The organism is Oribacterium sp. oral taxon 078 str. F0262, from assembly GCF_000160135.1.
In the GTDB taxonomy this organism is placed as follows: Bacteria; Bacillota; Clostridia; order Lachnospirales; family Lachnospiraceae; genus Oribacterium.
In genome coordinates, this window is record NZ_GG729935.1 from 331,528 (window position 1) to 389,198 (window position 57,671).

Annotated in this window: 47 protein-coding genes, 1 CRISPR repeat array and 1 other annotated feature (1 of these 49 running past the window's edge); of the genes, 10 read left to right on the forward strand and 37 right to left on the reverse strand. The window is 55.2% G+C overall.

The window, feature by feature from the left end; genetic code table 11:
• Positions 1-10: the 3' end of a type III pantothenate kinase gene (locus GCWU000341_RS08925; protein ID WP_009215621.1), read on the forward strand. Its footprint begins 761 nt before the window's first position; the window shows 10 of its 771 coding nt (coding positions 762-771); the start codon falls outside the window, past its left edge; the stop codon is at positions 8-10.
• Between the two features lie 149 nt (positions 11-159).
• Here the strand turns inward: GCWU000341_RS08925 and GCWU000341_RS08930 are convergent, their stop codons facing one another.
• From GCWU000341_RS08930 to GCWU000341_RS09005, 16 genes are all read right to left on the reverse strand, one after another.
• Complete coding sequence (locus GCWU000341_RS08930) at positions 160-672, reverse strand: nitroreductase family protein (protein WP_009215622.1); 513 nt, start codon at positions 670-672, stop codon at positions 160-162.
• A 68-nt stretch (positions 673-740) separates the two neighbouring features.
• Complete coding sequence (gene cls / locus GCWU000341_RS08935; RefSeq protein WP_009215623.1) at positions 741-2,300, reverse strand: cardiolipin synthase; 1,560 nt, start codon at positions 2,298-2,300, stop codon at positions 741-743.
• A 96-nt stretch (positions 2,301-2,396) separates the two neighbouring features.
• Positions 2,397-3,725 (reverse strand): 6-phosphofructokinase, encoded by a 1,329-nt coding sequence (locus GCWU000341_RS08940; RefSeq protein WP_009215624.1) that lies wholly within the window; start codon positions 3,723-3,725, stop codon positions 2,397-2,399.
• Positions 3,726-3,828: 103 nt separating this feature from the next.
• Complete coding sequence (gene glf / locus GCWU000341_RS08945; protein ID WP_009215625.1) at positions 3,829-4,944, reverse strand: UDP-galactopyranose mutase; 1,116 nt, start codon at positions 4,942-4,944, stop codon at positions 3,829-3,831.
• A 357-nt stretch (positions 4,945-5,301) separates the two neighbouring features.
• A complete protein-coding gene (gene truB / locus GCWU000341_RS08950; RefSeq protein WP_009215626.1) occupies positions 5,302-6,912 on the reverse strand; it encodes a tRNA pseudouridine(55) synthase TruB in 1,611 nt (536 codons plus the stop codon).
• Entirely contained in the window at positions 6,913-7,890 is a 978-nt protein-coding gene (locus GCWU000341_RS08955; protein WP_009215627.1) for a DHH family phosphoesterase, read from the reverse strand.
• A complete protein-coding gene (rbfA, locus tag GCWU000341_RS08960) occupies positions 7,887-8,306 on the reverse strand; it encodes a 30S ribosome-binding factor RbfA (RefSeq protein ID WP_009215628.1) in 420 nt (139 codons plus the stop codon). Before rbfA ends, GCWU000341_RS08955 begins: the two co-directional genes overlap by 4 nt.
• Positions 8,303-10,783 carry a translation initiation factor IF-2 gene (gene infB / locus GCWU000341_RS08965; protein WP_009215629.1) on the reverse strand — a complete coding sequence of 827 codons (2,481 nt, stop codon included), beginning with the start codon at positions 10,781-10,783 and terminating at the stop codon, positions 8,303-8,305. Before infB ends, rbfA begins: the two co-directional genes overlap by 4 nt.
• A gap of 220 nt (positions 10,784-11,003) precedes the next feature.
• Positions 11,004-11,342 (reverse strand): L7Ae/L30e/S12e/Gadd45 family ribosomal protein, encoded by a 339-nt coding sequence (locus tag GCWU000341_RS08970; protein ID WP_036599552.1) that lies wholly within the window; start codon positions 11,340-11,342, stop codon positions 11,004-11,006.
• Positions 11,332-11,607 (reverse strand): RNase P modulator RnpM, encoded by a 276-nt coding sequence (rnpM, locus tag GCWU000341_RS08975; RefSeq protein WP_009215631.1) that lies wholly within the window; start codon positions 11,605-11,607, stop codon positions 11,332-11,334. The genes GCWU000341_RS08970 and rnpM overlap by 11 nt, the downstream gene beginning before the upstream one ends.
• On the reverse strand, positions 11,600-12,934 hold the full coding sequence (gene nusA, locus GCWU000341_RS08980; RefSeq protein WP_009215632.1) for a transcription termination factor NusA: 1,335 nt from the start codon (positions 12,932-12,934) through the stop codon (positions 11,600-11,602). The genes rnpM and nusA overlap by 8 nt, the downstream gene beginning before the upstream one ends.
• The gene (gene rimP / locus GCWU000341_RS08985; protein WP_009215633.1) at positions 12,931-13,227 is read right to left on the reverse strand and encodes a ribosome maturation factor RimP; all 297 of its coding nucleotides are present in this window, start codon (positions 13,225-13,227) and stop codon (positions 12,931-12,933) included. The genes nusA and rimP overlap by 4 nt, the downstream gene beginning before the upstream one ends.
• Positions 13,228-13,383: 156 nt before the next feature.
• On the reverse strand, positions 13,384-14,706 hold the full coding sequence (locus tag GCWU000341_RS12725; protein WP_009215635.1) for a sensor histidine kinase: 1,323 nt from the start codon (positions 14,704-14,706) through the stop codon (positions 13,384-13,386).
• A 32-nt stretch (positions 14,707-14,738) separates the two neighbouring features.
• Positions 14,739-15,419 carry a response regulator transcription factor gene (locus tag GCWU000341_RS08995; protein ID WP_009215636.1) on the reverse strand — a complete coding sequence of 227 codons (681 nt, stop codon included), beginning with the start codon at positions 15,417-15,419 and terminating at the stop codon, positions 14,739-14,741.
• On the reverse strand, positions 15,416-16,438 hold the full coding sequence (locus GCWU000341_RS09000; protein WP_009215637.1) for an asparaginase: 1,023 nt from the start codon (positions 16,436-16,438) through the stop codon (positions 15,416-15,418). The genes GCWU000341_RS08995 and GCWU000341_RS09000 overlap by 4 nt, the downstream gene beginning before the upstream one ends.
• Positions 16,435-17,229 carry a gluconate 5-dehydrogenase gene (locus GCWU000341_RS09005; protein WP_081443190.1) on the reverse strand — a complete coding sequence of 265 codons (795 nt, stop codon included), beginning with the start codon at positions 17,227-17,229 and terminating at the stop codon, positions 16,435-16,437. The genes GCWU000341_RS09000 and GCWU000341_RS09005 overlap by 4 nt, the downstream gene beginning before the upstream one ends.
• Before the next feature lie 535 nt (positions 17,230-17,764).
• On the opposite strand from GCWU000341_RS09005, the gene GCWU000341_RS09010 reads away from it, so the two are divergent.
• The 3 genes from GCWU000341_RS09010 (at position 17,765) to GCWU000341_RS09020 (ending at position 22,401) form a co-directional block, all read left to right on the forward strand.
• Positions 17,765-18,442 carry a TetR/AcrR family transcriptional regulator gene (locus tag GCWU000341_RS09010; protein WP_050761973.1) on the forward strand — a complete coding sequence of 226 codons (678 nt, stop codon included), beginning with the start codon at positions 17,765-17,767 and terminating at the stop codon, positions 18,440-18,442.
• A gap of 406 nt (positions 18,443-18,848) precedes the next feature.
• Positions 18,849-20,630, forward strand: coding sequence for an ABC transporter ATP-binding protein (locus tag GCWU000341_RS09015; RefSeq protein ID WP_009215641.1), 1,782 nt, complete (start codon positions 18,849-18,851; stop codon positions 20,628-20,630).
• The gene (locus GCWU000341_RS09020; RefSeq protein WP_009215642.1) at positions 20,623-22,401 is read left to right on the forward strand and encodes an ABC transporter ATP-binding protein; all 1,779 of its coding nucleotides are present in this window, start codon (positions 20,623-20,625) and stop codon (positions 22,399-22,401) included. Before GCWU000341_RS09015 ends, GCWU000341_RS09020 begins: the two co-directional genes overlap by 8 nt.
• Positions 22,402-22,504: 103 nt before the next feature.
• Here the strand turns inward: GCWU000341_RS09020 and GCWU000341_RS09025 are convergent, their stop codons facing one another.
• Together GCWU000341_RS09025 and GCWU000341_RS09030 are read right to left on the reverse strand one after the other, a co-directional pair.
• Positions 22,505-23,497, reverse strand: coding sequence for a D-alanyl-D-alanine carboxypeptidase family protein (locus GCWU000341_RS09025; protein ID WP_242651652.1), 993 nt, complete (start codon positions 23,495-23,497; stop codon positions 22,505-22,507).
• A gap of 133 nt (positions 23,498-23,630) precedes the next feature.
• Positions 23,631-24,359, reverse strand: coding sequence for a TlpA family protein disulfide reductase (locus tag GCWU000341_RS09030; RefSeq protein WP_040653949.1), 729 nt, complete (start codon positions 24,357-24,359; stop codon positions 23,631-23,633).
• 483 nt (positions 24,360-24,842) lie between these two features.
• Here GCWU000341_RS09030 and GCWU000341_RS09040 point away from each other — a divergent pair, with 483 nt between their 5' ends.
• From GCWU000341_RS09040 to GCWU000341_RS09065, 5 genes are all read left to right on the forward strand, one after another.
• Positions 24,843-26,456: an ABC transporter substrate-binding protein gene (locus tag GCWU000341_RS09040; RefSeq protein WP_009215646.1), complete on the forward strand. Its 1,614-nt coding sequence runs from the start codon at positions 24,843-24,845 to the stop codon at positions 26,454-26,456.
• A 635-nt stretch (positions 26,457-27,091) separates the two neighbouring features.
• Positions 27,092-28,042 carry an ABC transporter permease gene (locus GCWU000341_RS09050; RefSeq protein ID WP_009215648.1) on the forward strand — a complete coding sequence of 317 codons (951 nt, stop codon included), beginning with the start codon at positions 27,092-27,094 and terminating at the stop codon, positions 28,040-28,042.
• Between the two features lie 144 nt (positions 28,043-28,186).
• The gene (locus tag GCWU000341_RS09055) at positions 28,187-29,269 is read left to right on the forward strand and encodes an ABC transporter permease (RefSeq protein ID WP_009215649.1); all 1,083 of its coding nucleotides are present in this window, start codon (positions 28,187-28,189) and stop codon (positions 29,267-29,269) included.
• Complete coding sequence (locus tag GCWU000341_RS09060; protein ID WP_009215650.1) at positions 29,262-30,293, forward strand: ABC transporter ATP-binding protein; 1,032 nt, start codon at positions 29,262-29,264, stop codon at positions 30,291-30,293. The genes GCWU000341_RS09055 and GCWU000341_RS09060 overlap by 8 nt, the downstream gene beginning before the upstream one ends.
• Positions 30,294-30,310: 17 nt before the next feature.
• The gene (locus GCWU000341_RS09065; protein ID WP_009215651.1) at positions 30,311-31,291 is read left to right on the forward strand and encodes an ABC transporter ATP-binding protein; all 981 of its coding nucleotides are present in this window, start codon (positions 30,311-30,313) and stop codon (positions 31,289-31,291) included.
• Positions 31,292-31,792: 501 nt separating this feature from the next.
• Here the strand turns inward: GCWU000341_RS09065 and GCWU000341_RS09070 are convergent.
• From GCWU000341_RS09070 to GCWU000341_RS13780, 18 genes are all read right to left on the reverse strand, one after another.
• Positions 31,793-32,062: a Txe/YoeB family addiction module toxin gene (locus tag GCWU000341_RS09070; protein ID WP_009215652.1), complete on the reverse strand. Its 270-nt coding sequence runs from the start codon at positions 32,060-32,062 to the stop codon at positions 31,793-31,795.
• Positions 32,055-32,321 (reverse strand): type II toxin-antitoxin system RelB/DinJ family antitoxin, encoded by a 267-nt coding sequence (locus GCWU000341_RS09075; RefSeq protein ID WP_009215653.1) that lies wholly within the window; start codon positions 32,319-32,321, stop codon positions 32,055-32,057. The genes GCWU000341_RS09070 and GCWU000341_RS09075 overlap by 8 nt, the downstream gene beginning before the upstream one ends.
• Before the next feature lie 190 nt (positions 32,322-32,511).
• Positions 32,512-32,790 carry a hypothetical protein gene (locus tag GCWU000341_RS12730; protein ID WP_009215654.1) on the reverse strand — a complete coding sequence of 93 codons (279 nt, stop codon included), beginning with the start codon at positions 32,788-32,790 and terminating at the stop codon, positions 32,512-32,514.
• 271 nt (positions 32,791-33,061) lie between these two features.
• Entirely contained in the window at positions 33,062-33,298 is a 237-nt protein-coding gene (locus GCWU000341_RS09085) for a hypothetical protein (protein WP_009215656.1), read from the reverse strand.
• Positions 33,299-33,452: 154 nt separating this feature from the next.
• The gene (csm5, locus tag GCWU000341_RS09090; RefSeq protein WP_009215657.1) at positions 33,453-34,604 is read right to left on the reverse strand and encodes a type III-A CRISPR-associated RAMP protein Csm5; all 1,152 of its coding nucleotides are present in this window, start codon (positions 34,602-34,604) and stop codon (positions 33,453-33,455) included.
• Positions 34,601-35,518: a type III-A CRISPR-associated RAMP protein Csm4 gene (gene csm4, locus GCWU000341_RS09095; protein WP_009215658.1), complete on the reverse strand. Its 918-nt coding sequence runs from the start codon at positions 35,516-35,518 to the stop codon at positions 34,601-34,603. The genes csm5 and csm4 overlap by 4 nt, the downstream gene beginning before the upstream one ends.
• Positions 35,515-36,252: a type III-A CRISPR-associated RAMP protein Csm3 gene (gene csm3, locus GCWU000341_RS09100; RefSeq protein ID WP_009215659.1), complete on the reverse strand. Its 738-nt coding sequence runs from the start codon at positions 36,250-36,252 to the stop codon at positions 35,515-35,517. Before csm3 ends, csm4 begins: the two co-directional genes overlap by 4 nt.
• Before the next feature lie 15 nt (positions 36,253-36,267).
• Complete coding sequence (gene csm2 / locus GCWU000341_RS09105; RefSeq protein WP_009215660.1) at positions 36,268-36,741, reverse strand: type III-A CRISPR-associated protein Csm2; 474 nt, start codon at positions 36,739-36,741, stop codon at positions 36,268-36,270.
• Positions 36,719-39,109, reverse strand: a complete 2,391-nt coding sequence (cas10, locus tag GCWU000341_RS09110; RefSeq protein ID WP_009215661.1) for a type III-A CRISPR-associated protein Cas10/Csm1 — start codon at positions 39,107-39,109, stop codon at positions 36,719-36,721. Before cas10 ends, csm2 begins: the two co-directional genes overlap by 23 nt.
• Positions 39,063-39,851, reverse strand: a complete 789-nt coding sequence (gene cas6 / locus GCWU000341_RS09115; protein WP_009215662.1) for a CRISPR system precrRNA processing endoribonuclease RAMP protein Cas6 — start codon at positions 39,849-39,851, stop codon at positions 39,063-39,065. Before cas6 ends, cas10 begins: the two co-directional genes overlap by 47 nt.
• Positions 39,852-40,009: 158 nt before the next feature.
• Complete coding sequence (csm6, locus tag GCWU000341_RS09120) at positions 40,010-41,374, reverse strand: type III-A CRISPR-associated CARF protein Csm6 (protein ID WP_040653953.1); 1,365 nt, start codon at positions 41,372-41,374, stop codon at positions 40,010-40,012.
• Between the two features lie 11 nt (positions 41,375-41,385).
• Positions 41,386-41,649 (reverse strand): CRISPR-associated endonuclease Cas2, encoded by a 264-nt coding sequence (gene cas2, locus GCWU000341_RS09125; protein ID WP_242651655.1) that lies wholly within the window; start codon positions 41,647-41,649, stop codon positions 41,386-41,388.
• 59 nt (positions 41,650-41,708) lie between these two features.
• Positions 41,709-42,707 (reverse strand): CRISPR-associated endonuclease Cas1, encoded by a 999-nt coding sequence (gene cas1, locus GCWU000341_RS09130; protein ID WP_009215665.1) that lies wholly within the window; start codon positions 42,705-42,707, stop codon positions 41,709-41,711.
• A gap of 270 nt (positions 42,708-42,977) precedes the next feature.
• Positions 42,978-45,778: a CRISPR direct-repeat array (repeat unit 36 nt; unit sequence GTTTCCGTCCCCTTCGGGGATATCGGTTCTTCAAAT).
• 264 nt (positions 45,779-46,042) lie between these two features.
• Positions 46,043-47,719 carry a dihydroxy-acid dehydratase gene (gene ilvD, locus GCWU000341_RS09140; protein ID WP_009215675.1) on the reverse strand — a complete coding sequence of 559 codons (1,677 nt, stop codon included), beginning with the start codon at positions 47,717-47,719 and terminating at the stop codon, positions 46,043-46,045.
• Between the two features lie 46 nt (positions 47,720-47,765).
• Complete coding sequence (locus GCWU000341_RS09145; RefSeq protein WP_009215676.1) at positions 47,766-48,749, reverse strand: bile acid:sodium symporter family protein; 984 nt, start codon at positions 48,747-48,749, stop codon at positions 47,766-47,768.
• Between the two features lie 86 nt (positions 48,750-48,835).
• Positions 48,836-49,074 (reverse strand) — a binding site (T-box leader).
• A gap of 94 nt (positions 49,075-49,168) precedes the next feature.
• Positions 49,169-51,049, reverse strand: coding sequence for a threonine--tRNA ligase (locus GCWU000341_RS09150; RefSeq protein ID WP_009215678.1), 1,881 nt, complete (start codon positions 51,047-51,049; stop codon positions 49,169-49,171).
• A 124-nt stretch (positions 51,050-51,173) separates the two neighbouring features.
• Positions 51,174-52,952 (reverse strand): 1-deoxy-D-xylulose-5-phosphate synthase, encoded by a 1,779-nt coding sequence (locus GCWU000341_RS09155; RefSeq protein WP_040654117.1) that lies wholly within the window; start codon positions 52,950-52,952, stop codon positions 51,174-51,176.
• A 209-nt stretch (positions 52,953-53,161) separates the two neighbouring features.
• Complete coding sequence (locus GCWU000341_RS13780) at positions 53,162-53,479, reverse strand: hypothetical protein (RefSeq protein WP_009215680.1); 318 nt, start codon at positions 53,477-53,479, stop codon at positions 53,162-53,164.
• A 97-nt stretch (positions 53,480-53,576) separates the two neighbouring features.
• Here GCWU000341_RS13780 and GCWU000341_RS09165 point away from each other — a divergent pair, with 97 nt between their 5' ends.
• Positions 53,577-54,860, forward strand: a complete 1,284-nt coding sequence (locus tag GCWU000341_RS09165) for an O-acetylhomoserine aminocarboxypropyltransferase/cysteine synthase family protein (protein ID WP_009215681.1) — start codon at positions 53,577-53,579, stop codon at positions 54,858-54,860.
• 278 nt (positions 54,861-55,138) lie between these two features.
• Here the strand turns inward: GCWU000341_RS09165 and GCWU000341_RS14135 are convergent, their stop codons facing one another.
• A complete protein-coding gene (locus GCWU000341_RS14135; protein WP_009215683.1) occupies positions 55,139-57,595 on the reverse strand; it encodes a putative LPXTG-motif protein cell wall anchor domain protein in 2,457 nt (818 codons plus the stop codon).
• Positions 57,596-57,671 lie beyond the last annotated feature (76 nt).

Genomic DNA, 57,671 nt, shown 5'->3' on the forward strand with positions numbered 1-57,671 from the left:
CGAGAGTTAAGCGCATCGGACATCCCGGGAGAGCTGAAGACTCCCCACGGCGGCGGGGATTCGCAGTCGGCTCTCCCGATGCCAGGATCTGCCCCGCCGCTTTTTCTGTCCCCGCGCAGGCATTCCCGCATGCTGTCCCCCGGCTGCGGGGATCATATCCTAGAGGTATTTTACAAGCTCTTCGAGGGGCCTTCTCTCAAAGTGAAGGGGAGAGGGCTCCGCGTCCTTTTCCTTATAGCCGATCGGAAAGAGCGCGATCAGCTCATAGTCCGCCGTCTCCGGGAAGAGCTTTTTCAGCTTCGGAGCGTCAAAGTACGCGACCCAGGTGCTCCCAAGCCCGAGGGCTTCTATGGAGAGCATCACATGACTTGCGACGATAGCGGCATCCACCTCGGCGAAATTCTTTCCATCGAATTCTCTGACCCAGCCCTCCTTTTTCTCCGCGGCGATGAGGAGAAAGAGAGAGGCTCCGAAGTCGCAGGGCGTCGTCTCCTTGATCTTCCGGACCGCCTCCTCCCCCGATGCGACAAAGATCCGGTAGGGCTGATCGTTGTGCGCGGTGGGGGAAAGCCTCGCGATAGAGAGGATCTCCTCCAGCTTCTCCTTCTCCACCGGACGATCACTTAATTTTCTGCATGAATAACGATTTTTCGCAAGCTCTGAAAATTCCATACTGCTTCGGGCGATGCCGCCCTTCCTCCTTTCACTTTCAAGGATAAAATACTAAAACTCCGTCAAGCTCACATAAGAGGGGCAAAGAGCCGGAGAACCCCCTGCCCCAGGCGGAGCGCCATAGACCGGTCTCCATAGCGCTTCGTGACCTCCCGGGACAGCCGGAAGAGCTCCGAAAAATCCTCCCGGATCTTGGGAAGGCAGCGGGAGCGGTAGAGATATACCGCATCCTCAAAGTGGTGGTAGAGACTCCGGTAATCAAAGTTGATCGTCCCGACCACCGCGCACTCATCATCCGATAGAATCTGTTTCTCATGCAGGAAGCCCGGCGTAAACTCATAGATCCTGACCCCATCCCGCGCAAGCTGATTATAATAGGAGCGAGTCACCTGATAGATGAGCTTCTTGTCCGGGATTCCGGGCGTCACGATCCTCACATCGACGCCTCTTCGCGCCGCGAGGGTGAGCTCCCGGGACATGTCGTCTGTGATAATGAGATAGGGCGTCGCGATAAAGACATAGTGCTTCGCGTTCTTCAGGATGTTGAGATAGACGTCCTCCCCTGTGCACAGACTGTCCACCGGATCATCCGCATAAGGGACGACTATGCCCTCGGATCCTCTTCCCACAGAGCGCGGGAAATCCAGGAGATAGGGCTTTACCGACTCCACCGGCTTCTCATCCATCGCATTCCACATCTCCAGGAAAAGGAGTGTCAGCGTCCGGACCGCGGGTCCCTCCAGACGAATCCCGCTGTCCTTCCAAAGACCATAGGGATGAGTGAGATTAAAATATTTATCCGCGAGATTGTAGCCGCCCGTAAAACCGATCCTGCCGTCCACGACCGTAATCTTCCGATGGTCCCGGTTGTTCATGAAAAGATTTACGATCGGCACGATCGGATTAAAGACCCGGCAGGAAATGCCGTAGGAGCTCATCTCCCGGATGAACTGCGGATCAATGAAGCCGATGGAGCCGATGTCATCGTAGAAGACCCGGACCTCCACGCCGCTCGCTGCCTTCTCTATAAGGATTTCCTTCAGCTCCCCGAAGGCGATCCGGTTCTCGATCGCGTGGTACTCCATGAAGATAAAGTGCTCTGCGTTTCTAAGCGCAAGCTTCTGCGCCTCCAGAGCCTCTCTGGTATCCCCATAGAAATCCACCTCTGTATCCCGGTAGGGCGGAAAGCCGCAGCTGTGCTTCAGAAAATAAAGCTGGTTTCCGACGCCGGGATTCTCCTTGAGAAGAGGCGAAAGGATCTCCTCATTATCCGGGAGGGCCGAGAGCACCGCGCGGTCCACGGTCTGGAACCTCCGGTCCATCGTCTTCACGAAGTTTGAGCGGTAGCTCATGAAGTAGAGTCCCCAGCCGAGGATCGGCACCGCCATGATGAAAAAGATCCAGCTCATCTTGATCGTCGAGTTCGTGTGCTTTCCGAAAATCCCGAGCGCCGAGGCCGCGGCGATTAAGTGGAGGCTGAGAGAAATCCAGAGATAATTCTCGCTCAGCCGAAGGACGATGATGCTGAACCAGGCGAGCTGCAAAAGCACGGAAATCCCGACGAAGATCAGTCTTCCCACGCTGTTCTTCCGATCCTCTCTGTGGACATGCCCCTCCGCTTCGTTCATCTTTCCCTCCGGCTCTCTCCCGCTCTCTCCTGATTCCGCCCTCCCAAGTATAGCAAAAAGCCGCCGCGCCCGGGAACTTCTTCCCGATATCTTTTCTTAAAATTCTACGTACTTCGGAAGTCCGTCCTCAAAATCGCAGCTCTCCTCCCCCTGAATCAGCGGGAGAAGGTAGCGGATGCAGTCCTCTGTGAGATGACAGCCGTCCTCCGTAATCCACTCCGACGGGACCTTTTTCTCCCGGTTTGCGATCTCGGAGAGCGGAGCTCCGAAGTACTCCGCCCGGTATTCTCCTCCCGCCGCAGAGGACCTCCTGAGAGAGGACATCTCTCCGTTTTTCCCGGAGAGTGCGAGCCGCACGGCCCGCCTCCCAAGCTCCCGGGATTCCGTGACATCCGTTTTGGAGAGAAGATGCCCCGCGCAGCGCTGCAGGAGGTTCAGCTCGATGGAACGGACCTTGCACCCGATCCTCTCCCGCACGATCTCCTCTAAAACTTTTCCCGCGCCGGAGTGCATCCTGTGCCCAAAGGCATCCGCATCCCCTCTTCCTCTCTCCGCTTTCCCGGAAAGCTGTCTCCCCTTCTCCTCTCCGCTCTCCCTCTCCTCGGCCTCGGCATCATAGTCGGAGATCAGCACTCCCTCCTCGTCCTTGATTCCCTCAGAGACCGCGACGATGAGCCTTCCCCTCTCCGAAAGAGCCTTCCTCAGATCCGATAGAAAGCGCTCCACGGAGAAGCTGTGCTCCTCCAGATAGATCAGCATGGGGACAGAGCCCTCCATCCGCTCCGAGAGGGCCGCCGCCGCGGTGAGCCAGCCCGCATTTCTCCCCATCATCTCCACGATGATCACATAGCTTTGCTCATAGACGAAAAGCTCCCGGGAGAGCTCGGAGAGGGAGGTCGCGATATACTTTGCGGCAGAGCCAAAGCCCGGACAGTGGTCAATCCCGAAGAGGTCGTTGTCGATCGTCTTCGGCGCTCCGACCACCGTGATTCCCTCCTCCCCCCTCTCCCGGAAAAAGCGGGAGAGCTTCCAGGCGGTGTCCATGGAATCGTTTCCGCCGATATAGATAAAATACGAGATCCCGTATTTTCGAAAGAGCTCCAGGATCCTCTCAAACTCCGAGGGATCCTCCAGCTTATAGCGACAGGAGCCAAGCGCCGCGGCCGGTGTTTTGGAAAGCCGTTGAAGGAAGCGGGAGAGCGCGTCCTCCCTGCTTCTCCCGGGGAAATCCCTCTGCAAAAGCTCCGGGATTCGCTGACTGAGCTCCAGAAGCTTCTCCTCGAAAAGTCCCTGAATTCCATAGCGGCTCCCGTAGATCCGATCGATCTCCTCCGAGAGAAGTCCCTCCTCCAGGATGCCGGAGAGCGTCGCATTGATTACCGCGGTCGGACCGCCGGACTGCGCGATTAAAAGATTTCCTGCCATATTCCCCCTGCTTTTATGAAAACGCGGATTCCCTCTTCCTCTACCTTTTACGCCGATCGGCCGCTTTGGAAAGGTACATCCCGCCCCGGCCCCTTCTTCTCGGCTAGCCCAGCTCCCGCTCCGCTGCCCGGAGCGCGGAGAGGATCACCGCGTCCATATCGTAATAGCGGTATTCCCCGAGCCTCCCTCCGAAAAAGACCTTCTCCTCCCTCTCGGCAAGCTTCTGATACTCCCGGCAGCGCGCCTGATTCTTCTCATCGTTTACCGGATAGTACGGCTCCTCCCCGATCCTCCATTCGGAGCTGTATTCCCGGCTTATGATGGTCTTCGGAAGCGGATTTCCCTCCCGGTCCCGCCCGAATTCAAACCACTTGTGCTCGATAATCCTGGTCCACGGCGTCTCCCGATCCGTATAATTCACGGCCGCGTTGCCCTGGAAATTCGGGATGTCCAGAAGCTCCGTCTCGAAGCGGAGGGAGCGGTACTCCAGGGCGCCGAGCCGAAAGTCGTAATACTCGTCGATCGGACCGGTAAAGAGCACCCTTTTGGCAAGGGCGGAGAGCTCCTCCCGTTCCTTCAGATAATCGACTCCGAGGCGAAGCTCGATGCCGGAGAGCATCCTCTCAAGCATCGCGGTATATCCCCCGATCGGGATGCCCTGATAGAGAGCATTAAAATAATTGTTGTCAAAGGTGTAGCGGACCGGAAGTCTCTTTATGATGAAGGAGGGAAGCTCCCTGCAGCTTCTCCCCCACTGCTTCTCCGTATAGCCCTTGATCAGCTTTTCGTAGATCTCCGTCCCCACCAGGGAGATGGCCTGCTCCTCGAGATTCTTCGGCTCGGAAATCGCGGCCTCTCTCCGCTCTCTCTCGATCCTCTCCCTCGCTTCCTCCGGCGTGATCACGCCCCACATCCGGTTGAAAGTATACATATTAAAGGGAAGAGAATAGAGCTCCCCGTGGAAGTTCGCGATCGGAGAATTCGTAAAGCGGTTGAATTCCGAAAAGCGATTCACATAGTCCCAGGCCCTTTTCTCATTGCTGTGAAAGATATGGGCCCCGTACTGATGGACCTGTATCCCCTCCTGCTCCCTCGTGTAGACATTCCCGGCGATATGGTCCCTCCGGTCGATCATGAGGACCCTCTTTCCCCGGTCCGCCGCCTCCCTCGCGAAAACCGCGCCGAAGAGCCCCGTGCCAACGATCAGATAATCATACATAAAGTCTCCCCCTGCCTGAAAATGGGTATAACTCGTATTCGCTGCCGCCCTGCTGCTCTGTCGGCCTGTAAGCAGGCCGTCTGCCGCCCCGGCGTTTAAGGACTCGGCTTCGCCCGGGTGGCTTCAGCCGATCTCCCTTCGGGAGACACTTCTCTCTGAGAAGTGGTCAAGGACGCTCCGAGTCTGCCTGATGGCAGACTTCTACGCTTATGCGCCGCTGGCCGCGGCAGTCGGAGCGAGAGCGTCCTGCGTCGGGTCGGCAGAGCAGCAGAAAAGGCGGCCTTACATTCTCATCCGTCAAATATCCGAATGTTCATGCGGTCAAACTTGCTTCGCATTTGTCCGCCCCACGGGAACTTATACAGAAAAGATCTCCGGATGCTTTTCCCGGAAGCATTCCGCCTCCTCCTTGTCCCTCTCAAGCTGCTCCGAGAGCTCCGAAAGGGAGGAAAAGCGAAGCTCCGGGCGAAGCCTTTCGATGAAGTCGATGCGGATTTTCTTTCCGTAGAGATCGCCCTGAAAGTGAAGGAGGAAGCTCTCGATACTGACCGGGTTCTCTGCGGAGACCGTCGGATTATTCCCCACATTGCAGATGCCCGCGTAGAAGCTCTGGTCACTCAGCACCCGGACGATATAGACTCCGAAGGCGGGGATGAGCTTTCCGGGACTCGGCTTTAGATTCGCGGTCGGAAAATGAAGGAGCGTCCCGCCGATCCTCTTCCCGTGCACCACCGTCCCGGAGAGGCTGAAATATCTTCCGAGGAGCTCTCTCACTCTGGAAACTCTCCCGAGGGAGAGCTCCTTTCGGATCAGACTGCTGGAGATGACCTGGAGCTCTCCCCCTTCATCCGCTGTCTCCCGTTTTTTCAAAGCGTGGACCGTATAGCCGAAGGCTTCGGCATAGCGCCGAAGCAGTGCGACATCTCCCCTCGCTCCCTTTCCGAAGCTCGCGTCCTCCCCGACGACGAGCTCCTTCACATGCATCTGCCGGTGCAAAATCCCTTCGATGAAAGCTTCCGGAGACATATCGAGAAAGGCCTCCGTGAGCGGAAGCTCGAAGACCCGGTCAAAGCCCCGGCTCCGAAGCCTCGAAAGATGCTCCTCCTCTGTGGAAATCCTGTCCCTTTTTTCCCCGAGGAGCTTTCCCTCCGGGCTCCTCGAAAAGGTGAGGAGCACGCTCCGGAGCTTCTTTTCCCTCGAAATCTCCAGGATCTTATCGAAAATCAGCTGATGTCCCAGATGCCCTCCGTCAAATTTCCCAAAGCTCAGCACCGTCTCCACCGAGGAGTAGACCGGCGGGAGCAGGATCTCGGAAAGCCTTCCCTCCGACTTCCTGCTCTCGATCTCTGAGAGCGTATGGCTTTCATCAAGGGAAAAATCCCCGACCCTCGTCCTCTTAAGTGCCGTCATGACGGCCCCGCAGCCGAGCTTCCTCCCGATATCCGCGCAGAGCGTCCGGATATAGGTCCCCTTCCCGCAGCGAACCCGGAGGCGGACCTTGGGAAGCTCAAGCTTAAGGATCTCGATCTCATGGATCACGACAGCGCAGGGCTTTCTCTCCAAGACCTTCCCCTCCCGGGCAAGCTCATAGAGCCTCCTTCCCCCGACCCTCTTCGCGCTGTACATGGGGGGAATCTGCTCCTGCTCTCCGAGCATGGTCGAAAGCAGCTCCTTAAGCTCCTCCTCCGTCGTTTTGACCTCGCTCTCCGAGAGCAGCTTCCCCGTGATATCCTCCGTATCTGTCGTGATCCCGAGGAGAAGCTCTGTCTCATAGACCTTTTCCGTCCCGCCGATCTCGGAGAGAAGCTTCGTCGCTCTCCCCACACAGACGAGAAGCACGCCCTCCGCCATGGGGTCGAGCGTACCGGCATGTCCGATCCTTCTCTCGGAGAGAATACCGCGGAGCCGTCTTATGACATCGAAGCTCGTGCATCCCCCCTCCTTATATACCGAAAGGATCCCATCCATCTAGCCCCGGCTCCTCTCTCCCTTCGGGAGCTGCTTCTCTATCTCACGGGAGAGCTTCTCAAGGATCTCCTCCGGCTCCCCCGGAAGGCAGCAGCCGGCCGCCATCTTGTGTCCTCCGCCGCCGAAAAACGCGCAGATCTCGGAGACATCCAGCCAGCTCCTGCTCGATCGCAGGCTGACCTTGAAGACCCGGTCCGCTACCTCATAGAGGAAGACCGCGCCGTCCATCCCCCGGGTCTCCCGAAGATCTGAGACGATGCCGTCGATCTCCTTTTGATTCACGCCGTAGAAGCGCATCTCCTTCCGTCTCAAAACGCCGGCGATCACTCTCCCCCCGAGCAAAAGCACGCTCTCCATGAGAACCCTGGCCCGGACCTGCTGCTGGGCATAGCTCCTTAAGTAGAAGCTGTCATCGATGATATTTGAAAAGTCGATCCCATAGGACATAAGCTTCCCCGCGATCTCCATCGTCCGAGGGCTGGTCGCGGAGTATTTGAAGACGCCGGTGTCGTGGATGATTCCCGTGTAGAGGCAGGAAGCGACCCCCCGGTCCAGCTTCTCCTTGTCCAAAAGCTCATAGAGGAGCTCGCAGCTGCTGGAGGCATCCGGCAGGATCGTCCGGTGCAAAAAGGGGGAGGAAAGAGAGGTCTTATGATGATCTACGACATAGACCTCCTCCGCATTTTCCGCCAGGATATGAAAGTCCCCAAGCCTCTCGGGGCCCGCGCAGTCTAAAATGAAGGCGAGCTGATATTTCCTCTCCGAGGGACGATGAAGGATCTCATCAAAGCCCGGGAGATAGGAAAACTTCCGGCTCGCCTCCATCAGATAGACAGAGGCCTCCTTTTCCGGATAATTCCTCCGGATATAATTGTAAAGCCCGAGCGTTGCGCCCAGGCAGTCCCCGTCGGGATTGGTATGCCCGAGGATGCAGATCGTCTCCGCCTCCTCAAGCATGCCGAGAAATTCCTGCTTCATGACTCCTCATCCTCATCGTAGCGGTTCTGCTCATTGACCGGCCTGCCCTCCGGCTTGCTCCGATCCTCCTCGGAAACCCTTCGGATCAGGGCGTCCATGCGGGAGCCGTACTCCGCGGAGCGGTCCGCGACGAAGGAAAGCTCCGGCGTATGGCGGAGATTCAAGCTCCTCGCGAGCTCCCTCCGGAGAAATCCCGACGCGGCCCGAAGGCCCTCCATCGTCTTATCGAGGACCTCCTCTCCGCCGAGCGCGGAGACATAGACCTTGCAGTACTGAAGGTCCGGCGTCAGATCTACGCCGGTGATATTCGTCATCGGCGAGACCCGGGCATCCTTAAGCTCATCCCGGACGAGGAGGGAGAGCTGCCGCCGCACATCCTCATTCCTCCTCTGGTATTTAAAGCTTTGCTTTCTCAACGGCTGACCTCTTCCATCACGTAGACCTCGAGCTGATCCTCCTCCTTGAGATCCGAGAATCCCTCGATCACAAGACCGCACTCATAGCCCGTGCGGACCTCCTTCACATCATCCTTAAAGCGCTTCACGGAGGCGATCACGCCGTCGTGGAGAAGCTCCTCGCCCCGATGGATGCGGACCTTCGCGCCTCTTTGCACCATGCCGTCCAGGACATAGGAGCCCGCGATGACGCCGACTCCGGAGGAGCGGAAGATCTGCCGCACCACCGCGTGCCCGATCACCTTCTCCTCGTAGACCGGGGCCAGCATTCCCTTCATGGCGTTTTCGATATCCTCGATCGCCTTGTAGATAATGTTGTAGAGTCGGATATCCACCTTCTCCCGCTCCGCGATCTCCTTCGCCGTCGTATCCGGCTTTACGTCGAAGCCGATCACGATCGCATTGCTCGCGCTCGCAAGCGTCACATCGGACTCGTTGATCGCACCGACTCCGGAGTGAATCACGCGGACGCGGACCTCGTCGTTCTCGATCTTCTCGAGAGAATCGCGGACCGCCTCCACGGAGCCCTGCACATCCGCCTTGATGACAAGCGGAAGCTCCTTCAGCTCTCCGGCCTTGATCTGATCGAAGAGCGCATCCAGGGAGACCTTCTTCCGGGACTCCTCCACCAGCTTCTGCCTTCCCTCGGAGACGAAGGTGTCGGCATAGGCCTTGGCCTCCTTCTCGTTGTCCTTCACCTGGAAAATCTCTCCGGCATTCGGAACGGAGTTCAGTCCCAGGATCTCCACCGGCATGGACGGGCTCGCCTTCTTGATCCTGCGCCCCTTGTCGTCGATCATCGCCCGGACTCTTCCGTAGGCCGAGCCCGCCGCGACGCTGTCCCCGACATGGAGCGTGCCCTTCTGCACGAGCAGCCGGGCGACAGAGCCTCTGCCCTTATCGAGCTCCGCCTCTATGACGACACCGTAGGCCTTCCGGTCCGGATTCGCCTTAAGCTCCATGACATCGGCCTCGAGGACGATATTTTCCAGCAGATTCTCGATCCCCTCTCCGGTCTTTGCGGAGACCGGGCAGCAGATAATGTCCCCGCCGTAGTCCTCCGCCACGAGATCGTACTTCATCAGCTCCTGCTTGACCTTATCGACATTTGCCGCCGGCTTATCGATCTTATTGATCGCGACGATGATCTGCGTCCCCGCGGCCTTCGCGTGATTGATCGCCTCAATGGTCTGCGGCATGACGCCGTCGTCCGCCGCCACGACAAGCACCGCGATATCCGTGGCCTGCGCGCCACGCATCCGCATCGCGGTGAAAGCCTCATGTCCCGGCGTATCGAGGAAGGTAATCGTCCTCTCCTCCCCGTTCACCTTGACAAAGACCTGGTAGGCACCGATGGACTGCGTGATTCCGCCGTGCTCATGGCTCGTCACATTGGTATTCCGGATCGCGTCGAGGATCGAGGTCTTTCCATGATCGACATGTCCCATGACAACCACAACCGGCGGCCTCGGGCGGAGATCCTTCTCCGTATCCGTCTCCGTATCCTGGACGAGCTCTGCGATGACATCGACCTTCTCCTCCTTCTCGCAGAGGATATCGTAGTCGACCGCGATGTTCTCCGCTTCCTCGTAGCTAAGCTCCGTATTGAGCGTCACCATCTGCCCTTTGAGGAAGAGCTTTTTGATGATCTCGGCGGACTTTTGCTTCATCTTGTCCGCGAGCTCCTTGATGGTGATCGTCTCCGGAAGCGTGATGGACTTGATCGTCTCCTCCACCGGCTTCACATACTCCGGCCGGATGAAGGCGCCTCTTCCCGTCTTCTTGCTCTTGTGCTGCAGCTGATCGTCCCTCTCATAGGACTGCGCCGCGCCGTATTTATTCTGCTTTCTGTTGCTCCGGTTCTTCTGGGAAAGGCTGGCCTTCTCGGTCTCGAAGCTCTTATTTCCATAGCTCTTCTTCTGCGGTCTCGCGGCATCATGCTTTACACGGCTCCCGGCCTTCTCCGGCGCAGCGGGACCCGCGGAAACCGCAGTCCTCCTCCCGGATGTGCCCGCGGCTCCCGGCCGCTCCGCATTCCGGAAGGGTCTCTGTCCCTGTCCGCCCGGAGCCGTTCTCCGCGCGCGATCGGACCTGAGAGCACTGCCTCTCTCCCCGCTGTAACCGGAGGAAGCGCGGCCTCTCTCCTCCCCCGCCCTGCGGGCCGGAGCGGGAGGATTCGCCTTCGCCTTCTCTCTCTCCTCCTTTTCTCTTGCAGCGGCAGCTCTTGCGAGGGCCAGCGCCCTCTCCGCAGCCTTTTCCGCGGCTCTCGCTGCGGCAGCCCTCTCATCGAGCGGCTTCTCCTCCGCGGCGCTCCGCTCCTTCTCCGCTTTTTCCGCCTTTTCCGCCCGGAGCTTCTCCGCTCTCTCCTTCTCGGCGCGGGCGATCTCCTCCTGCTCCCTCTTCCTCTGCTGCTCGTTCAGCTCCTTCAGCGGAGTCACACGGGCGGTGCCGGGAGGCAGGGGCCTTCCGTTCGGAGAAAGCGTCTTCTTCTGCTTCTTCTCCGCTTCCTCCTGCGCGCTCCTTCCGCCGCTCTTTTTCGTCCTCTCTCCGAATCTTCCGCCAAGCGGATGATTCTTATGATTGACCGAGTTCTGGGAGTGGAAAACAACGGCGAGCTTTTTCTTCTTTGGAGCCGCTCCGTCCTTCGTCCCCCGTTTTTCAGATTTTCGTTGCTTTTCTCTGCCATTCGCTTTCCCCTCCGTCCAAGATTCGTTTCATCTGCTCCGAAAAGCCCGCATCCTCAATGCTTACGGATGAACGCTCTTCCCTCCCGATCCAGTGTCCCAGCTCTCTCTTTGTCCCCACTTCATAGATCGGCACGCCGCGATGCCTGCACTGGTCCCGGAACTTCTTCTTTGTATTCTCTGATGCGTCCTCTGAGACGAGGATCAGCTTCGACTTCCCCGACTTCAGCGATTTCTCCGAGGCGAACTCGCCGGATCTCACCTTCCCGGCCCTCATTGCGAGCCCCAGGATCCCTGAAAATTTATTTTGCAAGTCTTTCCAATTCCTCCTGAAGCCTCCGGTAGATCTCCGCCGGAACTTCCATCCGGAAGGACTTCTGCAGGCCCCTCCTCTTCTCCGCCTTCCGAAGACACTCCGGATCCGGGCAGAGATACGCCCCTCTTCCGTTCTTCCTCCCCGTCGGATCGATCTCCCAGAGTCCCTCCGGACTGCGCAGCACGCGGAGAAGCTCCTTCTTCTCCCTCTTTGCCCCGCAGCCAATGCAGGAGCGCTCCGGCGCTTTCTTTTCCTTATTCATCGTCCTCCGTCTTCGGCTCCTCCTCCGCCTCTCTCTCTTCTAAAGCGGCATTCTCCGAGGGCTCTGACTCCTCCATGGACTCCCTTTCGCTTCCCTCCCCGCTGTCCTCCGCGGGATCCGCTCCTTCCTCGGAATTCTCGGAAAGGTCTTCCTCTCCGCTGTCCTCCGAAAAGTCCTCCTGCTCGGACTCTCCGGTGAACTCCTCTCCGTCGTCCTCCGGGAAATCGTAGTCCTCTTCCCCTTCCTCGCCCTCACCGCGGTAGTCGATCCCCATCTCATCGAAGATCCCCTGCTCCTGCGCCTGGGACTCCGACTTGATATCGATCTTATAGCCCGTCAGCTTCGCGGAAAGCCTCGCGTTCTGTCCCTCCTTGCCGATCGCGAGGGAGAGCTGCGTATCCGGCACGATGACCATCGCGTCCTTATTGTCCGGATCCGCAATGACTGCGATGACCTTCGCCGGGGAGAGCGCGTTCTCGATCAGATAGGCCGGGTTCTCATCATAATTTATGATATCGATCTTCTCCCCCCGAAGCTCCTCCACCACCGCATTGACCCTCGTCCCGTCCAGACCGACACAGGAACCGACCGGATCGACATCCGGGTCGTTGGAGAGAACCGCCATCTTCGTGCGGGAACCGGCCTCTCTGGCGATCGCCCGGATCTCGACGATGCCCTCCCGGATCTCCGGCGCCTCCTCCTCGAAAAGCTTCTTCACAAGCTCAGGATGCGTCCTCGAGAGCAGCACCCTCGGTCCCTTCGGGGAATCCCGAACCTCGACGACATAGACCTTGATCCGGTCCGTCGGATTCAGAACCTCCCCCTTCACCTGCTCGTTCTCCGAAAGATATCCGTCCACTCTCCCGAGGTTCACGATGATGGATCTCCCGGTATCCCGCTCCACCACTCCGCTCACGACCTCTCTCGCCATGGAATAGTACTCCCGGTAGAGCACCCTTCTCTCCTCTTCGCGGATCTTCTGGACGATGACCCCCTTTGCGTTCTGCGTCGCGATCCTCCCGAAGGAGCGGGAATCCACGGGGACCTGGACGATGTCCCCGAGCTCATACTTCGGATCCACCAGCTTCGCCTCCGAAAGCCCGATCTCCGCGATCGGATTCGAGACGGTTTCAACGACAGTTTTATCTGCAATGACGGAAAAATCACAGCTCTCCGGATCCACGTTGACTCTCACATTATCGGCGGAACCAAAATGATTCCGGCAGGCGGTCTGCAGGGACAGCTCGATCGCCTCGATCAGAGCCTGCTTGGGAATGCCCTTTTCCTTCTCCAAAAGCTCAAGCGCATCACGCAGTTCTGTGTTCATTCCTTCTCTCCTCCCGGTATCTCTCCCCCTTCCGGCTCGTCCTTAAAGCCCAGGGAGCAGACCTCCAAAACGTACTCATCCTCGATGAAGTCCTCCTTATCCAGCCATCTGGAAAGAGGCCTCGAAACCGCGGCGCAGTCGTCTGTCGTCATGGGTTCCCCATCTTTTCTCAGAATGAAGACCCTCAGGTAGTTCACTCCGTCCTCCCTCGTATAGCTCACGCTGTCCAGCTCATAGCCGAGGGACGGGGCCAGCTCCTCCCGAAGGTAAGCTTCCGTCTTCTCTGTGATCATCTTTCGCGCTCCACTCAAGCAAAAGGAGCAAGCTCGGTGCTTGCTCCTTCCAACCAGTTTCAATCATGCAAGGAAACCTTAACACAAAAAGCGGGAAAATGCAAGCCTTTTCGCCTCTTTTCGCATCCTCCATTGAGCATCGCCCAATCGAAAATCCTATCTCTCGATCCGCGGGAGCTCCACAAAAAAGCGGTTCCTCCCATTTCCGGACTCTGCCCAGATCCTCCCTCGGTGAAATTCGATGATCTTCTCCGCGATGGGAAGCCCGAGGCCGTAGCCTCCTCCGCTTCCCCTGCTCTCATCGACCCGGTAAAAACGGCGGAAGATCTTTTCGCAGTCCTTCGGACTGAGCTCCTTCCCCGGACTGTCCACGCATAGGAGAAGCTTCTTTCCCTCCGCCCCGAGGCGGAGCCGGACCTCCCCGCCCGGACTCCCGTATTTCTTCGCATTGTCCAGGAGGATGTCCAGAACCTGCCGGAGCCTAACCGGAGCCCCAAGGACGAAAATCCCCTCCCGAATCTCGGAGCAAAGAGTCCGTCCGCTCTCAAAAAACAGGACCTCAAAGCGCAGGGCCTCTTCGGAAGCGAGCATTGAGAAGTCCAAGGTCTCAAAGCCGGACAGTCTCGCGTCCTCCCCGTCCATTCTCGCAAGCTCTAAAAGATTCTCCGTGAGAGCCCGCATCTGCCTCGAGGTCGACAGGATATTTTCACTGAAGCGCCGAAGCTCCTTCCTCTTCCCCGAATCCTCCCCAGAGGGAGAATATTCCTCGATCCGCCGCTGCAAAAGCTCCGCATTGCTGAGAATCACGCTGAGCGGCGTCTTCAGCTCATGGGACGCAGCCGACACGAAGCGTCTCTGACTCTCAAAGGCCGTCTCCACCGGTCTCACCGCCCTTTGGACGAAGGAAAACGAGAGGAGGAAGAAGAAAAGGAGGGCAAAAAGCCCGATCAGGATACAATTTCGGAGAAGAGCATTCAGGCTCCGAAGCGAGGCAGAGAAGTCGGAAAAGACGATCAGACGCTCTTCCTCTTCTTCATTCTCTTCCTCTTCCTTTCTCTCCTCTCCGGCATCCTCCTCTTCATGGCCTTCTCTCCCGGAGCGGGCATCCTCTCCCGCAGCCCTTCTGAGATAATGGATCTTTCCTTTCTCCAGCGATCCGAAGCTCTCCTTTTTAGAAAGAGCCAAACGGATCAGCCTGCTGAGATCCTCCTCTGAAACGTAATAATAGTCTGCCCCGCTCCTCTTAAGTATGGTCCCGTCTTCATCCACCAGCACCCGGACTGCCGGAAGCCGGGAAGGATCCCCCTTCTCCTCCGGCCCCCTCAGAGGAAGCTCCGCCGCCCTCTCCAGTATCTCCCGGTCCTCCTGCATCAGCCTTTGCCTTGTGAGACCGAAGATCAGAGAAAAAAGGATCAGCAAAAGGAGGGTGCAGGTCCCCATGAGAAGCGCTGTCAGGCGGAAGCGAAGCCTTCGTATCATATCCCTTCTCCTATACCGATAGCTGTCCCCTATCAGCCTCCCTCCGAGGAGCTCTCCAGATGATAGCCGAGCCTTCGGACCGAGACGATGCTGAGATCCGAGCCGATGCTCTTCAGCTTCTTCCGGAGGAAGCCCACATAGACCTCCACATGATTCTCCGTCGCCTCGGAGTCAAAGCCCCAGACCCGGGACAGGATCTGCTCCTTTCGGAGATTTTTGCCCTTTGCCTGCATCAAAAGCCGCATCACATCGAATTCCCTCGCGGAGAGACGAAGCTCCCTCTCCCCGCAGAGGAGCGTTCCGCTGTCCAGGTCCAGGCTGGTATTTCCGAAAGAAAGCTGATTCACCTCCGCTCCCTGCCTTCGGAGGAGCGCATTCACACAGGCCATCAGCTCCCTCTCGTCAAAGGGCTTTGTGAGATAATAATCCGCGCCCGCATTCAGGCCCTCCACCCGGTCCAGAAGCTCCGAGCGGGCGGTCAGCATCAGGATCGGCATCCCGCAGCGCTCCTTCCGGAGCTGTCTCGCCAGGGCGATTCCATTCATGCCGGGGAGCATCACGTCCAGGATCAGAAGATCATAGGCGCCGCTCTTTGCATAAATAAGCCCCTCCGCCCCGTCCGAAACCGTATCCGCCTCGAAGCCATGCTCTGTGAGGATCGACTTCACCGATTCCGAAAGCAAGAACTCATCCTCGATCACCAGTATCTTCATTGCATGCTTCCTTCCTCAAAGGCGCAGAGGATATCGTGGTTTACCTCCCGGTAAAACTCCCTCCGAAGCTTCTCATAGGAAGAGGGATAGCGTTTAAGGAGCAGCATGAGCTTCGTAATCGTCGCTTCCAGCGTCATATCATAGGCCTCGATCAGCTTGAAGTCCTGCTTCACCTTCTGCCCGACCTGATAGATCTCCATGTTCGAGCCTTCATTCACAACCTGCGTCGCCATGACGATGAACTTTCCCTTCTCCCTCCAGCGCTCCATCTCCGAATAGAACTTCTCGAGCATCCGCTCCGGAATCCCACCGACTCCGAAGCTCTCCATGACGATGCAGTCGTAATTTTCGAAGAGATAGCCGAGCATCTCCGGGCGGGCGCCGGGGATCAGCTTCATGACGCAGACGGAATCGCTGAGCTCCTCCTGAAAGGAAAGCGGACCCCGCGGAGGAGAGGGAGGGATATAGCGGATGATGTGCCGGTCCTGTATTCTCGCAAGCACCGGGAAATTCACGCTGTAAAAGGCATTAAAGGAACGGGCCATCATCTTCTTCGCCCGCGTCCCCGCGATCACATTCCCGTCGAAGACGAGCGAGACATCCTCCGAAAGCCCGTCACAGGCGTAGAAGAGACTGTCCCGGAGATTCGGCTTCGCATCCGTGCCGTCTGTGTCAATCGGCTTCTGTGAACCCGTGATCACGATCGGCTTCCTGGAATTTTGCACCATATAGCTCAGCGCCGCGGAGGTATATGCCATCGTGTCGGTGCCGTGCGTCACCACAAAGCCGTTGTAACGGTCGTAATGCTCCCGGATTGCCGCAGCGAGAGCGCACCAGATCGAGGGCTCCATGTTCGTGGAATCAATGTTGCAAAGCTGCAGCACATCGACCTCGCAGAAGCTCCGGACATCCGGCACATAACGAAGAAGCTCCGGAGCACTCAGAGCCGGACTCAGTCCCTCTCCCAGCTGCCTCGACGCGATCGTCCCCCCTGTCCCGATCAGAAGGATTTTCTTCATTCGGGCTGCTTTCCGATATAGGCGAGGATGCCCCCGTCGACATAGAGGATCTGCCCGTTTACAAAGTCGGAGGCGTCAGAGGCGAGAAAGACCGCCGGTCCCTGCAAATCCTCCACCGTCCCCCAGCGGTTCGCTGGCGTCTTGGAGCAGATAAAGCGATCGAAGGGATGCCGCGAGCCGTCCGCCTGCCTCTCCCGAAGCGGCGCCGTCTGAGAGGTCGCAATATAGCCCGGCCCGATGCCGTTGCACTGGATATTATAAGATCCGTACTCCGAGCAGATATTCCGGGTCAGCATCTTAAGCCCCCCCTTCGCAGCGGCGTAAGCGGAGACGGTCTCCCGGCCAAGCTCCGACATCATGGAGCAGATATTGATGATCTTTCCGTGCCCCTTCCGGATCATACCGGGCAGCACCGCCTTTGCGACGAGGAAGGGCGCCGTCAGATCCGTATCCACCACCGCGCGGAAATCCTCCGCGCTCATCTCCGTCATCGCCACTCTCTTGATGATTCCCGCATTGTTTACGAGGATGTCGACCGCGCCGTGCTTCTCCTCGATCCTTGCGACCATATCCCGCACGGCTTCCTCGTCCCTCACATCGCAGGCGAAGCCCTCCGCGGCGATGCCCGCCTCCTCATAGCTCTTCTTCGCCTCCCTGACACGCTCCTCACTGCTTGCGTTGAAGTAGAGCAGCGCGCCGGCCCGCACATAGGCCTCCGCGATCGAAAAGCCGATGCCGTGCGAGGCCCCGGTGACAAGAGCGACCTTCCCCTTCAGGGAAAAACTATCCATAGAAAAGCTCATAGCAACTCCTTCTGAAAATCCGATTCCACTTCCCTCTGCCGAAAAACCATCCCGGCGAAAACAATCTCCGCTTGCCTGTCCGCGCACGCCCCGCCGCTTTGCCGGTCCATAAGCAGGCCGTCTGCCGCCCCGGCGTTTAAGGACTCGGCTTCGCCCGGGAGGCTTCAGCCGATCTCCCTTCGGGAGACACTTCTCTCTGAGAAGTGGTCAAGTACGCTCCGAGTCTGCCTGATGGCAGACTTCTGCGCTCTGGCCGCGGCAGCCGGAGCGAGAGCGTCCTGCGTTGGACCGACATGGCGGCAGAAAAGGCGGCGAAAAAGGCGGCGAAAAAGGCGGCGGAAAAGACAGCGGCATATCACCGCTAAGTATAGCCCGAAAGCTCCATAAGCGTCAAGAAAGGCCCTCCTTCCGCTTAAGCCGGGAAGGCCGCCTCTTTTTCTTGACAAAGACTTTGGGAGAGCTTATCATAACGTTGTTATATAACACTGTTACATCTCTTCATTTATCACTTTGGAGGATCTTCATGGAGGATTTTCAGCCGCACTCAGATACTCTGGACAGAATCCGAAAGAGCGCTCTTTCGGAATTTCAGGAAAAGGGCTATCAGGCCGCCTCTCTTCGGAATATCGTAAAGGAGGCGGGCGTTACGACGGGGGCCTTTTACGGCTATTTTAAAAGTAAGGAGGAGCTTTTTTCCGCTCTCGTAGAGAAGGAATACCGTGAGATGCGGGATCATTACCGGAAGGTGCAGGAGGACTTCTCTCTCCTTCCCCTGGAAAGGCAGAGAGCGGAAATGAAAAAGGTCTCGGAGGACTGTCTCGAATGGATGCTCCGCTATGCCTTCGAGAATCTGGAGATCTTCCGCCTGATCCTGCTGAAATCCGACGGAACTCCCTATTCCCACCTGGTAGATGACATGGTTGAGACGGAGGAGCGCTCTACGGAGGACTTCCTCTCCCTCAGCGAAAAGCACGGCTACCAAAAGCCCGAGATCAACCCGCTTCTAAAGCACAGCCTGACCACGGGACTCTTCAGCTCCTTCACGGAGCTGATTATCCACGATATCCCCTATGAGGAGGCGCTCCGTTGTCTCCTCCAGCTGCAGCGCTTCTACACCGCCGGCTGGCGGGAGCTGCTCGGAGAGGCGATGCTGCCCCGGGAGGGAGGGGACACAAAAAACGCAAAAGGCACAAAGAAATGAATTCCAGGCCGCATCCTTTGACCGCACCGTAAAGATAGCTTTCGCGCGTCACTTCGCCGCGTCCGCGCTTTTGCTCATGCCGCATTTTTGACAGCGGCCCAAGAGGAATCAAAGTTCCCCGCGCCTGTGCGCTTCGAAACATAAAATCCTCAGGTCTTGTGGAGAGCTCCGCGCGGGGAATCAAAGTCCTCCGCGCCCGTGCCCTTCGAAGCCTCTGTTCACACGCTGTGAAATGCGACTCGAAGCAGAAGCATCAAAACCCGGGTGAAGGCAACCCGCGCGAAGCCGGCAGCTTTCCGGCCAGCACATCGGAAAGCTCATAGACGACCGGGCGAAGGCAACCCGCGCGAAGCCAGTAAAGGCCAAAGGCAAAAAACGGCTGGAGAAAGAAAGGCAGATATCGACAATGAAAGAAGCTTCGTCAGAACGAAAGAAAAGCTCGCTGATATCCTGGATCATGCGCTATGCAAGTACAAGGCGCGTACTCTATCAGCTCAGCGTGGGAACCGCCCTACTCGGGGCGCTTCTCAGTATGGCACCCTACTATATGATGGCCCGCGTGGTCAAAAAGCTCCTGTCCGGAGAGAGCTCATTTTCCGCCTATCAGATGGATTTCATCCTCGCGGCGCTCTTTTGGACGCTCCGGACTCTGCTCCACTCTATTTCCACATCCTGCTCTCACAAGGCGACCTTCTCTGTCCTTGGAAATATCCGAAAGGCCCTCTGTGAAAAGCTCACGAGGATGCCCCTTGGGGACGTTCAGTCCATCCCCTCCGGCTCCTTAAAGAGCATCATTGTGGACCGCGTAGACTCCATGGAGACGACACTCGCCCACATCCTTCCGGAATTTACGGCAAATCTCGCCGTGCCGTTCTTCCTCTTCCTCTATCTCCTCCGCATTGACTGGAGGATGGCGATCGCCTCCCTCTTAACCCTCCCCGTCGGCGTGATCTGTATGATGGGGATGATGCGGGGCTATACGGAGCGCTGGCAAAACTGCATTGAGAAGACGAAGCTCTTAAATGACGCCGCCGTCGAATTCATCAATGGAATCGAGGTCATCAAGGCCTTCGGAAAAGCGGACAGCTCCTACGAGAAGTTCGAAAAGGCCGCAAAGGACGGAGCCTACTGCTATATCGACTGGATGAAGAGCACGCTTTGGTACTTTGCGGCGGCCCGCTCGATCGTACCGGCGACCATGCTCACCATCCTCCCGCTCGGCGGAATCCTATATCTCCGCGGGCTTCTGTCCGCGCCGGATTTCATCATGGTGATCATCCTCGCCTCCGGCCTGATCGCCCCGCTCTTCACCGTCATGTCCTTTGAGGACGATATCGCAAAGGCCAGGACGATTTTTGACGAGGTGGGAGAAATCCTCGGAAGAACAGAGATGCACCGTCCTATGAAGACCGAGGAAGAGCCCAAAAACAGCGGCATCGTCCTGAGAGATGTGCACTTCTCCTATGAGAAGGGGCAGGAGATCCTGCACGGGATTGACCTCGCCTTCCTCCCGGGGACCGTCAATGCTCTGGTCGGCCCCTCCGGCTCCGGGAAATCCACGATCGCCCGCCTGATCGCATCCCTCTGGGACGTGAATGAGGGCGGAATCTTCCTGGGAGGGACGGACATCCGGAAAATCTCCTTCGAGGATTACAACCGCCGCGTCGCCTATGTCTCCCAGGACAATTACCTCTTCAACACAAGCATACGGGAAAATATTCGCATGGGCCGAAGGGGCGCGACGGACGAGGAGGTGGAGGAGGCCGCGAAGCAGTGCGGCTGCCACGACTTCATCCTGGGGCTGGAAAAGGGCTACGACACGATTGCCGGGGACTCCGGCGGGCAGCTCTCCGGAGGCGAGAAGCAGAGGATCTGCATCGCCCGCGCCCTTTTGAAAAACGCGGAGATCATCATTCTGGACGAGGCGACCGCCTATACGGATCCGGAAAATGAAGCGCTGATTCAAAGATCCCTCGCTCAGGTCATAAAGGGGAAAACCCTGATCGTCATCGCCCACCGCCTCTCCACCATTGCGGACGCGGATCAGATCGCCCTGATCGAGGACGGCTGCCTCAGAGCCTGCGGCACGCAGGAGGAGCTTCTCCGGGAGAGCGAGCTCTACCGGAGGATGTGGGAGGCCCACATTTCCTCCCGGGATACGGACAGAGAGGAGACAGACCATGCTTAAAATTCTTCAAAAGTTCTTTCGCTTTTCCGGAGAAGAGAACCACCGGCGCTTCACCCTCTCCATCATCCTGGGAGTCGTCAGCGCCTTCGGACAGGCCCTCCGGATTCCGGCGATCTACCTCATCGTCCGGGGCGTTCTGGGCAAAAGTCTCGACAGCAATACCCTGCTCCTCTCTCTCTCTGTCCTCGTACTGGGAGTGGCTCTTCAGATCCTGTCCAGCGGAAGGGGCACCTTTTTGCAGACGGAGGCGGGCTATACGACGAGCGCCGATAAACGGATGGAGATCGCCGGCCATCTCCGCTACCTTCCCATGGGCTACTTCAATCAAAACTCCCTGGGGGAGATTACAAGCGTCACGACCAATACCATGGAGCTTCTCGGAGATATCGCAACGAGAGTAGTCCTTCTCTCAACGCAGGGCATCCTGGAATCCGCTCTCATCACCGCGATGCTTCTCTCCTTCGATATCCGGATCGGGGCGGTCTCGCTTCTCGGCCTCCTCCTCTTCCTCCTCATCAACCGTTTCCTCCAGCACAGAGCTTCCTCCATCTCCGCAGAAAAGATCCACGCGGACTCCGCCCTTGTGAGCCAGATCCTGGAATTTATCCGCGGCATCGCGGAGGCAAAAAGCTACAATATCGGCCCGGAGGGAAACCGGAGGCTCTCGGAGGCGATCAATCATTCCGCGGATACCAATATCCGGATGGAATTTGCCCTGATTCCCATCCTCTGGCTCCAGAGCTGGCTGATCAAAATGGTCGGCGTCCTCATCGCGGCGCTCTCGCTCCGCTTTGTCCTGGACGGCTCCATGGAGCCCGCGACGGGAATCGTCATGCTGATCGCTTCCTTCATCCTCTTCTCTGCCCTGGAATCCGCGGGAAATTATTCCGCCCTCCTTCGCTTCATTGACCAGAGCGTGGATAAGGCAGAGGCGATCCTGTCCGTCCCGGAGATGGACATTCACGGAGAGGACCGGCGCCCGGCGAGCGAAAACATCGAATTAAAGCATGTCGACTTCTCCTATGGAAGCAAAAAGGTCGTGGACGACACAAGCCTCTCCATCCCGGAGAAATCCACCGCCGCCTTCGTGGGCCCGTCCGGCGGCGGAAAGACGACACTCTGCCACCTGATCGCCCGCTTCTGGGATGTGGATTCCGGAGAGATCCTCCTGGATCAGACCAATGTAAAGAAATACAGCATGGACTCCCTCATGTCCAATTTCAGCTTCGTATTCCAGACGGTCTACCTCTTCCGAGACAGCATCGCAAATAATATCCGCTTCGGTCAGCCGGATGCCCCGATGGAGCAGGTCATCGCCGCGGCGAAAAAGGCCTGCTGCGACGACTTCATCTCCGCACTCCCGGACGGCTACGAGACGATCATCGGAGAAGGCGGCGCAAGCCTCTCCGGCGGACAGAGACAGCGAATCTCCATCGCAAGAGCAATCATGAAGGACGCTCCCATCATCATTTTGGACGAAGCGACCGCGAATGTGGACCCGGAAAACGAAAGAGAGCTCATGAATGCGATTCAGGCTCTCACAAAGGAAAAGACCATCCTGATGATCGCACACCGCTTAAAGACCGTGCGAAATGCCGACTGCATCTTTGTGATCGATAAGGGGAAGGTGGTCCAGAGAGGAACTCATGAAGAACTGATCCGGGAAGAAGGAATCTACCAAAGCTTTATCCGCTCCCGCAAAGAAGCGGTCGGCTGGAGGCTCGGCTCAGGATCGGAGCTGACCACTTCTCAAAGAGAAGTCGAGTCTTAGACGGCTCTCAGACGACTGATCTTTGCCGCCTTCCCTGCCGCCATGTCGGTCCAACTTATGGACCGGCAAAGCGGCAGGGCGGCAGGCCGAAATGGAATCCCCGTCAGCGGCAATAGCTCCGATAGAGCGCCGCCTGATCCGCGATGCACTGCCAGGTGCTGGAAGCAAATCCGCTCACGACAAGATAGTGCTTTCCACTCTCGGAAACCCCGGAGCTCACCGCGCAGAACATGGACTGACGCACATAGCCGGTCTTTGCCGCCGTGACGGATACTCTGCCCGTATCCTGCCCCTTGATCCTCTTCAGGAAAAGATTGGAGAGCCGTATCCCCGCCGCGTGCTTATTCGTCGCCGGAATACTGTACTCGAAGCTCTCCAGCACGGTGCGCGCGGTCGGATTCTTCATTGCGGCGTTCAGGATCTCCGCGGTATCCTTCACCGTCATATGGTGATTCGGATCGTAGAGCCCGGTCGCATTGGAAAAATGCGCACCGGAAGAGAGCCCGAGCTCCCGCGCCTTTTGATTCATCAGCCCGACAAAGGCCGCCTCGCTCCCCGCGATCTCTCTCGAGAGGAGCATCACCGCATCCGCTCCGGAGGGGAGGATAACACCGTAGAGGAGGTCCCGCACCGAAATCTGCTCCCCCGCCTCCAGGCCGCAGTTGCTCGCATCATGCGCGTGAACATAATCGACGATGTCCTGCGTCACTGTAAGCCTCTTATCCAGGTCCGGGAGATGCTCCGCACAGACCAGGAGCGTCATGACCTTCGTCATAGACGCCGGGTTAATGACCTCCGATGAGTTCTTGTCTGCGATAATCCTGCCCCGGTCCAGATCGTAGACCACGGCATACTGACTATTGATGAGATCCCCGATCGCCGCGGAATCCGAATCCGGCTGAAGCCCGGAGAGATTCGCCGATGCGCTGTCGGAGGGAGAAGCGGCGGAAACGACCCCCGTCCTGCTCTCCGACGTCCCACTCTCCGCAGCTCCGGTCAAATTTTCCGAAAAGGCAATATTCGCCCCTCCAAGCATCGACGAAAACTGTATCGCACCCGCGAGAAAAAGCGCGGCATATCTCATTCTTCTCTTCATTTCCCCATCCCGTCTTTGATACATTCATGCCGAAGTCCCGGCATCCGTTGGAACCCTGCAAGGATCCCCAAAGATTGACTCCTACGGGGAACATGATACGGTCTCTTCTCTCTCCTGGCAAGCGACGAAAGTCTTACGATCCGCTTTTCGACTTCAAATACTCCTCCACCGCTTCCTTATACGCGCTGACCCTCGCTCCGACGATGGGCTTTCCGACGAAATTTCCTTCCTTGTCGATGAGAAAAGTCGTCGGGACGGCCGCCACCGTGCCGAGCATCGGGATCAGCTCCTCGTTTGGGACGATCTGGCGGAATTTCACACCGGACTGCTCCATGATTTTTTTCGCAAGCTCAATATGCTCCGAATCCTCCGGCCCGTTGATATCCCCGACAAGCCCGAGAAGCTGCACATTCTCCGGAAGCTCCTGATCCCATTCCGCAAGCTCCGGCATCTCCCGGATGCAGGGCCCGCAGAAGGTTCCCCAGACATTCAGTACGGTGAGATCCTTCTCAGAAAAGATCGAATCCGAGATCTCCCCTCCGTCGATATCCGTCGAAGTAAAATGAAGAGAGCTCCCCTTTTTCTCTGCGCTGTCCTCCTTCTTTTCCTGCCCTTCCCCGGACCCGGATGAGGAAGCATCCTTTCCGCTTTCCTTCCCCTTTCCCTTCTCTCCCTCCGAGGGCTCCGCTTTCTCACTCCCCGCCGCATCCTTCTCCGAAGACGCCTCCGCCGCTGCCTTTCCGCCGGATGTCTCCGCTCCGCCGGAAGACTTCTGCCCACAGGCAGAAAGGCAGAAGATGAAAAGCAGCGAAAGAACCGCCGCTGCCGCAAGCCTCCCTCTCATCCAACCCTGTCTTTTCAATTCATATCCTCCTTTACCCTATCAAAATCCACTTCAGAACCAGGTCAAGCGGAAAACACTCCGCCTTTCCCTTTCCATCATATCCTATTCCCCTCCAAAAACGCCAGAGAATTTTGATCCCAGTGCCATAAAGTCCCGTTTCCGCGGCGTGCTTGCACGGCAGAGGATGCGGGACCTCATGGCACGCCCCTTCATGAGCATGAAGCGGGGTGAAACCCCGCGATCATCCCTCACCTCAGCCTCATAAAGTCCCGACTCTACGTCGTACTTGCATGAAAACAGTAATTTGAAATCACGATATCTCATCCCTCTTATATCATTTTGCAATATGCCCCGCCTTGACTTTCCCCTCGTTTTTCCTAAGGTATTTTCAGGGAATTCTGATTGATTCACCGTGCCCCGGCACATAAATTTATCGATTGTATCAGTCTTTCCTTAAAATGTTTTAAAAGCCGCTGTCATTTTTTGTTTTCAGGAGGAATTATGAAAAAAGAAAGCATCGCCGCTCTCCTTTCGCTCTCCGCCGCGTTCCTTATGCTGACAGGCTGTGGGAATGCCGTCACGGAGGAGAAAGCCACCACTGCCGCCCAGGCGGATCAAAGCGCGGCGGACTCGAAGGCTTCCGAGAGTGGGGAGGAGAAAAGCGCATCCGCGGACTCCCAGAGCTTCACTTACGCGATCAAGGGGGATACCGGAAATACCATCAATGTCCTTACAGTGGACGACCGCTACGGTCTTATGACCATGAAGGCGCTCTACGCCCCCCTCTACTACATCCACCCAGATGGAAACGTCGACTATATTCTCGCAAAGAGCATGACAGCGAGCGAGGACGGAAAGACCTGGACCCTCGTTCTGAATGACGGCCTCAAATGGTCCGACGGCGAGCCCATCACCGCGGACGACGTCTTCTATACGATCGATTCCCACAATAAGCAGGATCAGAACCTCTTCATAAACGGAAAAGCCATCGAGATGAATCAGATCGACGAGCATACGCTCAGCTTCACGACAGAGGTCCCATCCTCCTCCGTCTTCGAGCTCCTCTCCGCGGAGACCTTCATTCTCCCGAAGCATTACTACGAGAAGAAGGGGAATTTCGACGTGAACCTCCTGGAAGAGAAGCCGGTCTGCTCCGGGCCCTATACTCTGGACAGCTACATGACCGGCCAGTATCTGAAATTCAAGGCGAATGAGAACTCCGTCCTCGGAAAGCCCCAGATCGAAACCCTAATCTATAAGATCGTGGAAAGTGACGACACCGCGACTCTCGCTCTGCAAAACGGAGAGATCGACGCCTGGTCCGCTCTCCCGGACCTCTTAAAGCCCTATAAGGACAACCCCGCGTTCAAGATCTACACCTACTCCGAGGGCCGTGTCGCCTATATGAGGCTCAATACGGCCAGCAAAAAGATGCAGGACAAATCCTACCGGGAGGGGATTCTCCACGCCGTAGATCGAAATGAAATCCTGCAGGCCGCCTATTCCGATCCGGAGTTTTACAGCGTCTCCTACAGCTTCCTCCCCAATGTCAGCGCCTACTATAATCCCGATGTGGAGAAGTTCGACCACGATGTCGAGCTCGCGAAAAAGCTCACGGCAAACGGCGCGAAGCAGCTGAAGATCGCCTACATCAATACCGACGAGGTCGAGAGACAGGCCCTCACCATCCAGTCAGAGCTGAAGAAAGCCGGGATCGATCTCGAGCTGAACCCGCTGGACGGCGCGGCGCTCACCAAGGTCGAAAAGGACAAGCAAAACGGCGACTATGATATCCTGCTCGGAGGCTATATCATGGGCATCGACCCGAGTACCTTCTCCCAGCTCTTCTCGAAGGATAAGGACAATAACTATAACTTCGACGCCCCCGAGATCGACAAGCTCTGGAGAGAGGCCGACATGGAAAGGGACGAGGCGAAGCGGAAGGAGCTCTATAATACCATCCAGCAGAAAATTCAGGAGGAGGCGATCTTCTATCCCTTCGGCTCCAACCTGAAGATCCTGGTCGCAAATCAGAAGGTCCATGGCATCGAAGAGGCCGGACTGGTACCGATCTATACCTTTAACGACCTCTCAAAGCTCTCTATCGCCTCCTGATGCCAGCTCAGCTAAAAGCTTGAGCCAAAAACAAAACAGGGACCATTGAGCTATCCTTAGGCGGGCAGCGCGATACCGGCTAAACCCACTGAGTCTAAAACGAAACGGAAACTCTTGAGTGATCCTTAGGCGACAGCACGATACCGGCTAAAGCCCACTGCGACTATAAAAATGGAGGCTCTTGAGCTATCCTTAGGCGGCAGCGCGATACCGGCTAAAGCCCACTAAGTCTGAAACAAAACGGAGCCTCTTGAGCTATCCTTAAGCAACAGCGCGATACCGGCTAAGCTCACTGAGCCTGAGACAAAACCCGGGCCTCCGGCGCAGGAGCTGTGCGCTGCGCCGGAGCCAAGCCGGGATATTTTCCCTTTGCCTTAGCCTCTGCGCGCTGTCTCACCGCTTCCGGGGAAGGGCCGCCAGGACGGCAGCCCTTCCCCGGAAGCGGCGTCAGAGATACTGCACAGGGTTCCAAAGCGGAGGACAGGCTGCGGGAAATATCCGCTTCCGCGTGGGACTTTCCTGCACACATGCCGTCTTTTGCCACGATATCCGATGGAAAAGAGCAGTGAGTCAGACGGAAAAGACAAAAGAGCATCGAAAAACAGAAGAACAGAAGAAATCCGGAGGAGAACGACATGGCAAAATACATCGCGAAGCGAATCCTGAAGGCGGTCCCGCTTCTGCTCCTGATCACGGTGATCTGCTTCGTCCTTATGAAGCTTGCCCCCTACGACGCGGTGGATGCTCTCACGAGGCCGGATATGAGCCAGGCAGAGATCGACAGGATACGGGAATCCTACGGCCTGAACGATCCGGTCGCCGTACAGTATCTCCGCTGGCTGAACAATCTCCTGCACGGAAATTTCGGCTACTCCCTCCTCTCGCATACCAGCATCAAATATGATCTTCTGATCCGGATCCCGAACACGATCCTTCTGATGCTCCCCTCCTATCTCACAGCCTATCTCCTCTCGATCCCGCTCGGCCTCCTCGCGGGATCCCGCCGGGGGAAGTGGCCGGATAAGCTGATCGACGGCTTTTGCTCCATCGGGATCGCCACCCCGACCTTCTGGTTCGCCATGCTCCTGATCTATGCCTTCGGCTATCGGATGAAGCTCCTCCCCATCCTCGGGATGCACACCGTTGGGATGGAAAAATCTCTCCCGGACCTGCTCCGGCATTTCCTCCTCCCCTACCTCGTCCTGATCTTCTCCTTCCTTCCGGACTTAACCCGCTTCGTCCGCTCCTCCGCGATCGGACAGTGGAAGGAGGACTATGTGCTCGTTCAGAAGGCCTTCGGCGCGGGCCGCTCCGAAATTCTCTTCCGCCATGTGGCGCGGAATGTCCTGATTCCTCTCATCACGAAGCTCGGCATGGCGCTCCCGCTCCTTGTGACCGGCGCCGTCATCACAGAGACCGTCTTCTCCTGGCCCGGCATCGGAAGCTACTTCGTAAAGGCCGTCCAGGCGATGGACTACCCGATCGTCATGTCGGTCCTCGTGCTCTCCGGCTCGCTCGTCATCCTAGGGAATCTCCTCTCCGATATCCTCTACTCGATCGTCGACCCGAGAATCCGTTCCACCTGAATCTTCACAGCTGCAATGCAAAAGTTCACATAGATTCACATAGATAATGATGGCAGACTTCTGCACTCGGCTTCCGGACGGACACCCTTGTCTATCGTTTGTCCGTCCAACATTGGACGCATCTATAAGACCCTGAGGAAAAGCATGAAAGAAAGCAAACAGCCCGAAGGACGGGCAAAGAACAGAAGGATGGAGGCTGCTGTGCTGGAGTTTTGCAGTGACAGACAGGCCGCTTTTGCCGCGTCTTACCTGCTCCTCATCTTCCTCATCAGCATCCTCGTCTTCCTCTTCCGCGGCCTGGATCCCGATAAGATCGATGTTCTCCATAAGCTCCAGCCCCCGAGCCCCCTGCACTGGTTCGGAACCGACAACATGGGACGGGATTACTTTGCGCGCGTACTCTACGGCGGTCAGGTCTCCCTCCTCGTCGGTGTACTCGCCATGCTGTGCTCTGTCCTGATCGGAGTCACCGTCGGCATGCTCTCCGGCTATTTCGGAGGACTTATCGACGGCTTCTTCATGCGCCTCGTCGATATCTTCCTCTCCATCCCCTGGCTCATTATGGTGACGGTCTTCGGACTCCTCTTTAAAAAGGGTCTCCTCTCCATCATCTTAGTTATCGGCATCTTCTCCTGGATGGACATCGCGAGGATCGTCCGCTCCGAGGTGCTCGCCGTAAAGGGCCGGGAATACGTCCAGTATGCGGATTTCATCGGGATTCCCCCTCTCTCCGTCATGACGGGGCACATCCTCCCCGCGGTATTCTCCACGATTATCACCGCCTCGACCTCCACCATAGCGGGAGCGATCATGACGGAATCCGCTCTCTCCTTCCTGGGGCTCGGCGTCCAGCAGCCCATGTCCTCCTGGGGCTCCCTCCTGCAGCAGTCCCAGAAATACCTGCAAAACGCCCCCTACATGGCGCTCCTCCCCGGGATTCTCATCATCCTGACCGTCTACTCCTTTAATAAGCTGGGAGATATCCTCCGTGTCTTCGCGGAGCCGAGAGTCCGCGCCGGGGAAGAGGATATGCCGCGGGAGGCCGGAGGAAAGAGCGGAAACGAGGAGACAGCACAGGAAAAGTGCGGGGAAGGAAGGGCAGAAAATCCCCCGCGGAAAGACAAGGAAAGAGAAGAAGCGGAGATCCCAGTGCGGGAAGCCAGCGAAAGAAAGGAAACGGAGATCTCAGCGCGGGAAGCCAGCGAGAAAAGAGGAAAAGATGAGTGAGAACCCGGAGAAAAATATCCAGAAGGAACAGGAGGCGGAGAAGCGGAAGGACAGCGCCAGCTCTCCTCTCCTCGAGATCAGAGGCCTTCACGTCTCCTTTCAAAGCCGCGGCAAAAAGCTCCGGGCCGTTCGCGGCATCGATCTGAAGCTTGCTCCCGGGGAAATCCTCGGCCTCGTCGGAGAATCCGGCTCCGGAAAATCCGTCGCCATGAAGGCCGTCATGAATCTCCTTCCGGAAAACGCGAGGGTCGAAGCGGACAGCATCCACCTCGACCATCTCGAGCTTCTCTCCCTCTCTGAGACGGAGCGGAGAAAGCTATGCGGGAAAACTGTCAGTATGATCTTCCAGGACCCTATGACCTCTCTGGACCCCCTCATGAATGTGGGAGGACAGCTCGCGGAGGTCCTTCGGAGAAATGCAGCGCTTCGGACGAAGGCAGAGATCCGGGAGCGCTCTCTCGACATCCTAAAAAAGGTCGGCATCCCCGCCCCGGAGGAGCGCCTTCGCCAGTATCCCCATGAGCTGTCCGGCGGCATGCGGCAGAGGATCCTGATCGCGATGGCCCTTTGCTCCGGTCCGAAGCTCCTCATCGCGGACGAGCCGACGACCGCCCTCGACGTCACGATCCAGGCCCAGATCCTCTCCCTCCTGGACGAGCTTCGGAAGGAATTCCAAAGCTCCATCATTCTGATCACCCACGATATGGGAGTCGTCGCCTCGATCTGCCAGCGGATCGCGATCCTCTACGGCGGCCTCATCATGGAGAGCGGCAGCGCGGAGGACATCTTCTATCACGCGGGACATCCCTACACGAGGGCTCTCCTCCGCGCGGTCCCCGGTGGAGATATCGAAGAAGGAAAGCGCCTCCTCTCGATCGAGGGCTCCCCGCCCTCCCTTATGGAGCTTCCGAAGGGCTGCCCCTTCGCGCCCCGCTGTGAAAAAGCGGAGGAGCGCTGCTTCCGGGAGCTCCCGGGACGGACGACGCTTGGCGAAGGCCATGAGCTCTTCTGCCACAATCCTTAAACAAAAAGGGGGATTTCATGCTTCAGACAGAAAAGCTCTTCGAGATCAGAGGGCTGAAAAAATATTTCCCGATCAGAAGCTTCCTCGGCGGGAAGCGCGGCGATGTAAAGGCCGTAAATGATGTGAGCTTCTCGATCTACCGCGGAGAGACCTTCGGTCTCGTCGGAGAATCCGGCTGCGGAAAGTCCACGCTCGGGCGTCTCATCCTCCGGATGCTCGAGCCGACCGCCGGGGAGATTTTCTATAAGGGAAAGGACATCCACCAGAGCCCTCCCGGGCGGCAGGAGATGCAGATCATCTTTCAGGATCCCTACTCCTCCCTGGACGCCTACTGGAACATCGGGGAGATCCTCGCGGAGCCTCTCCGCTTTCAGCCCCTCTCCGCCCGGGAAAAGCAGGAGAGGATCGAAGCCATGCTCGAAAAGGTCGGCCTGAAGCCGGAGGACACGCAGCGCTTCCCCTACGAATTTTCCGGGGGACAGCGCCAGAGGATCGGCATCGCAAGAGCTCTCATGCTGAAGCCCGAATTCATCCTCTGCGATGAACCCATCGCCGCCCTCGACGCCTCCATTCAGGCCCAGGTCGTCAACATGCTCCAGGATCTCCAGGAGGAGTTTCATTTCACCTACCTCTTCATCTCCCATGACTTGAGCATGATGCGCTACATCAGCAGCAGGATCGGCGTCATGTACCTCGGTTCACTGGCGGAGCTGGCCCCGAGCCGCGAGCTCTATGAAAAGCCGCTCCACCCCTACACCAGGGCCCTCCTCTCCGCCCGCCCCGTCGCAGACCCCGAAAAAGCCCGCGCCATAAAGCGCCTCCCCCTCTCAATGGAACTCCCAAGCCCCCTGGACAATCTGCCGGGCTGCCCCTTCGCCCCTCGCTGCCCCTTCGCAAAGCCGCTTTGCCGCGAGGAAAAACCCGCGCTCCGGGAGCTCTCGCCCGCGCACTTCGTTTCCTGCCTCAGGGCGGAAGAAATCTCTTCGGAGAACGGCTGAATTTATCCTAGCATCAGATTTGAATGGCTGTCATCAGGAAATCGGCGCATGCAGTATGAAAATATTTGACACTGATATTGCTGCAATATGATTAACATCGCTCGCCGAATCTGCTATAATTTATTCGACGGGAAGCTTCAGGAAGGCAGACTGTGAACCGTTGGAGCCAAGGCCCAGCGGGAAGGACGGTATTTTAAATGCGCCTGAAGCCCCCGTCTTTTTTGTTTTCGATATCCCTAGCTTAATAGGAATAAAGCTCTAAAGGCAGTTATTATCTGAATCATATCAAAGTTCTTCCTCGCTGCTTTGGTGCCTGCAGCTTGGCATACACCGAAGCGAGCGGAAGCTTCTTGACCATCAGAACTATTTATGACATGTGAAGCGAACCTAAAAGAGACAAGGAGACGCCGGTTTATACGATACGACTCCGCAACAGAACATGGATTCCTTCTAACTAAAGGAAATCCCTGCGAAAGCAGCAGCCTTCACAGGGATTCATTCTTATTTGTCATCATAGTGCCCGCGGCAGTGAGCGATATAAATGCGCCCATCTTCGATATGGTAAACGAGTCGATCTTTTGCATTGATCCTTCGGCTGAATTCACCCTGCAGATTTCCCCTCAAGGCTTCCGGTTCACCGATACCGTTCATTGCGCCGTTTCGTTCGATGTTCTTGATCAGAAGGTTGATGCGCTTGAGAGTCTTTTTATCCTGCGTCTGCCAGTACAGATAATCCTCCCATGCGTCATCAGACCATATTTTCTCAGTCATCGTCAGTTTCAATCAGCTCATGAGCACTGCCTTTTCCCGCCCGGAGCTCATTGACAGATTTCAGCACATATGCCTGGTTTTCGGCGCTGAAGAATGGATCTTCCTGTCTGATCTCAAACGGTATCCTTCTTTCACGCAGAACAGCTTTCACATAGATGTTAATCGCGGCAGACGAAGTGAGACCGACGGATGAGCAAAAGGCGTCAAAGCTGAGTTTATCCTTCTCATCGACGCGTGCCGTGAGTGTTGACAGTGCCATCACGAGGCCCTCCTTTCCTTAAATTGACTTTATTATAGCGCTAAAGGAATACGGAAGCAAGCGATTGTATTATAAAAGCAAAGAAAGGAAGCTTATCAAATGGCCAGAAGGATACAGAGAGCTGAATTGTAACCCGAAATGCCTGTTTGTAAATCGTTCCGTTTTTGTTTGTAGAAATTGATACGATCCATCATCCTACATAGTCCCGGCATTCAATCTTCTTCGAATTGGAGAACTCGCTGCCGTTGTCTGTAACGATCACGGAAAACAACTGCTTGAACCGATCTTTAACAAGTTGGGAATCAAGCGGTCCGAAGTTTTCGATCACGGGCTGTGATGTGTTTACATCCCTAAGGAAATCCAGTATCTGGGATGATTCTACGAAATGGATCGTCAGCAAGCTCTTTCCGCCGATGGTGCTAATCACAGAATCCATCTGGACAACAGTTGTAACCGGATTCTTCTCCATAAAGACTTCGAATTCCTTGTAGGAATGACCGACTATGCAGCCCTTGTCGGCCTTGAATTCTACTTTCTTGCGGCAGATACAGAACCGGGCTTTTCTGGGGAGATCAATGCTGCGGACTTCCAGAAGACAGTCATAGATCTAGTATCTTTTCACTGCATATCAGTTCATCCTGATACGTGACATAGAACTCATGGATCAAATGTCCCTACTTTACCAGCGGTGAGATGATCTGGCTAAGCCTGGTGATCCCTTCCTCTTAAAGTCAACGGCTTTACAAGAAGTTCTTTCCCGAACGAAACAATTCCGTAATAGCAGCCCCCACATCAGCAGCCTTCTTTGATCCTTTAATAATAATTGCTGCCGCGATTACAAACGACGATGTAACTACGGTATAACTTGCAATATTCGCGATATCTTGTTCCACATTCTGCCGCAGTAAACTTTCTAAATTCCGGGCGACATTCTCACACCTCCCCCAAAATACCAGGGGCCACTTTCTCTTCTTCATCCGCCGCCTCTCTTCCGATCCTCCGGATCAGAATTTCGTTTTCTTTTTGATTATTCCGATCTCTTACGGAATTCTTCGTCCCTGATACAGTACCGGTCTATTTTATATTGCTGAATGACTGATCTAAGATTCCCTCTCCAGGAATCCTTACGATTCAAACTCCCCTCAGCAGCTCAATCCTTCCCATCCCCATATCGCATAGTTCTCCCTGATAGCGTGTACACTTACAGACATGCGGAGAAATCCCAAGGCGCAAATCGTTTCCATGCTTATGTTCTTTATAGGTTTTGACCGTCTTTTTAAATACTTGGTCCGTCACATAAAGTGCATCCTCCGGGGAGAAGAGCGCGTAAACCACCGTCTTTGAGAGAAATCCCACTCCTCCCCCGAGCCACACAAGTCCACTCTCCTTCCTCCCTCTTCCAAAGCGCTTATAGAAACGCTCATAACATAATTCCTGGAAAAAATCTAACGCAGCAAAAATATCCTCTATCCTGTAAGGAAAGGTAGTTTCATCGATACTCAGGTCAAAAAAGACCTCCGTCCCCGGCTTCAGAGCCTCCCGGAGAATCGGAAACGCCCTTTCCTTCTTCTTGTCGCCGATACAGCTATAATCAATTTTTTGGCAGAGCAAGAGCTGCTTTTCAGATATCGTGTCGCTGTCACCGACAATTAGCCCCGCCATGACGGAATTGACTGCATCTTTCAGATTCTCCTTGTTTCGCTCCGGACGGTGGAATACTTTGACCTCCAGATCTTCCGCCTGATTCCGAAGAAAAGCATCTCCCTTTCCTCTTCCACCTTCCACCGCTCTTCGAACTCTCTTTTCGATTCCCGAATTGCTCTCTCTCTGTTTTCCAAGCTCCCACGCGAGGAGCGCAGTCCGAAGCATCCCCTTTATACTGCTTCCGGGAATATAGGGCTTTCCGTAGGCATCCTTTTGAAAACTCTCAATCCCTTTATTCCTCCCATTCCGCGGGCCAATAAAGACATCCCCCGCATCCATGGAGTATCGTATCCATGAGGAAATCGTGGCCTCCGAAATCCCCTGAGCCTGCAGCCATTGGTAGAGATCTGGTACATTTCCCCCCTGATCCAACATATAGTTTTCAAAATCCTGCACACAGCTTAAGAGACGGAGACAGGTAAGCATCTTTCTTGGATCTGGAATCTCCACCGTACCCCAGCCCCTGCTCCGGCGATTCCTTCGGATATATTCCTTTTTCCCGATCAATTTTCCGTCTCCCACATAGATCGGAGACAGAGCCGTAATCCTGATCCTGTAATACTTCAGATAGTCCTTCATCCTCCTACCCCCAGAAACAATCCTCTCGCATAGCGATAGACCGGATGAGCGCCTCCCTCATTGACCAGATATACTACGCCCTGAAAACGATGCCGGAAGCAGGACCCGGACCGGAAGGTATAGAGATCCCGTTTCTTTTGCTGTTCCGGTGAAAAATTCTCTGAAAGGATGAAGCCAGACCGCTTCTGAAGGAGATAGGATGCACCCTCAAGAGCACTCTCCAGTTCCACTTCTCTGGGCAGGGCAGAGCAAAGAAGCATATAACGCTTTCCTTCCCGCATCATGGCATCCTGAAGCTCCTCCGAAAGCTCTCTTCTCTCATAAGAAAATCTCCCCTTCCCGCTGGAACGTTTCCCGCCGATCCCGCTGTAGGAAAGGCTCTGAAATAGAATTTCTATGAGTTTCTCCTCTCTATTCGACTCTAAAGCAAAAATCAGATAGAGGCCATTTCCCTCCCGGAAAAAGAAATCGCCGACACAGTATGGACGTGTATCATCTCCAGATCGACTGACGGCGGCCCGCATCTGGCTGCTCTCCTCTCCCAGCTCACCGAGATCGCAGTGCTCCGCATGAAGCTCTCCTCGAAAAAAGTCCTCCAAAAGCTCTGCCGGGATATATTGAATCTTTTTAAAACGCTTTTTTTCCTTGCTGTCTCCCGGAGCTTTCGATTCTACATAGAACATCGGCTTCGGAAGGAAATACCGCTCCCTCAGAAAAGGAAAGGCGTCCGAAAAGCATAGAGCTCCGCTTTTTACCGCGCTGTAGAGTTCTTCCTCCCGCCCTAACTTTAGGGCTTCGATGTAAAATGCCGAAAACAAGGTGTCCGCCGAGAAGCAGAATGCACTCTCGCTCAGCATTCCCCTCCCGAAATGGACCGAAGTGCTAAACCTTAGTCTGTATATCAGATGCTTCATAGCAAGCTCTCTCCCAGAAGATGATTGCACTGCTCTATAATTTCCGATCTCAGTTCGCCCACTACCGTCTCCGCCTTAAGGCCTTCAAAACGCACCTTCCCGTAACCTCGGGAACCATGCCCCCCCAAATAGTCATACTGCAAAAGCCTAAATCCCTCTTTGATAAGCTCGAAATCTCTCAGAATCCTCTTCTCATCCTCAGCTTCGGAGCCTTTCTCCCTTTGCTCCGGCTCATAGATCAAAGACAGGCCGAATTCCGTCCCGCGGATCACCCGTTCAATCTGCCGGGGATTCGCCATTGCACTTAGTCTGTTGATCGTATTTTCAAATTTGATCTCTGTACAATGGATCCCGAGCTCTGAGAGTTCCGCCCCATTTGATAGAAACATGTCGGAAAAAAGAAGACGCCCCGCTCTTGCTCTACCATTCTCCTCATTTTCCTTCTCTTCTCCTTTCCTTTCACCTCCCTCATTCTTCCTCGCAAAACCAAACAGACTTTTCAGTTCCGCATTATCCCGATCTGGTGGGTCAAACGGATCCCTATTGTAGCGCTTTGCCAGTAGACTGCGGAGCTTCCCCTTCAGACTGCTCCCGGGGATCATGGGCTCCATCGTGCGGGCATCCCGGATGACCGGAGAATCCACAGCGCCGATCGCCGTAAAAGCATCACTCGCCCCAATATGTGTCCCTGTGACAAGCTTCATTGTTCCACTGATCTCTATCTTTGCGAACATGATCGTTTCCCCCGCTTAATCATTTTTTTCGACATAATATCTATGAAATGCCACAAGTGATTCCAGATAATGATGGAAGAAGAAGAACTTTTCCCTGCTTCCTTCTATCTTCTTAATCTGCTCAAAGGCATCCGCTTCATTCAAAAAAGCTTTTACACTCTCCTCTCTGCCTGCCTCATAGTAAAAGCGCACCCTCATATAACAAATTTTCGCTTCGATCGTCTTTGAGAGGGAGGAACCCTTCTCCATCAAAATCTCATTATATATATCGGAGGACATCGAAAGCAGATTCCGAAGCTTGGATGTAGAAATCATGTTTTTCTTGCTCTTTCTCTCTATGAGTGCTTTAATAACTTTCTCCGCCTCATCCACATAGTTTTTCACATCGATATTCCGGTGAACTTCCTGCTGTCCCGTTCTCCCATAGGAGTTCTGCTCCGGATTTTTCCGATAATTTTTTTCTCCATTATTCATTTTCATATCCGCCATTCCTCTCCTCCCTTTCTCTGCTTCTATAAATGTAAAGGCAAATCGCTGTAATCAGCTGTCTCCTGTCCTCACGCTCCCCAATCCACCGATACATCTCCCCTGAAAAGCTCCGGTAAGCTTCAGCCTCCTCTGCTCCTTCTCCCTCCTCCGGCTCCATTCTCGATAGAAAGTAAACGAATCTGGCTCGATTGATCCTATCTTCAGAGCGAAGCAACTCCAGGATATGATAGAGGAATGCCTTGCCATGGTTTTTCGTCAAGGAGAAGTACTCCTCTATCTTCCGATATTTCTCCCCCAGCACGCTTCCCGTGAAATCCTCCCAGAAGTAACGTCCCTCCTCTTCGAAAAGGGTGAGCGCATTCTTTTCCCTTTTCCCGGCCCCCTTTCCGGCACTCCCCGGATCCGCTGCCCTTTTTGCATAGTCCTCAAGCTCTGCCGTCTCCAGCGCGATGCGATTGATCGGATATCCAGGGCGGTAGATTCCGATCCCTCCGGACAGGCTCAGACTCCCCTCCGTGAAGCGGAGAAAAGCAGTATGAATATCAATAGACGCCTCCAGAACATCATTCCATGCTCCCACGAGAAAGATATCATCCCCTCCGGAATAAACGATACTGACATCCCGTCTCTTCTCCTCCCTCTTCTTTCGTTTCCGGCATTTCAGACTATCCGAGCTCCCCTCTTCCAAAATCCGGTTGACCTCACACTTAAAAAAAAGGGAAAGCTGTCTGGAAAGCGCCGCGGTCCGCGACAAGGTTTCATACCGGCTCCCAAGCTCCTCTGAATGAAAGCCATTGACAAAGCTGTGCCCCAGATTATCCACATCTCCCCGAAACACCGCGATCCGCTCGATCCCCTCTGCTTCTTTGGCCAGATCCTCAAAAGTATCCTTACTGTGATAATCTCCGACCCAAAGCTTCGCCGTCACATCCTTTTGAACCTGGATCTGATTTTTCCGATAGCTCCTGATATAACCGTCCCGGCATTTTTCCCTCTCCAAGAATTCCCTGCTCCCCGCCACCAAAGCCTTCCCATAGGGAAGCGGCAGTGCATCCGGATAAGGGACGTCCTCCCGGAAGATTAAGAAATACTCCTCCTCCAGAATTTTATTGGACATGCCAAGGAGAGCCCGGCAGATAGGACAATGCCCATGATCGTCCAGCTTCTCCATCCTGCGGCAGATCTCGCATTCCCGCTCGCCCCTTCGCTTCTGCCGATTCAGGCTTAAGATATCCGATACCGTATAACGATGGCTCTTTTGCTCTGAGATCTCTCTTGACAGTTGCAAAAACATCACCCGGTAAGCCCCATCCGGCTCATTTCTCAGCTGCTTTGCGCTGCATTCCGCGTAGCCGCAAGCCATGTAGAGGGCCACTCCGAACTGCTCCATAAACCAATGATTCAGCTCCTTCTGAAGCTCATTCAGTTCCTTCTTGCATTGCTCCGTATTTGGAAGCAGGAGATAGCTGTGCCCTCCTCCCGCATAGATCAGCACAGAACGAGAAAGTGATAGCCTTTGCAGCATTTCATCAATCACATGCTCCATGAGAAGCTCCAGATAGAAACTCCTTGCGCGAAGCCCCTTTAAAGCTCCCTCGCTGCTGATCGTATAGATAAAATCCTGGATTCCGGAGACATCCATGGAAAAGAGCAGAAAATTCCTGTCCTCCCACGCTCTCTCCTCCTGCTCCAGCACATAGGAGCGGTAATCCCGGATCCCTCTGCTCTCCAGCGCCTGGAAAAGGCATTCAGCAACAGCCGCTGTCATCTTAACATGATCATAGAGGGAGATATCTGTATCTTCCCTCTTTTTCGTGTCCAAGGGAAGATACGAAAGAATCTCCTCCAGCACAGAGAGCAGGGAATAAAGATATTCTTCCGACAGCGTAAAGTCCTTGAGCACCCGCTCCAGCCGTCCCTCTGCCTCCTGAAAAAATCCGGCATCGCTCCGGAATGCCTCCTCCGTCGGATACGGAATCCCGGCCTTCGGATTCAGAAGCACTCTCTCATAATGCGCATTGCCGTTTTTCCCATTCAGACGATTGAAAATGCTGCGAAGCGGAAGGCTTTGGTCAAATTCCTCCTCCCTCTCTCCGCCTTTCCTTCGGTCCACCGCCGCGGCCACCTGCTTTGCCAGACAGCAAAGATAAGCCGGATTGTCCTGCTCCAGCTCAGAATCCCGCAGCATTTCTCTATCGTGTGAGAAAACGCAATCCAAAATCCCTGAATCCAGCGATGGCTGCAGCCTCTTCAAAAGCTCCGCCCCGGCCCGGGAGGGATTCCTCTGCTTACCATCCCCGGAATATACTATCTTTCCGATATCATGCAAAAGACTTCCTATGCTCAGCCTGAGCTGCTCCTCCTTCATGACCTGTCTTCCTTTCTTCTGAAATCCGGATGGCCCCCATTCCAAGCGCTGTCTTGATGCCGATCCCGGAATAGCTTCCAAACAAAAAGAGCATCCTCGCAAAATTCGCCATCGTCTGCGTGCCACTGATCTTCAGGACCATTTTCCCGAGAAAAGCCGGAATCCTGACACCCTCCAGGCTAAAAACCGTGCTTCGAAGCTCATAGCGATGCAGACTCGCCCCATTCAAGAGCTGCTCCAGCACCTCATCATCCCTCATGCTGCTGTCTGATATCGCCGCATCATACTTATTCATCAGATTCAGAAACATGAATCTAAGATCCGGGAAATTGAGATACCTTCCATTTTGTTTAAAGGCAGTCGGCGTCACAAACTGAAGTCCGATATAGCGTCCTCCCTCCCCCTGGTAAAAAGAGGCACTGAATTCCCGATCACTCAGCTCCCGATATTCTCTTCCCAGGATCGGAATCCTGAGCTGATGCGATCGGATCCGAATCTCATCCAACGAACGAAGGGCCTTCTCCATGATTTCAGAGACAGCCAGATCATTGAGGGCTGTGACCACCCAATACCAACCGCTCTCCCTCCGTTCCAGGTGCTGTGTATAGGGATGCAGTCTGGACTCATGCAGCTCGGCCGCATATTCCGGAAGAAGCTCCATCAAGGCACCATGAAAGGAAGAAGTCATCTGATAGGAAAGCGGCTCCGTCCCTCCGAGTTTCAACTCCAATCTCGCCAGCATTTCTCTCTTTCCCTCCTTCTATCCTCATTTATTATGGAATAATTTCATATATTTGTAAAGTAAAATTTATATTTCGTTTATACGGTATATATATTATCGTAAAAAACAGGGGCTTTCCTTTAAGAAAAGTCCCTGAAAATCAAATACCCCGCTGCTTCTCACTCATCCATCAGCCGTATAATCACCTCATTCATCTGATCATAGGAATTCCAGACTTCTTTGTTGGCAATATCTATGATTTCGGCATATCCGATAGCCTTTTTGATCCCATCCATGATCCATTCCGCATCGCGATCTTTACAGCCCTCCTTTTCCATCCATTCCCGAATTGTCTTTTTATTTACGGAGACAATCTGATGCGCCGCCTGATTCCTGACCTTTTCCTCCGCTTCGCGAAGCTCACCCACCAGCTTTTTCAACTCTTTATCATCAGACTTTGCCTGGATAATTTTTTGCATATGGACCGGATACACATTTCCGAAGCGGAATCCATCTCCGGACTTGTACGCTCCCTCTAAGATTTTTAAAATTTCTTTGCCCGCCATATCCCCTGACAGTTTTTCACGGTCCCAGACAGTCTTTGTCTCTGTCCCGCTGACATACTCCTCCAAGCATATCCCGAGCTTCTTCATGATTCTCTTATAAAGCCGATAGAGGATCGGGCTGATGGCGCGGATAAAATCCGCGTATTCTCCTCTCCGAAGTCGAATCTGCATCACGAGGGCATACTCAAAGATGTCCCGTTTCTCTCCCTTTCTAATCGGCAGGCGATATAGACCCTTCAGATGATTCGTCTCAAGTTTCTTTTCGACGGCATCCATATCCAGGAGCTCCCTCTCCTCTGCGACTCGAATCAGCTTCATATAGGGTTTTTCATGGTCCTTTAGCTCAGCTGCCAGCTCAAGCGCCGCATGATAATCATACTCTCGAATCAGCTTTCGGATATTGACCTCCTGCCGCACTCTGGAAAGAGAGGGGCAAGGAACCTCCCTGCAGCGATTTTCCGCTCCCCCTTCATTGTCCGGATCCAGCTCCCAGAGCTCCTTTACCTGATAGTCCTTGTGCCGATGCTCATTCATGGCTCGGTCCGGCGTCACCACCTGCACTGCTTTGCAAGAGAGCTCGTTCATCGTCCGAATCACGAGAAGCCAGGATTTCATCGCCGGGGTCCCCGAGGAGAGATTCAGAATCAGTTCATCGTCCTCTCCCATCTCCTTTCTGATCTTATCAATCTCTTCCTTGAATTCCCGGTAGAAAATCTCAAAATCCTGTACCTCTACCAGTTCCGGGCGGCGGATCAGCTCATATTCGATCTCCCGATTCTGCAATTCTCCCAGTTTTTTCAGACAGTACGTATACCTTTCATCTGCCTCCTGGTATTGGATGATCTCCCTTGACATATAGAGATAGACCTTGTCTATCCTGTAATGCCGGACGATATGAAGCATGGCTCCGTCGTACATATTCGTATTGGAAATAGGGTCCGTCCCTCCCAAAGGTGAAAATAAAAGCTTCCTTCCCATAGCCTTCCTTTCTAAAGAATCATGATGTCATCCGCTTTGATCTCTGTATTAACGCCGTAGAGATCTACCTCGCCGTAGCCCGTCATGCGGTAAATCCGGACACTGTCCGCGGACGGATCAATCAACTGCGGAATCTCCTTTTGCAGCTTCAGAAACAGTCTTTTTTCTATCAGTGCTTCAAAAGCCGATTTCTGAACCCGGAATCCATAGCCGTTCAGGCACTTTGCAAATTTATTTCTGCGCCTGTTGCTTACGATATCATAAATGATTAGCACAAACAACTTCCCGCTGTGTCTGCATTCTTCCGTATTCCAAAAATAATCTTCCATGGCATTCACCGAATACAAATGGGCTGGTACAGATCCGGATTCTCGCTCTCAATTGCCTTTGCCAGCCTGTCCACCTGTAGATCCAGCGCAGAGCGGAAATTTACGCGATAATCCACGTAAGACAGATATTTCATATCTGTGTGCAGCTTTGCCTCCAGCTTCCTCAGATATTCCTTAAACGCATCCTTTACAAGAAGGACTGCCCCCGTTTCTTCATCCCGGAAGAAATCCTCTCGATGAAGTTCGTGGCCGTTCAGTATGCTCATCGCAGTAGAATCCACCAGCACAGCCCGCCACTCCTCCATCAGATCACTTGCCAATGTAGGATGTTTCTCCCGATCCTTATGCAGGACTCCAAAGTACGGATTCAGTCCCTTTCCCTCGAGCTTTCCATAGATTTCTCCCAAGAGAATGGAATATCCGAGGCTGATCAGAGAATTAAACGGGTCTTTCGGCGGCCTTTTGCTCCTCCCCTTAAAGCAAAACTCCCTGTCCACCAGGCCTCCCAGCGCAGCGAAGTAGACTCTGGCGGCCATTCCTTCATATCCCATGATCTTCTCCGTATCTCCTGTCCAATCCAATTTTTCCGCCAGCCGAAGCATCTCTGATACAGTACCCTCTACTGCTGCCGCCTGTTTTCTGGCATATCTCCTCAGGATCACCGTCTGATTCCTGATCTTTGCCCGGATAATCCTTCTGGCAAGTCCCGCCTTAAATTCCTCCTTTAGCGCCGCCTGACTGCGCTGTCTCGCCACGTTGACATGATTCGTAGAAATGAGCCGACCATAATAAGCACCGTTTGACGAATAAAAAAGCACAGTGATTCCCCTCTTCAAACATTCTGTCATGCACTGCGTCGTCAACTGTACTTTTCCAAAAATTTCGATTACCTCCAGCGTCTCTCCCGGTACGGACTTCAGCATCCCATCCTTATAGCAGACCTGAAAGCGATTGGCCTCACAGCCAATCACGGCTCCCTGCTCGCATACATACAGATAACTCATATTTCTTTCCCCATAAGCTGAAACTCTTCCATATCTCCTAAGAACATTTTCTCTCTTCCCGCGCCTTCATCCCTGCTTCCGGCGCCATTAGCTGCCAAGTCATAACATTCATATTTCCCTCATATCCTATCCTCCCACCGTAAAGTTATAATGTCCACTCAATCAGCCGTCATCCAGAGAGACATTTCCAACAAGGTCTTTTTGCCTCATTCTTTACAACGATAATGGCCCCACAAAATTCTAGGCTATAAAATCGCCGTCTGGTTCTGGATTCTCGTCCCCTTCGGGGATATCGGTTCTTCAAATGAGTCCAAAGGAGGACAAATGATTATGATAATGTTTTCGTCCCCTTCGGGGATATCGGTTCTTCAAATTTGATGAAGAAGATTTTTCCAGAATCTTTGATCATGTTTCCGTCCCCTTCGGGGATATCGGTTCTTCAAATGGTTCCTGTCATGATGTTTGTTCTTTTCTGTATCAGTTTCCGTCCCCTTCGGGGATATCGGTTCTTCAAATATGATGGACAAAGTTAGTGGTATTGGATGCGCTATCTGGTTTCCGTCCCCTTCGGGGATATCGGTTCTTCAAATCGTTCCGAACGGTAATTACATCGTGTTTAACTTCGTTTCCGTCCCCTTCGGGGATATCGGTTCTTCAAATGCCCTTATGGAACGGTATCAAATCCTGGCAACTCCGTTTCCGTCCCCTTCGGGGATATCGGTTCTTCAAATATATTAGAAGTGTTTCATAACATTGTTAGTCTATCGTTTCCGTCCCCTTCGGGGATATCGGTTCTTCAAATATCAAAATGAAACGCCATATAAATTTCCTCCTTGTTTCCGTCCCCTTCGGGGATATCGGTTCTTCAAATAGAAGAAGGGAGATTAGTAATATGATGAAGGAAGTTTCCGTCCCCTTCGGGGATATCGGTTCTTCAAATTGGAATTTATGGATCTGATCGAAAGTCTGATCCTGGTTTCCGTCCCCTTCGGGGATATCGGTTCTTCAAATGAGATCCTTACTGCGTTTTGTAAGGACTGGGTGGACGTTTCCGTCCCCTTCAGGGATATCGGTTCTTCAAATAGGTATCTAGAGTAGAGCATCAAGATATGTATAGCCGTTTCCGTCCCCTTCGGGGATATCGGTTCTTCAAATGGAATAACCGCAGATAACGGTATCATCGGAAAAGGTTTCCGTCCCCTTCGGGGATATCGGTTCTTCAAATTCTTTTAGATACATGTATGCAGCTTTTCCTACAGCGTTTCCGTCCCCTTCGGGGATATCGGTTCTTCAAATAATTAACAAAGTCATCTATAATTCTATCCAATTCGTTCGTTTCCGTCCCCTTCGGGGATATCGGTTCTTCAAATCTTCCGGAAACTCTCCTTAAGCTCCTCCGCCGTCTTGTTTCCGTCCCCTTCGGGGATATCGGTTCTTCAAATGTATCTATTGGTTATGCACCGTTCGATACAAGAAAGTTTCCGTCCCCTTCGGGGATATCGGTTCTTCAAATCTCTTCTTACAAATGAACCGGAGGTTGAGTTTGAGTTTCCGTCCCCTTCGGGGATATCGGTTCTTCAAATGAAAACCTGGGGAATGGACTGATGACTTTTTCTCTGTTTCCGTCCCCTTCGGGGATATCGGTTCTTCAAATGATGATTGTAACACCTTATCAGACAAGTAAGGCAGTTTCCGTCCCCTTCGGGGATATCGGTTCTTCAAATCAAAGGAGAAAAGAGTATGACGAGAAAAGAGCTTGTTTCCGTCCCCTTCGGGGATATCGGTTCTTCAAATATAAAGCGCTTACATGAGGGCTCTAGCGAAAGACAGTTTCCGTCCCCTTCGGGGATATCGGTTCTTCAAATGGGTATCACTATGAGGAAAGTTACACTCAATGGCAACAGTTTCCGTCCCCTTCGGGGATATCGGTTCTTCAAATATATTTATTGTCATTTGGAGGCTATCGATTTTCCAAGTTTCCGTCCCCTTCGGGGATATCGGTTCTTCAAATGATGATGCAGGGAATAGATATTTCTTGCCAAATAAAAGTTTCCGTCCCCTTCGGGGATATCGGTTCTTCAAATTGATTATTTATTTATGAATGGCAATAAATATGATAATGTTTCCGTCCCCTTCGGGGATATCGGTTCTTCAAATATGCACTAAGTAAGATAAAGAAACTTCTCAATACGTTTCCGTCCCCTTCGGGGATATCGGTTCTTCAAATGGTATGATGCTGAGCTGATAGATATCTTTCATAAAATCGTTTCCGTCCCCTTCGGGGATATCGGTTCTTCAAATTTGATTTTGGGTATGCGAAGCCTTATGCCGTGGGAGTTTCCGTCCCCTTCGGGGATATCGGTTCTTCAAATTGACTTGGGACGCGATCATACGGACGGCAATCACCGTTTCCGTCCCCTTCGGGGATATCGGTTCTTCAAATTTATATTTCTCATCATCAATATATTTTCTAATGTTTCCGTCCCCTTCGGGGATATCGGTTCTTCAAATCTTTGTGTCAATAATATAAGACACCGAAACTCTGGTTTCCGTCCCCTTCGGGGATATCGGTTCTTCAAATAATGATCGGCGCTTCTTTCATCTCATAGGTCCGGTTTCCGTCCCCTTCGAGGATATCGGTTCTTCAAATGGAAACGTCAGAGCCAAGTGTTTCGCAGGCAAGGGTTTCCGTCCCCTTCGGGGATATCGGTTCTTCAAATGCGGCTCCCGCCGCCAAAGATCGACACCGCACAGTTTCCGTCCCCTTCGGGGATATCGGTTCTTCAAATGCGATAGCGCCGGCTCTGGGAGCGGCGCTGTATACGTTTCCGTCCCCTTCGGGGATATCGGTTCTTCAAATTCTTTTTGTGCCTTGCTTACTCCAGACATAGTATGTTTCCGTCCCCTTCGGGGATATCGGTTCTTCAAATGCACACCGCGAGCGGTTTGGTGAGGATTGGCCCGTTTCCGTCCCCTTCGGGGATATCGGTTCTTCAAATGGCAAAGCCGTTGTGTGGTGCTGCGGTGGCTATATCGTTTCCGTCCCCTTCGGGGATATCGGTTCTTCAAATCCTGTCCTCTGCGATGCAACATTTATGCGGTGGAAAATGCAGTTTTGCGGCGCAAAAATATTTTTCTGTATTTTTTACTGCCTGCTGCTGGAGAAAAGCTCTCTTTCCCCGCATATTTCCTATTGCGGCGCAAAAGCCTGCTTTTCTCCTCTCCAAAATATTATACAGGGATTCCGGATGGGAAGGAAGGACCTCCCATCCGGCGGATTGTACTTTAAAAGATACAAAAATCCCGAAAGTATCAGGATCTTCCCCCGCGCTCTCTCACTCCCATCCCTTTGGAAGCTCCAGGATTGCACCGCGGTTTCCGCTCGTGACGAGCGCCTGGTAGCGGGCGAGGTAGCCGTCCGTGACTTTCGGTTTTCTCGGCTTCCACGCGGCTCTCCTTTTTGCGAGCTCTTCCTCTGAGACCTTCATGTTAAGTCGGTTTCCGGGGATGTCGATGGAGATGATGTCTCCCTCTTCCACCAGCGCGATCGGTCCGCCGACCGCGGCCTCCGGAGAGACATGGCCGATCGCCGCTCCGCGGGAGGCACCGGAGAAGCGACCGTCCGTGATCAGCGCGACTGTGCTGCCGAGTCCCATGCCGACGATCGCGGAGGTCGGATTCAGCATCTCCCGCATTCCAGGGCCGCCCTTCGGGCCCTCGTAGCGGATCACGACGACGTCTCCCTCGTGGATTCTGCCGCCCTTGATCGCCTCGATCGCATCCTCCTCACAGTCGAAGACGCGGGCCGGGCCTTCGTGCTGCATCATCTCCGGTGCGACGGCGGAGCGCTTCACGATGCCGGTATCCGGCGCGAGATTCCCCTTCAGGACCGCGATGCCGCCGTTTGGCAGGAACGGATTTTCGATCGGGCGGATGATCTCCGGGTCCCGGTTCACCGCGGCGCGGATATTCTCCTTCATGCTCTTCCCCGTGACGGTGATCCCGTCCAGCCGGAGGAGATCCCTCTTGCTGAGCTCCTTCATGACGGCGTAGATGCCGCCCGCCTCGTTGAGATCCTCCATATAGGCGGGTCCGGCCGGGGCGAGGTGGCAGAGGTTCGGCGTGCGGTCCGAGATCTCGTTGGCATACTCCATGTCAAGCTCGATGCCGCACTCATGGGCGATCGCGGGGAGGTGGAGCATCGTATTGGTGGAGCAGCCGAGCGCCATATCGACCGTCAGCGCGTTCCGGAAGGCATCCTCCGTCATGATGTTCCGCGGGCGGATATTCTCACCGACCATCTTCATAATTGCGTAGCCCGCCTCCTTCGCGAGGCGGATCCGGGAGGAGTAGACCGCGGGGATCGTGCCGTTTCCAGGGAGTCCCATGCCGATCGCCTCCGTCAGGCAGTTCATCGAGTTTGCGGTATACATGCCGGAGCAGGATCCGCAGGTCGGGCAGACATTTTCCTCGTAGCAGCGAAGCTCCTCGAGGGACATCTTCCCCGCCTCATAGCTCCCCACCGCCTCGAACATCGAGGAGAGAGAGCGCTTCCTGCCCCTCACATGCCCGGCGAGCATGGGGCCGCCCGAGACGAAGACAGTGGGGATGTTGACCCGCGCGGCCGCCATGAGGAGGCCCGGGACATTTTTATCGCAGTTCGGAATCATCACAAGTCCGTCGAACTGATGCGCCCTCGCCATGCACTCCGTCGAATCCGCGATCAGATCCCTCGTCACAAGGGAATATTTCATGCCGACATGCCCCATCGCGATGCCGTCGCAGACCGCGATCGCGGGGAAGAGCACCGGCATCCCCCCGGCCTCCGCGATGCCGAGTTTCACCGCATCCGCGATCTTGTCCAGATTCATATGTCCCGGCACGATCTCGTTGTAGGAGCAGACCACGCCGATCATCGGCTTCCGCATCTCCTCCTTCGTATAGCCGAGTGCGTTGAACAGACTCCTGTGCGGCGCCTGCTGGATTCCCTCCCGTACCTTATCACTGTTCATCAGAAATCTCCTTTATCTTCTTTCTCTTATCTTATCCCATTTTATCCTACGCGAGGCTTTCCTTTTGGGCCTCCCGGAGCTCCGGGCTCTTCTCCCTTTCACTCATATCGTTAAAGAAATTCGCGAGCAGGGCTCCGGAGATATTATGCCACACGGAGAAGACCGCTCCCGGGATCATCGCGAGGGGATACTGCGAAAAATGCGTGTGCGCAAGTCCCGTGGCGAGTCCGGAATTCTGCATGCCGACCTCGATCGAGATCGCGCGGCACTTCGTCGTGTCCAGGCGGAGCGCCTTCGCGACGCCGTAGCCCGCCGCATAGCCGAGAAGGTTGTGGCAGATGACGACGACGATGATCAGAAGTCCGTTGGAGAGGATCTTCTGGGAGTTCACTGAGACCACCGCTGCGATGATCAGGATGATCGCGAGTGTCGAGACCAGGGGAAGCGCCTTCACCGCCCTCTGCGTAAAGCGTCCGAAGAAGTAATTCACGACAAAGCCCAAGAGGATCGGAAGAAGCACGACCTGGAGAACCGAGATGAACATGCCCATGACGTTGACATCGACTGTCTTTCCCGCGTAGAGCAACGTGAGAAGCGGCGTCATAAACGGCGCGAGCACGGTGGAGACCGAGGTCATGCACACAGACAGCGCCACATCTCCGTGGGAGAGATAGGTCATGACATTGGAAGAGGTTCCGCCCGGACAGGTTCCGACGAGGATGACGCCGACCGCAAGCTCCGGCGGAAGTCGGAAAAGCTTCGTGAGCAAAAAGGCGATGAGCGGCATCAAAGTGAACTGGCAGAGCGCGCCGATCACGACATCCTTCGGGCGCCGGAGGACGTCCGTGAAGTCGGAGGGCTTCAGTGTGAGCCCCATCCCGAACATTACGACGCCGAGCAGATAATTGATCCACTTCGTGCTGATAAAACTCACCGCCGCCGGGAAAAAGAGCGAGACCGCCGCTGCGAGTATGACAAGGAGCGCCATCCATCGGCTCACGAACGCGCTCAGCTTTTCCAAAACCTTCATAATCCTTCCCCTTTCTGTCCCCGCCTCATCTCTTTCACAGAATAAGAGAGAAAAAGGCCTGAACCCTGCCCCTTCGGCTTACGCCGATAAGAGACAAAGGTTCAGACCTCTGCGGTACCACTCTTATTGCCATCCTGAGATGGCCGCTCTTTCGCATCCATTGGAATGCGCTGCCCGTGATGACGGGGGCATCCGTCCGCGCTTACTGCTGTTTCGGCGCGGCAGCTCGGAAATGATTTTCAAAAGGCGTTCCGCACTGACTCGCAGCTACCGTCAGCTCTCTTGAGCATCCCGCCTTCCTACTCCTTTTCGTCAAAGCCTTTTTCTCTGTGAAATTTTCCCTATCCTAAAGCCTGCCGAAAAATATGTCAATAGCACCCGCCATTCCTTTTTCCTATGAGAGCTATGTCGGATGGATCTCAATCCGCGCTCTCTAAAAGCTCCAGACTGTGCTCCTCATTCATCCTCTCGCACATCGCGAGGAAGCGCTCGATCGGGATATTATTGAGCTGCCGGTTCGAGCCCCTCATGTTGATGGAGACGGTATTCTCCGCCGCCTCCCGGTCTCCGAGGACGAGGATGTACGGGTCCTTGAAATTCTTGTACTTTTTGATCTTCTCCTTCATATTGCTCTCGGAATAATCCGCCTCGACGCGGATGCCGTGCTTTTGCAGAAGTGAGAAGACCTTCTTCGCGTAGGCATTATGCTCCGTTCGGATCGGGACGATGCCGACCTGCTCCGAGGAAAGCCAGAAGGGGAAGACGCCCTTGAAGTTTTCGATGATAATGCCGATGAAGCGCTCCAAGGAGCCGTAGATCGCCCTGTGAATGACGACCGGCATCGCCGCTACGCCCTCCGCGGTCTGATAGCTCAAGCCGAAATTATGCGGGAGCTGGAAGTCGAGCTGGATGGTCCCGCACTGCCATTCTCTCCCGAGCGCGTCCTTGATCTGGAGGTCGATCTTCGGTCCGTAGAAGGCCCCGTCTCCCTCATTGATCTCGAAGCCTCCCTCGCCGTACTTATTCGTGAGGATCCGCTTTAAGGCCGCCTCTGCCCTGTCCCAGACCTCGATATCTCCCATAAAGTCCTCGGGTCTTGTGGAGAGCTCCGCGCGGTAGCTCACGCCGAAGGTCGAGTAGATCTCATCCGCGATGGAGATGATATCCTTGATCTCATCCTCGATCTGCGACTCCATGACGAAGGTGTGATCGTCGTCCTGCCGGAATTCCTGCACGCGGAAGAGACCGTTCATCTGACCGGACTTCTCCTTCCGGTGGAGCACATCGTACTCGGAGTAGCGGATCGGGAGCTCCCGGTAGGAGCGGTTCTTCCTCTTATAGGTGAGCATGGCATTCGGACAGTTCATGGGCTTTGCCGCCATCGTGTCCATCCTCTCCCGGTTATAGAGGACGGAGCCCGCCTGAATCTTTACATTCTTCGGCTCTTCTCCCTGCTCCGCGAGGTTCTCCAGGATCCCCGGAATCTCCGCGTCCGCCTTCAGCCAGCCGGACACGCCGGGCACCATGAACATATTGTTGATGTAGTGCGCCCAATGTCCGCTGATCAGCCAGAGCTTCTTATTGTTGATGAGCGGAGCGGCGATCTCCCTGTAGCCGTGCCTCTCCTGGACCTCTCTCGAATACTTGAGAAGGGCCTGATACATCTTCCAGCCTCTCGGGAGCCAGTAGGGCATGCCGGGAGCGGTCTCGTCAAAGAGGAAGAGCTCCAGCTGGGCTCCGAGCTTCTTGTGGTCCCTCTCCTGCGCCTCCTTCACGAACTTAAGATGCGCCTTCAGAGCTTCCTTGTCCGGGAAAGCGTAGAGATAGATCCTCTGGAGCTGATCCCGGTGCTCATCCCCTCTCCAGTAGGCCCCGGAGGTGGACTTGATCTGGAAGGCCGCGTTCAAAAGCTCTTTGGAATTCTCCACATGGGGGCCGCGGCAGAGATCCACGAAGTCATCCCCTGTATAATAGGCGCTGATGACGGCGTCCTCCGGCAGGTCCTCGATGATCTCCTTCTTAAAGCGCTGATCCTTAAAAAGCTCGAGCGCCTCCTTCCGGGAAAGCTCCCTCCTCGTCCAGGGCTCCTTTCTCCGGATGATCTCCCGCATCTTGTCCTCGATCTCCTTGAAGTTCTCCTCCGTCACAGGCCTTGGGAACACAAAATCATAGTAGCAGCCGTCCTCGACCTCCGGCCCGATCGCATACTGCACATCCTTCCCGTAGAGCTCAATGACCGCCTTCGCAAGAATATGTGCGAGAGAGTGCCTGTATACTGAAAGATATTGTTCCTTGTCCATGCTTTCCTCCTCATAAATAGATCAGGGCGCTGCCGCCGGGGCTCTCCTCACCCCATAAAAGCGTCCCCGATCGTTTCTATACTATATATCATAAATTCTTCCGAAAATACAGAGGAGGCTTTTCTCAAAGCGGACTCCGATCGTTCAGCTCCTTCAGGATTCTCTCCGCGATCTGCTCCGGCGTGAGCTGCCGCTCCCGGAGGAGGGCCTCGACATCATAGCGGTCATAGAACTTCTTTTCCAGTCCGAACTCCAGCACTTTCATATCGGAATCCGCGTAGAAGGAGCTGATCTTCGGGGCGAAGCCGCCCTCCAGGATTCCATCCTCCAGCACGGCAGTGATCCTGTGCTCCTTCTTCAGTCCCTCCAGCATCGCATAATCGATATGAGAGACAAAACAGGGATCGATCAATGTGACTTCGTGATGAAGCCTCTCCCGGAGGATGTCGGCCGCCTTTTCTGCCGTCTGATAGAGCGCGCCATAGGCGAGGATCGCGATCTCCCTTCCGCTTCGCGCCATGCAGAATTCTCCGAGCCTTCCGTAGTCTTTTCGGACCGGATGATTCGTCGGATGCACATCGTCCGCCGGGATCAGGATCACGACGGGCCTCTCCCTCTGCTCGATCGACCATTCCAGCATCGAGAAATACTCCTCCTTTCCCTCCGGCGCGAGCACGGCGAGCTCCGGGATATTGGAGAGCATCGGAAGGGCGTAGAGACCGAGGTGAGTCTTGTCCCGCATCCCGTAGATGGAGGCGCTCCCGGCGAGGATCGTCACCGGCGTATGATTGATCGCGACATCCTGTGAAAGCTGGTCATAGGCCCTCTGGAGGAAGGTCGCGGAGGTGAAATAGATCGGCTTTCCGCCGTTTTTTGCGATGCCGGAGGCCACCGCGACGCCGCTTTGCTCCGCGATCCCGACATCCATATACTGCCCTCCGGCCCTCTCCCGGAGCTCCTTCGTAAAGCCCAGAACACCGGGGACGGCGGAGCTGACCGCGATCACACTCGGGTCCTTCTCCATCTTTTCGAGGAGGAATTTTGCGGTCTCGCTCTCATAATCCTCCCCCTCGTCCCGGTACTCCTCCTTCGTCTCCCCCGTCTCGATATCGAAGGGGAGATGCCAGTGCCATTTTTCCTTGTCCCTCTCCGCCGGGGGATAGCCCTTCCCCTTTTCGGTATTGATATGGACTACAATCGGATGCCCGATATCCTTCACTTTCTCGAATGCCGCAGCGAGGGATGCGATATCATTTCCATTCGGAAGATAGAGGTAGTCCAGTCCCATCGCCCGGAAGAGGTTATTTTCCGCCCTTCCCTCCGTATCCCTAAGCTCCTCGAGATTTCGATAGAGTCCGCCGTGGTTCTCCGCGATCGACATCTGATTGTCATTTACGAGGATGATGAAATTCGTCGAGAGCTCCCCCGCGATATTGAGTCCCTCCAACGCCTCTCCGCCGGAGAGGGAACCATCTCCGATCACCGCGATGATATTCTCCCTCTCCCCCTTTAAATCCCTGGCCTTCGCAAGTCCCAGGGCCAGGTCGATGGAGGTCGAGGTGTGCCCGATCTCAAAGAAATCATGGGGGCTCTCCACGGGAGAGCTGTAGGGGGAGACATCGCCATAATGCTCCTCGCAGAGATAGGCATCCTTCCTGCCGGTCAGCATTTTATGGGGATAGGTCTGGTGCGAGACATCGAAGACGATCTTGTCCTTTGGAGAGGAGAAGACATAGTGGAGCGCCACCGTGGCCTCGATGAATCCAAGATCCGGACCCACATGTCCCATATGAATGCTGGCTCTTTGGATCAGAGCCTTCCGCATCTCCGAGGCGAGCTCCGGCAGCTCCCTTAAGGACAGCTTCTTCACATCCTCCGGTCCGTTGATTTTTTCAATATACATCTTGTTCGTTCTCCCTTCCTGCTTCGCCTGCCGTTTGATCCGTCCCACCCGGGAGCCTCTCACTCCGACTGCCGAATCTTGAGCGTAGAAGTCTGCCATCAGGCAGACTCGGAGCGTTCTTGACCACTTCTCGAAGAGAAGTGCCTCCCGAAGGGAGGTCGGCTGATGCCTCCCGGGCGAAGCCGAGTCCCTGGCGTAGAAGTCTGCCATCAGGCAGACTCGGAGCGTTCTTGAGTCTTCTCGAAGAGAAGTGCCTCCCGGGCGAAGCCGAGTCTGTGAGCTTCGGACAGCGCGAAGCCGCACAAAGACTTACGGCCCGCAGTAAGCGCCGGAGCGGAAAACGCACGGTACGCGGGCCGATCAAACGGCAGGGCAGCGGCATGTAAATGCGCGATCAGGTAAATGGAATCGCGCAGGATGGCGCAAGTAAACATCATGCCTGACAATATGTCAAGTATTTTTTTCGATCTCTTTTCGATCGCGCTTCTCGCAGGGGAAAAGCTGTGATAAGATGTTTTCTGCATCATAGGTCTGCCTCCGCTTCCCTCCCCGGGATGCGGAATTATGAGAAAACGCCCGGGAATGCGGGCATGGGCGTTTATTGATTAAGGAAAGGAAGAGAGCATGAGCGATTATTCCATCGGCACCCGTTGCGTTCAGGCCGGCTATACTCCGAAAAACGGAGAGCCCCGTCAGGTCCCGATCATTCAGTCCACCACCTTCCGCTACGACAGCAGCGAGGCGATGGGGCGGCTCTTCGATCTGAAGGAGAGCGGGTATTTCTACACTCGTCTGCAAAATCCCACCAATGATTTCGTCGCCGCAAAGATCGCAGCGCTCGAGGGCGGCTGCGCGGCTATGCTGACCTCCTCCGGGCAGGCCGCGACTTTTCTCTCCCTCTTCAACATCTGCGAGTGCGGCGCCCATATCGTGGCATCCTCCAGCATCTACGGAGGGAGCTTCAATCTGATCGCCGTGACCATGAAAAAGATGGGCATCCGCGCAAGCTTTGTCTCTCCGGACTGCACGGAGGAGGAGCTGAACGCCGCCTTCTGCGAGGATACCCGCGCTGTCTTCGGGGAGACCGTCGCAAATCCGGCTCTCACCGTGCTGGACATCGAGAAATTCGCGAAAGCCGCCCATTCTCACGGCGTTCCGCTGATCGTGGACAATACCTTCCCGACCCCGATCAACTGCCGTCCGATCGAATGGGGCGCCGATATCGTGATCCATTCCACGACGAAGTATATGGACGGCCACGGCGTCGCGGTCGGAGGGGCGATCGTGGACAGCGGAAACTTCGACTGGCTCGCCCACGCGGATAAATTCCCGGGTCTCTGCACGCCGGATGAATCCTACCACGGGACCTGCTATGCGGAGAGCTTCGGAAAGGAGGGGGCCTTCATCACCAAGTGCACCGCGCAGCTGATGCGCGACTTCGGCTGCATTCCGTCCCCCCAGAATGCCTTTTATCTGAACCTCGGCCTCGAGTCCCTCCATGTCCGTATGCCAAGGCATGTGGAGAATGCCCAGGCCGCAGCGGAATTTCTGGATGCGCAGGACAAGGTCCTCAAGGTAAACTATCCCGGACTTCCGGGGAACCGCTATCACGGGCTCGCGGAAAAATATCTGCATGGGGGCGGCTGCGGGGTCGTCTCCTTCGAGCTCTCCGGCGGGAGGGAGGCCGCGGAACGCTTTATGGGAAAGCTGAAGCTCATCGCGATCGAAACGCATGTCGCGGACGCCCGCAGCTGCTGCCTGCACCCGGCGAGCTCGACGCACCGCCAGCTGAACGACTCTCAGCTTGCGGCGGCCGGTGTAGCTCCCGGTCTCATCCGTGTCTCCCTGGGACTCGAGGACAGAGAGGACCTGCTCGCGGATCTAAAGCATGCCCTGGAGGCCGTCTGAGCTCCGGCCCCTTCCGATTTCCCCGCAGGATAAGCTCCTGTCAGAAATAGCCGGAGGCGGCGCTCTTCTTATCCCTTGGAAGGCAAAGCGCCTTGTGAAGATCGCGCGGAAGGAAGATGACTGAAGACGGCGCTCTTCTCATCCCCTGGAAGGCTGTACTGTAGAGTGCGGCCGTTGTGAACTGCGGCGATGCAGCAAAAAGGCCTCAGCCTCCCGACGGAAAATCGGGGGCCGAGGCCTTTCTCTTATCTTATCTTATTGTCTTAACTTATCTTATTTTAGGTCGTCCACTCTCCGTTGGAGTTTACAGCATAGCCTCCGATCACGGTATTGACCGCGAGGGAGCCCTTTGTCCTTCCCCCCTCTGTCTTCTCATAGAGGTAGTACCACTTTCCGCTTATGAGCTGCCAGCCGGTCTGCATATACCCCTCAGAGTTAAAATAATACCAGTCCTTCTTCCCGTTGTATTCCAGGGAGAGCCAGCTGGACGCCGGGTAGGAGCGGTCCGGATTTCTGTACCACCAGCCCTTTTGATCCTGGATCCATTCTCCCTTGCTCCCGCTCCCTCCGTTTGCCCCTGTCCTTCCTGAGGCAGAGGCTCTGAGCGCCCCTGATCCCTTGCCGGAGGATCCTCCGGAACGGGAGCCGCCTCCCGATCTCCCGGAGCCCCCGCCCGATGATCTGCCGGAGGAGCCTCCTTCTTGCTTTGACCGTTCCTCTTCCTTCGGGGGATTTGGCTTCGGTACGCTGCCCGGGTTTTCAGAAGCGTTCCCGGGATTTCCGTCTCCCGCTTTCCCAGAGCCGGGATTTCCATTTCCGGAATTCTGATTTCCGTTTCCGCCCGGCGCCGCCGTCCCCGGATTCTGATTCCCGTTTCCGCCCGGTGCCGCTGTCCCCGGATTCTGATTCCCGTTTCCGCCCGGCGCCGCTGTCCCCGGGTTCTGATTCCCGTTTCCGCCCGGTGCCGCCGTCCCCGGATTCTGATTTCCGTTTCCGCCCGGTGCCGCTGTCCCCGGATTCTGTTTCCCGTTTCCGCCCGGTGCCGCTGTCCCCGGGTTCTGATTTCCGTTCTCCGCCGCCTTTACAAGGAGCTTCCCTTTCACGACGGCATTCGCCCCGTCTGCCCGATAATTCTCCCGATAGCTAAGCGGAGAGAGAACTGTGATCTCAAATTCTCCCGCTGTCCTTCCATCCGCGGATGTCGAAAGGATCGGGCTCTGCTGAAAGACCTCCGCGCTCCCGTGCCCTGCGGCCTGTCCCTCCAGGCGGAAGCCAAAGCTCGGAAGCGGCTGTCCCGCTGTCATCGTCTGATCCTCGATCAGAAGACGGACCGGCCTTTTTGCGATCTCAAATTCCCCGAGCGTAATGGCATCCTCCGAGTAGGCCCCTGCCCCGCTTATGATGGCATGCACAAGGTATTTCCCGGCGTCTGACGGAGCTTCCTCCGAAAGTCCCGTCTCATTTTCCTTTTGGTATTTTATCGCGATGCTTTCGCCTCCGGGAAGAGCAGAGGGCTCAATATGCGCTGTCCCCGTACAGGAAGCCGCACTCCCGTCGTAGACCTTACTCTCCGGGAGGGAAATCCCCTTGAGCTCTCCGATCTGTATGCCCGGAAGCTCACGGAAGCATCTCCCGGAGCTTCCATTGATCTCGATTCCGGAATGTCCGTTTTCTGCGCCCCAGACCGCCTTTGCCGAAGCGGGCAGAACGGAAAGGTTCCGCTTTGAGCCTTTGAGGTAATGCGTTCTCCCTGCTTCCGCGTATTTGTCGAAGGCGACAAGTGCACCTCCGTCGATCTCTCTTCCCTCCCGGGCATCGACGAGAGCCTCCGCACTGCTCCCATGCCCAAAGAGAAAGCCCCCGGAGATCCGGACCTTCTTCGCCGAAATCGCCTTCCCGCAGTGCGCGGCATCCTCGCTCCCGCTGAAGATCTCTCCTCCCTCGATCACGACATCTCCGCTCGAGTAGATTCCGGTCTTCTCTCCCCCTTCGGCGTCGATCCGTCCGCCGATCATATGGAGCTTCACATCATCCGCGGCATCTACCACATTTAACTCCGGATGATTTGAGGCGGAGGAGATTTCTCCCCCCGTGATTTCGACCTGCAGCCGATCCTTAAAGCTGCAGACCGAAATATCATGATTTCCGGAGCGGTCCGCCACAGCTCCTCCCTCCGCAAGCTCAAACACACTGCCGGAGCCCCCGGATACTGTCAAGATCGCCTCCCCATCCTCCGGATTTGCGGATTCGATCTTCGCCCTCCAGACAAGCCTCCTCTGATCGGGAACGGAAAGCTCCAGGGAATGGATCCCCTGCTTGCTTCCGATCACAGTGACATCCTTTCCCGCAGTCAGAGCACTCTCTATCCCGGCCTTCACTGCATCCCGGTCGGCAAGCCCCGTGATGTCTATCGTCTCGGTCTCCGACGCATAGAGCGCCGCCCGCGGCATCGGAATATTGCTGAAGCTCGCGGGCAGCAGATCCCTATCCGCTTCGGAAGAAGGAAGATCCTCCTCCATCTCCATGCTGTAACCTGTTTCCCTGTGGATTCCTGTTTCCCCGTGAATCCCCATTTCCGTATGAATCCCGGTCTCCGCATGGGTCCCCGTTTCCACGGAAGTCCCTCTTTCCCTGTGGAAATCCTGACTCCCGTAAGCGGACTGATCCGCGGCGGAAAGAAGCAAACAGGCCGCAAGCACTGCCGCTCCCGATCCCTTTCTCTTTTCTGATTTCACCCTACACCCTCCATACACAAAACAACCCTCGCGCTCCCGTTATACTGGCTCACCGCACTGCCGCTTGATCCGTCCG

Excerpts from the sequence above, each read along its gene's own strand:
- GCWU000341_RS08930 (WP_009215622.1), bottom strand. The coding sequence starts at position 672 with ATGGAATTTTCAGAGCTTGCGAAAAATCGTTATTCATGCAGAAAATTA.
- cls (WP_009215623.1), bottom strand. The coding sequence starts at position 2,300 with ATGAACGAAGCGGAGGGGCATGTCCACAGAGAGGATCGGAAGAACAGC.
- GCWU000341_RS08940 (WP_009215624.1), bottom strand. The coding sequence starts at position 3,725 with ATGGCAGGAAATCTTTTAATCGCGCAGTCCGGCGGTCCGACCGCGGTA.
- glf (WP_009215625.1), bottom strand. The coding sequence starts at position 4,944 with ATGTATGATTATCTGATCGTTGGCACGGGGCTCTTCGGCGCGGTTTTC.
- truB (WP_009215626.1), bottom strand. The coding sequence starts at position 6,912 with ATGGATGGGATCCTTTCGGTATATAAGGAGGGGGGATGCACGAGCTTC.
- GCWU000341_RS08955 (WP_009215627.1), bottom strand. The coding sequence starts at position 7,890 with ATGAAGCAGGAATTTCTCGGCATGCTTGAGGAGGCGGAGACGATCTGC.
- rnpM (WP_009215631.1), bottom strand. The coding sequence starts at position 11,607 with ATGAATAAGGAAAAGAAAGCGCCGGAGCGCTCCTGCATTGGCTGCGGG.
- nusA (WP_009215632.1), bottom strand. The coding sequence starts at position 12,934 with ATGAACACAGAACTGCGTGATGCGCTTGAGCTTTTGGAGAAGGAAAAG.
- rimP (WP_009215633.1), bottom strand. The coding sequence starts at position 13,227 with ATGATCACAGAGAAGACGGAAGCTTACCTTCGGGAGGAGCTGGCCCCG.
- GCWU000341_RS12725 (WP_009215635.1), bottom strand. The coding sequence starts at position 14,706 with ATGATACGAAGGCTTCGCTTCCGCCTGACAGCGCTTCTCATGGGGACC.
- GCWU000341_RS08995 (WP_009215636.1), bottom strand. The coding sequence starts at position 15,419 with ATGAAGATACTGGTGATCGAGGATGAGTTCTTGCTTTCGGAATCGGTG.
- GCWU000341_RS09000 (WP_009215637.1), bottom strand. The coding sequence starts at position 16,438 with ATGAAGAAAATCCTTCTGATCGGGACAGGGGGGACGATCGCGTCGAGG.
- GCWU000341_RS09005 (WP_081443190.1), bottom strand. The coding sequence starts at position 17,229 with ATGGATAGTTTTTCCCTGAAGGGGAAGGTCGCTCTTGTCACCGGGGCC.
- GCWU000341_RS09010 (WP_050761973.1), top strand. The coding sequence starts at position 17,765 with ATGGAGGATTTTCAGCCGCACTCAGATACTCTGGACAGAATCCGAAAG.
- GCWU000341_RS09015 (WP_009215641.1), top strand. The coding sequence starts at position 18,849 with ATGAAAGAAGCTTCGTCAGAACGAAAGAAAAGCTCGCTGATATCCTGG.
- GCWU000341_RS09020 (WP_009215642.1), top strand. The coding sequence starts at position 20,623 with ATGCTTAAAATTCTTCAAAAGTTCTTTCGCTTTTCCGGAGAAGAGAAC.
- GCWU000341_RS09025 (WP_242651652.1), bottom strand. The coding sequence starts at position 23,497 with ATGAAGAGAAGAATGAGATATGCCGCGCTTTTTCTCGCGGGTGCGATA.
- GCWU000341_RS09040 (WP_009215646.1), top strand. The coding sequence starts at position 24,843 with ATGAAAAAAGAAAGCATCGCCGCTCTCCTTTCGCTCTCCGCCGCGTTC.
- GCWU000341_RS09050 (WP_009215648.1), top strand. The coding sequence starts at position 27,092 with ATGGCAAAATACATCGCGAAGCGAATCCTGAAGGCGGTCCCGCTTCTG.
- GCWU000341_RS09055 (WP_009215649.1), top strand. The coding sequence starts at position 28,187 with ATGAAAGAAAGCAAACAGCCCGAAGGACGGGCAAAGAACAGAAGGATG.
- GCWU000341_RS09060 (WP_009215650.1), top strand. The coding sequence starts at position 29,262 with ATGAGTGAGAACCCGGAGAAAAATATCCAGAAGGAACAGGAGGCGGAG.
- GCWU000341_RS09065 (WP_009215651.1), top strand. The coding sequence starts at position 30,311 with ATGCTTCAGACAGAAAAGCTCTTCGAGATCAGAGGGCTGAAAAAATAT.
- GCWU000341_RS09070 (WP_009215652.1), bottom strand. The coding sequence starts at position 32,062 with ATGACTGAGAAAATATGGTCTGATGACGCATGGGAGGATTATCTGTAC.
- GCWU000341_RS09075 (WP_009215653.1), bottom strand. The coding sequence starts at position 32,321 with ATGGCACTGTCAACACTCACGGCACGCGTCGATGAGAAGGATAAACTC.
- GCWU000341_RS12730 (WP_009215654.1), bottom strand. The coding sequence starts at position 32,790 with ATGGAGAAGAATCCGGTTACAACTGTTGTCCAGATGGATTCTGTGATT.
- GCWU000341_RS09085 (WP_009215656.1), bottom strand. The coding sequence starts at position 33,298 with ATGAAGAAGAGAAAGTGGCCCCTGGTATTTTGGGGGAGGTGTGAGAAT.
- csm5 (WP_009215657.1), bottom strand. The coding sequence starts at position 34,604 with ATGAAGGACTATCTGAAGTATTACAGGATCAGGATTACGGCTCTGTCT.
- csm4 (WP_009215658.1), bottom strand. The coding sequence starts at position 35,518 with ATGAAGCATCTGATATACAGACTAAGGTTTAGCACTTCGGTCCATTTC.
- csm3 (WP_009215659.1), bottom strand. The coding sequence starts at position 36,252 with ATGTTCGCAAAGATAGAGATCAGTGGAACAATGAAGCTTGTCACAGGG.
- csm2 (WP_009215660.1), bottom strand. The coding sequence starts at position 36,741 with ATGGCGGATATGAAAATGAATAATGGAGAAAAAAATTATCGGAAAAAT.
- cas10 (WP_009215661.1), bottom strand. The coding sequence starts at position 39,109 with ATGAAGGAGGAGCAGCTCAGGCTGAGCATAGGAAGTCTTTTGCATGAT.
- cas6 (WP_009215662.1), bottom strand. The coding sequence starts at position 39,851 with ATGCTGGCGAGATTGGAGTTGAAACTCGGAGGGACGGAGCCGCTTTCC.
- csm6 (WP_040653953.1), bottom strand. The coding sequence starts at position 41,374 with ATGGGAAGGAAGCTTTTATTTTCACCTTTGGGAGGGACGGACCCTATT.
- cas1 (WP_009215665.1), bottom strand. The coding sequence starts at position 42,707 with ATGAGTTATCTGTATGTATGCGAGCAGGGAGCCGTGATTGGCTGTGAG.
- ilvD (WP_009215675.1), bottom strand. The coding sequence starts at position 47,719 with ATGAACAGTGATAAGGTACGGGAGGGAATCCAGCAGGCGCCGCACAGG.
- GCWU000341_RS09145 (WP_009215676.1), bottom strand. The coding sequence starts at position 48,749 with ATGAAGGTTTTGGAAAAGCTGAGCGCGTTCGTGAGCCGATGGATGGCG.
- GCWU000341_RS09150 (WP_009215678.1), bottom strand. The coding sequence starts at position 51,049 with ATGGACAAGGAACAATATCTTTCAGTATACAGGCACTCTCTCGCACAT.
- GCWU000341_RS09155 (WP_040654117.1), bottom strand. The coding sequence starts at position 52,952 with ATGTATATTGAAAAAATCAACGGACCGGAGGATGTGAAGAAGCTGTCC.
- GCWU000341_RS13780 (WP_009215680.1), bottom strand. The coding sequence starts at position 53,479 with ATGATGCAGAAAACATCTTATCACAGCTTTTCCCCTGCGAGAAGCGCG.
- GCWU000341_RS09165 (WP_009215681.1), top strand. The coding sequence starts at position 53,577 with ATGAGCGATTATTCCATCGGCACCCGTTGCGTTCAGGCCGGCTATACT.